The sequence below is a fragment of the Streptomyces sp. NBC_00012 genome (genome assembly GCF_045040875.1).
GTDB lineage: Bacteria > Actinomycetota > Actinomycetes > Streptomycetales > Streptomycetaceae > Streptomyces.
In genome coordinates this window covers 2,458,148-2,515,818 of sequence record NZ_CP108309.1, presented here as the reverse complement: position 1 = coordinate 2,515,818, position 57,671 = coordinate 2,458,148, and the positions used below count along the sequence as shown (strand labels likewise).

Below are 57,671 nucleotides of genomic sequence, written 5' to 3'. Positions count from 1 at the left end.
CCACCGGCGGCCACGGCCTCGACTTCTACCGGGCCCTGGGGTCCGTGGACGCCGGTGGCGGTACGTTCCTGGTCGCGCCGCTCGAAGCGATCTGGAACTCCCTGCAGTACGCGCTGGTCGCGACGGTCATCGCGCTGGTCATCGGCGGGCTCGCCGCCGCGGCGCTGACCCGGCGCGCGGGCCGGCTGGTGCGCGGTTTCGACGCGCTGCTGATGCTGCCGCTCGGAGTGTCCGCGGTCACCGTCGGCTTCGGCTTCCTGATCACCTTGGACAAGCCGCCGCTGGATCTGCGGACCTCCTGGATCCTGGTGCCGCTCGCCCAGGCGCTGGTCGGTGTGCCCTTCGTCGTACGGACCATGCTGCCCGTCCTGCGCGCCGTGGACGGGCGGCTCAGGGAAGCGGCCGCGGTGCTCGGGGCGTCGCCGTTGCGGGCCTGGCGGGAGGTCGATCTGCCGCTGGTGCGGCGGGCGTTGCTGGTCGCGGCCGGTTTCGCGTTCGCCGTCTCGCTCGGTGAGTTCGGCGCGACGGTGTTCATCGCCCGGCCCGACCGCCCGACGCTGCCGGTCGCCGTGGCCCGGCTGCTGGGGCGGGCCGGGGAGCTCAACTACGGCCAGGCGATGGCGCTCAGCACCATTCTGATGGTGGTCTGCGCCGTCTCGCTGCTGCTGCTCGAACGTATCCGCACGGACCGGTCCGGGGAGTTCTAGGAATGCTGACACTGGAATCGGCCACGGTTCGCTTCGGCGAGCGGGCGGCGCTCGACGCGGTGGACCTGGAGGTGGCCGAGCACGAGACCGTGTGTGTGCTCGGGCCGAGCGGAAGCGGCAAGTCCACCCTGCTGCGGGTGGTCGCCGGACTGCATCCGCCGGACGGCGGCCGGGTGCTGCTGGACGGCGCGGACCAGGCAGGGGTGCCGGTGCACCGGCGCGGGCTCGGCCTGATGTTCCAGGACCACCAGCTCTTCCCGCACCGGGACGTCGGCGCCAACGTCGCCTTCGGGCTGCGGATGCGCGGGGTGTCGCGCCGCGACCAGGAGCGTAGAGTCGGCGAGCTCCTCGACCTGGTGGGCCTGCCCGGTGCCGAGCGGCGCGCCGTCGCCGCGCTGTCCGGCGGTGAGCAGCAGCGCGTGGCCCTGGCCCGTGCCCTCGCCCCGAGCCCCAAGCTGCTGATGCTGGACGAGCCGCTCGGCCAGCTCGACCGCGGTCTGCGGGAACGGCTCGTCGTCGAGCTGCGTACGCTCTTCGGCCGCTTGGGCACCACGGTGCTCGCCGTCACCCACGACCAGGGCGAGGCGTTCGCCCTGGCCGACCGGGTGGTGGTGATGCGGGACGGGCGGATCGCCCAGGCGGGCACCCCGCTGGAGGTCTGGCAGCGGCCCGCGTCCGCCTTCGTCGCCCGGTTCCTCGGCTTCGACAACGTGGTCGGGGCCACGGTGACCGGTGCCGTCGCCGACACGGTGTGGGGCAGGGTGCCGGTGCCGAAGGGCTCGCCGCAGGGGGCGTGCGATCTGCTGGTGCGTCCGGCCGGCGTCCGGATCGGCGCCCCGGACGAGGGGCTGCGCTGCGTGGTCGGGACGCGTACGTTCCGGGGCAATCACGTCGCCGTGCGGCTGACGCCGCAGAGCGGTCCGGAGCTGGAGGCGGAGTGCGCCCTGCGGGACGCCCCCGAGGAGGGGGCGACGGTCGGGGCGGGCTTCGACGCGGCGGAGACCGTGGTCCTGCCCGCCGGCCTCTGACCGTCCGCCTTCACCGCACCGGACGAGCCGCCCGTGGACGGCACGCACTGGACGGGCCGCCCAGGGACGGCACGCACCGGTCGCGGGAGCCGTCCATCGGTCGGAGGATTGCCGGATGCCCCGGAGTGCGGCGCCGGCCGCCCCGGGGACCCGGCGGGATGTCCTCCTGGACGGCCCCGGGGCGGTGCAGCAGATCCGGAAGGACTCCGGGAAGGACAGGGACATGACCGAGTCAGCACGCGAGGGCATCGACATCACCCGCATCCTCGACGCCCCGCCGGAAAAGGTCTTCGCGGCCTGGACGACGCCGGAGCACTTCGCGGCCTGGTACGGCGGCGACGCCGAGGTGCCGCTCGACCGGGTGTCGATGGACGTCAGACCGGGCGGCGCCTGGAGCCTGGTCATCCTGGTGCCGGGCACCGAGATGCCGTTCCACGGCGTCTACCGGGAGGTGGTGGCCCCGGAACGGCTGGTGTTCACCCTGAAGGACGCCTCGGCGCCCGCCGACATCGAGGGCGAGACCGTCACCGCCACCTTCACCGACCGCGGCCACAGGACCACCGAGATGGTCTTCCAGCAGCGCGGCGGCAACCTCACGGCCGAGCAGTACGCGGCGGCCGAGGACGGCTGGGAGGCGTTCTTCGACGCGCTCGTGACCCGGCTCGCGTCGTTCTGAGCCCGGCCCACGGTCACGCCGACAGCCGGGCGAGGGCCTCGGGGGCCTCGTCCACCGTGTCCACGAGCGCGATCCGGGGCCCCATCGCCCGGCCGGCGGCCAGCGCGCGCAGCAGCGGCCACGCGGGCAGGACGCGCGTCCAGTGGGCGCGGCCGACCAGCACCATCGGGGTCGGTCCGCCGAGTGAGCCGTAGTAGTTCGGCGTCGCGTTGTCGAAGATCTCCTGTACGGTGCCGGCCGCGCCGGGCATGAAGATCACGCCCGCCGTGGAACGGGTGAGCAGTCCGTCCTCGCGCAGCGCGTTGGCGAAGTACTTGGCGATCCGGTCCGCGAACGGGTTCGGCGGCTCGTGCCCGTAGAACCAGGTCGGGATCGACACGGAACCGCCGCCGCCCGGCCAGCGCCGCCGTACGCCGAAGGCGGCCAGCGCCCAGTCGGTGACCGACGGCGCGAACGAGGGGGCCGCGGCCAGCAGCGCACAGGCCTCGTCCAGCACGGGATCGGGGTGCGGCGCCGTGTAGGCCCCGAGGTTCGCGGCCTCCATCGCGCCGGGCCCGCCCCCGGTGGCCACCGTCAGGCCGCCCCGGGCCAGGGTCCGCCCCAACCGGGCCGCGGCCGCGTACGGGGCGCTGCCGCGGGCCGTCGCGTGGCCGCCCATCACCCCGACCACGCGGGCGCCGGCCAGGAGCTCGTCCAGCGCGTCGGAGACCGCGTCGTCGTGCAGCGCCCGCAGCATCGACGCGAGGGTGTCGCCGTTCGCTCGGGTCCGCTGGAACCAGCGGTACGCGCGGGCGTCGGGCGTGGCCGCGTAACCACCGTCCGACAGCCCCTCGTAGAGGGCGTCGGGGGTGTAGAGCAGGCCGCGGTACGGGTCGAAGGGGAGCCCGGGCACCGGCGGGAAGACGAACGCGCCGTCGGCCCGCACCTTCGCCGTCGTCCCGGGCTCCATCCGGCAGCCGAGGAAGACGGCGCCCGCCGTGTCGGCGGCCAGCAGGGCGGCGCCGCGGTCCGTCAGGTCGACGGACTGCACCCGGTGCCCGGCCAGCGACCCCGAGGCGACCGCCGCGTCGAATTCGGCGAGCGACTCGATCTCGAGGCCGGCCGGGGGAGTGACATCGTCCGGATTATCCACGTTGTCATGCTACGTAGCGGCCGGGTGCTGGGCGGGGTCCGTGCTGCGCGTCCTCAGGCCGTCAGCGGCAGCGCGGCCAGCTCGGCGATCAGCCAGGTCAGCGGGGCGAAGACGATCAGCAGGGCGGTGGCGCGCAGGGCCGTCGCGGCCCTCAGCGCCGATACCGGGGCGCCGAGCCGCAGCAGCGCCTGCGCCGTCTGTGCGCGGGCCTGCCGCGCCTCCAGTGCCGAGGTCAGCAGCGTCGCCGTCGTGCAGCCGAGCACGAGCACCGCGCCCAGGACCGTCAGCGGACCGAGGGGCTGCGTATTCGTCCCGTACAGCGCGTAGGCGGCGACCGCCGCGGCGAGTACCGCGCAGACCACACCGAGCGGCCGGCCGATCCGCCGCGACTCGTCCATGAGCACCCGGCCCGCCAGCAGGCGTACGGCGCCGGGGCGTGCCGCCTGGAGCAGCCGCCCGCAAAGATGGGCCAGCCCCGGGCCCGCCACGGCCAGCCCGGTCGCCGTCAGCGTCCACCCGACCAGCACGCCGGCCGGGGTCGCGTCGAGCCTGCCGGGCAGCGGGAGCAGGCTGTGGCCGTCGCCCCGGCTCATGTACGCCTCGATGGCGAGGCCCGCCGCGGTCAGTGCCACGCCCCACGGCAGACCCGTGGGAGGCGCCGCCGGATCGGGTGCCTCCGGCTCCGTCAGGACCTGCGACGAGGCGTTGTCCGGGGCCGCCGCGGCGACCGGCTCGGCGCGCAGCGCGAGCGCGCCGGCCGTCGCCGCGGACACCGGGACCAGCGCCAGCAGCATCAGCGCGGCGGCGAGCGGCAGCGGGGCTCCGGCGTAGAGCAGCCCGGCAGCGGCACCGTCGAACGGCAGTCCGGACAGATCGCCGCGCAGATGCAGGTAGAACAGCAGCGCCACTGTCGACCCGAGGGTGCAGGAGACAGCGGTGGAGACCGCGGCGAGCACCGCGAGCCGGACCGGCCCGAGCCCCACGGCGGACAGCCCTGAGCGCGGCCGGGTGCTCGGGTCGGTCCGCGCCACCGCGACCGCGAACTGCACGGTGGCGGCGAGCGGCACGAAGCACCACAGCAGGCGCAGCACGGCCCCGGCGGAGTGCGCCGGGTGCGCCGAGGCGTAGCCCAGGGCGCACAGCAGCAGGAAGCCGACACCGGCGGAGGCGGCGGCGACCAGCAGCCGCCGCAGCAGGACCAGCGGATGGGAACCCCGGGCTAGACGGAGAGCGAGCACGCCGCGCGGCCCTCCGTATCGGCCACGGCGGGCAGGGCGACGGTGGCGACGCGACGGCCGTCCAGCAGCGGGACCGTACGGTCGGCGAGGGCGGCGATCTCCGCGTCGTGGGTGGCGAGCACGATCGTGATGCCGTGCGAACGGGCCGCGCTGGTGAGGGTGCGCAGCACATGCGTCCGGTCGTTGCGGTGCAGGGTCGCGGTCGGCTCGTCGGCGAAGATCACCGTGGGGGCGCCGGCCAGGGCGCGGGCCACGGCGATCCGCTGGCGCTGCCCCTGGAGCAGGGTATGCGGCCGCTGCCTGGCACAGGCGCCGATGTCCAGCCGCTCCAGCCACTCCAGGGCGGCCTTCTTCGCCTCCTTGCGCGGGGCGCCGCGCAGCAGCAGCGGAAGGGCCGTGTTCTCCCAGGTGTTCAGCTCGGGCACGAGCTGGGGCTCGGGGGCGATCCAGCCGAACCGGTCGCGGCGCAGCCGCTCGCGCAGCCGGGGGCCCATGGTGTGGACGGCGACGCTGTTGAACCACACCTCGCCCTGCTCGGGCACCAGCTGACCGGCAAGACAGTGCAGCAGGGTCGTCTTGCCGCAGCCCCGGGGGCCGGTCACGGCGAGGATCTCACCGTCGCGGACGCCCAGGGAGACACCTCCGAGCGCGGGCGAGCCGTTGTGGGAGTGGTGCAGGGAACGCGCCCAGATCACGTCGTTGTCCGGCGGGGCCACCATGGCGTACACCTCGGTTCAGATCGAAATTCCCGTCCCCCGTACGGGGGAACGAAGGCGGGGCCGATCGGTCACTCGGCACCGTAGGGATTCGAACCGCGGTGAGCGCACAGCACACGGCCCGGATGCGCCCCTTCCCACTCGAATGGGCGCATCCGGGCCGTGTGGACCGTATGAGGATGACGGCTTGAAGCCGGTCAAGCAGTGGTCAAGCGACGGTCAAGCGATGAGGGCGGTCCGACCGGCGGCCGGTCCGTGGTCGGCCGGCCGGTCGTCCGTGCCGGTCAGAGCTTGGTCCACGCCTCCGTGAGGACGGTGCGCAGGATGCCCTCGATCTCGTCGAACGTCGACTGGTCGGAGACCAGCGGCGGCGCGAGCTGGACGACCGGGTCGCCGCGGTCGTCGGCCCGGCAGTACAGGCCGTTGTCGTACAGCGCCTTGGAGAGGAAGCCGTACAGGACGCGCTCGGTCTCCTCGTCGGTGAAGGTCTCCTTGGTGGCCTTGTCCTTCACCAGCTCGATGCCGTAGAAGAAGCCGTTGCCGCGGACGTCGCCGACGATCGGCAGGTCGAGCAGCTTCTGCAGCGTCGTGAAGAAGGCGTTCTCGTTGTCCAGGACGTGCTGGTTGAGGCCCTCGCGCTCGAAGATGTCGAGGTTGGCGAGGCCGACCGCCGCGGAGACCGGGTGGCCACCGAAGGTGTAGCCGTGCAGGAAGGTGTTGTCACCCTCGTAGAACGGCGCGGCGATGCGGTCCGAGACGATGCAGGCACCGATCGGGGAGTAACCCGAGGTCATGCCCTTGGCGCAGGTGATCATGTCCGGCACGTAGCCGAACTTGTCGCAGGCGAACATCGTGCCGAGACGGCCGAAGGCACAGATGACCTCGTCGGAGACGAGCAGCACGTCGTACTTGTCGCAGATCTCGCGGACGCGCTGGAAGTATCCGGGCGGCGGGGGGAAGCAGCCACCGGCGTTCTGCACCGGCTCCAGGAAGACCGCGGCGACGGTGTCCGGGCCCTCGAAGAGGATCTCCTGCTCGATCTGGTCGGCGGCCCAGCGGCCGAAGGCCTCGGGGTCGTCGCCGTGGATCGGGGCGCGGTAGATGTTGGTGTTCGGGACCTTGTGCGCGCCGGGGACCAGCGGCTCGAAGGGGGCCTTCAGGGCCGGCAGGCCGGTGATGGACAGGGCGCCCTGCGGGGTGCCGTGGTAGGCGACCGCACGCGAGATGACCTTGTACTTGGTCGGCTTGCCCTGGAGCTTGAAGTACTGCTTGGCCAGCTTCCAGGCGGTCTCCACGGCCTCGCCGCCACCGGTGGTGAAGAAGACCTTGTTGAGGTCGCCCGGCGCGTAGTCGGCCAGGCGCTCGGCCAGCTCGACGGCCTTCGGGTGGGCGTAGGACCACACCGGGAAGAAGCCCAGCTCCTGGCCCTGCTTGTACGCCGCCTCGGCGAGCTCGTGACGGCCGTGACCGGCGTTGACCACGAACAGGCCGGACAGGCCGTCCAGGTAACGCTTGCCCTGGTCGTCGAAGATGTAGGTGCCCTCGCCACGCACGATGGTGGGAACGGGCGCGTTCTCGTAGTCCGACATGCGGGTGAAGTGCATCCACAGGTGGTCGTACGCGGTTCGGCTGAGGTCCTTGCTCACGGCTATCGGGTTCCCCACATATAGGTCTGCTTCTTGAGCTTCAGGTAGACGAAGCTCTCGGTGGAGCGCACACCGGGGAGGGCCCGGATGCGTTTGTTGATCGTTTCCAGCAGGTGGTCGTCGTCCTCGCAGACGATCTCCACCATCAGGTCGAAGGAGCCCGCGGTCATCACCACGTACTCGCACTCGGCCATGGCCGACAGCGCTTCCGCGACGGGATCGAGGTCGCCCTCGACATTGATGCCCACCATCGCCTGCCGCCGGAACCCCACGGTGAGGGGATCGGTGACGGCGACGATCTGCATCACGCCCTGATCGAGCAGCTTCTGGACGCGCTGTCGCACGGCCGCCTCGGAGAGCCCGACGGCCTTGCCGATCGCGGCGTACGGACGACGTCCGTCCTCCTGGAGCTGCTCGATGATTGCGAGGGAGACGGCATCGACCGCTGGTGACGATCCGTTCCCGGTCCTGGAGTCTGCGCTGCGACTGGCCACGCATCCACTCTGCACCGGGACTCGTCGGTCTGGCAACCCCAGATCGATGAAATTCGTTGTTTGAAGGTCCAGATCTAACTGAATCCGAAGTTCACGGCGGTTGGGCATGTCGAAAGCGACACCCGAGCGACTACCCTGGGCATCTCACCCATTGGACGTGTCGACAGGAGGGGTGGTTGTGACCACCGAGGTGCGCCGTCTGCGCAACTACATCAACGGAGAATTCCGGGACGCCGCTGACGGGCGGACCATCGATGTGATCAACCCGGTGACGGAGGAGGTCTACGCGACCTCGCCGCTCTCCGGGCAGGCCGATGTCGATGCCGCGATGGATGCCGCCGCGGCCGCTTTCCCCGCCTGGCGCGACGCCACGCCCGCCGAGCGCCAGAAGGCCCTGCTGAAGATCGCGGACGCCTTCGAGGAGCGCGCCGAGGACCTCATCGCCGCCGAGTCGGAGAACACGGGCAAGCCGCTCGAACTGACCCGTACCGAAGAGGTCCCGCCGATGGTGGACCAGATCCGCTTCTTCGCGGGTGCGGCACGGCTGCTCGAGGGCCGTTCGGCCGGTGAGTACATGGAGGGTCTGACCTCCATCGTCCGGCGTGAGCCGGTCGGCGTCTGCGCGCAGGTCGCGCCGTGGAACTACCCGATGATGATGGCCGTCTGGAAGTTCGCCCCGGCACTCGCCGCGGGCAACACCGTCGTCATCAAGCCGTCCGACACCACCCCGGCGTCGACCGTGCTGATCGCCGAGATCATCGGCCAGATCCTGCCCAAGGGCGTCTTCAACGTCATCTGCGGCGACCGGGACACCGGCCGCGCGATGGTAGAGCACCCGACCCCGGCGATGGCCTCCATCACCGGCTCGGTCCGGGCCGGCATGCAGGTCGCCGAGTCCGCCTCCAAGGACGTCAAGCGGGTCCACCTGGAGCTCGGCGGCAAGGCCCCGGTCGTCGTGTTCGAGGACACCGACATCGCCAAGGCCGTCGAGGGCATCTCCGTCGCGGGTTACTTCAACGCCGGCCAGGACTGCACGGCCGCCACCCGCGTCCTGGTCCACGAGTCGATCCACGACGAGTTCGTCACCGCGCTCGCCAAGGCCGCCGCCGACACCAAGACGGGCCAGCCGGACGACGAGGACGTGCTCTACGGTCCGCTCAACAACGCCAACCAGCTGAAGCAGGTCAGCGGCTTCATCGAGCGGCTCCCCGCCCACGCCAAGGTCGAGGCGGGCGGCCACCGGGTCGGCGACAAGGGCTACTTCTACGCCCCGACCGTCGTCTCCGGCCTCAAGCAGGACGACGAGATCGTCCAGAACGAGGTCTTCGGCCCGGTCATCACCGTCCAGAAGTTCACCGACGAGGCCCAGGCCGTGGAGTACGCCAACGGCGTCGAGTACGCACTGGCCTCCTCGGTGTGGACCAAGGACCACGCCCGCGCCATGCGGATGTCCAAGAACCTCGACTTCGGCTGCGTGTGGATCAACACCCACATCCCGCTCGTCGCCGAGATGCCGCACGGTGGCTTCAAGAAGTCCGGCTACGGCAAGGACCTCTCCGCGTACGGCTTCGAGGACTACACCCGCATCAAGCACGTCATGACCTCGCTCGACGGCTGATAACCCGTCAGCAGGCAGGTCGCGGCCCCGGGCACCCGCCCGGGGCCGTTCCCGTCCCCCGTCCTCGTTCCCGCCTCTCGGCCCCGCCCCCCACCCCCCGTCTTCCCGGCATCGATCCGTTCTCCGGCATCGACAGGGTGTGCGGACGGAGCGGCCGGTGCTGGACGGTTGGTCCATTGCCCGCGCCGCCGGCCGACCGGCATCCTGCGCAGGTGCGAGCAACCCCGAAGAACCCCATGTCCCGCCGGTCCCTGCTGCGCGCCTTCGGAGCCACGGCCGCCGGTGTCACGCTGGCCGGCTGCGGAGTGCCCGCCGCCTACGTGCAACCCGGCGACCGCGCCGGACGCGACACCTCGGCGAGCGACCACACCCTGCACTTCGCGAACTGGCCTCTCTACATCGACACCGACGACGAGAACGAGTCGAAGCGGCCCACCCTCGACGCGTTCGCCAGGCGGACCGGGATCTCCGTCACGTACACGGAGGAGATCAACGACAACGACGAGTTCTTCGGGAAGATCAGCCCGGCGCTGATGAACCACCAGGAGACCGGCCGGGACCTGATCGTCATCAGCGACTGGATGTCCGCCCGGTTCGTCCGGCTGGGCTGGGTGCAGGAGATGGACCGGGCGAAGCAGCCGAACGTAGCCAGGTACCTCGATCCGCAGCTGCGTTCGCCCGCCTTCGACAAGGGCCGGATGCACAGCGTCCCCTGGCAGTCCGGGATCACCGGCATCGCGTACAACCGCAAGAAGCTCGGCCGTGAGATCAAGCACCTGAGCGATCTGTGGGCGGACGACCTGCGCGGCAAGGTGACGCTGATGTCAGGGCTCGACGAGTCCATGGCCCTGCTGATGCAGGGCAACGGTGTCGACATCACCCGCTGGCAGCAGGACGACTTCTACCGGGTGTGCGACCAGGTCGAGAAGCTGGTGAAGAGGCGGCACATCCGCCGCTTCACCGGCAACGACTACATCAAGGACCTGTCGACCGGCGATGTGCTCGCCTGCCAGGCCTACTCCGGCGATGTCATCCAGCTCCAGGCCGACAACCCGGAGATCGAGTTCGTGGTCCCCGAGGAGGGCGCCGAGCTCTGGGCGGAGTCGCTGATGATCCCCAACCTCGCACGCCACAAGCGCAACGCGGAGCGGCTCATCGACTACTACTACGAGCCGGAGGTCGCCGCCGAGCTGGCGACCTGGGTCAACTACGTCTGCCCCGTCCCGGCCGCCCGCGACGTGCTGGCCTCCGCCAAGGACAAGGAGACCGCCGAACTCGCGGAGGACCCGCTGATCTTCCCCGACGACGCGATGCGCAAGCGGCTCGCGATAGCCCGCGACATCACCTCCGAGGAACGCACCGGGTTCGCGAAGAAATGGAACTCCATCGTCGGCCTGTGAGCCGCACCAGGGGTGGCGTGAAAGGCCGGTAAAAGCGGGCGTACGCTGCGGACATGAGCGAGCGAAGAGCCCTGCTGAGGCGCATACGCGTGTGGTTGGCCGTCTTTATCGTCTGTCTGGTACTGAGCGGGCTGACCGCCTTTCCGCTCGTCCATGAACTCCACTGGGCCGAGGACCTGCTGAGGTCCTCGGCCTCTCCCGTTCCGGAGCACTTCCCGGCACTGATGGAGTGGATCACCAAGGTCCGCACCGGCCTCGACGAGGCCGACGCGGAGTACCCCTTCGTGCTGTACGGCACCGACTGGCTGGCCTTCGCGCATCTCGTCATCGCGGTCGCCTTCTACGGTCCCTACCGCGACCCGGTCCGCAACATCTGGGTCATCGAGTTCGGCATGATCGCCTGTGCCGGGATCATCCCGCTCGCGCTGATCTGCGGGCCCATCCGCGGCATCCCCTTCTGGTGGTCCGTCATCGACATGTCGTTCGGCGTCTTCGGGGTGATCCCGCTGCTCGTGGTGCGCCGCATGATCAAGCAGCTGGAGGTCCTGGAGCGGACGCCGCGACGACCGCCCAGGCTCTCTGAGTCACCTGGCCGACGGGGCGCCGAAGGCGGCCACGACTATGTTCATCGCCGTGGGGTTCATGTCGTCCCCCTTCGCGTCCGTCGAGTTGACGCTGTAGACGAGGGTCCGGGAGAGGTCACGGGTGGCCGCGACGGCCGTGTTGTAGCCCCAGCGGCCACCCGTCTTGCCCCAGACCTCGCGTCCGCCCAGCCTCATCACCGAGAGACCCGCGCTGTGTGCGGCGGGCTTGCCCGTGCCGAATTCGCGGACCGAGGAGTCGGGCAGCGTGAACATCTCCTCGAGCAGCGGACCGCGCACCACCTGCCCGCCGAACAGCGCCCGGGTGAAACGCTCAAGGTCGGCGGTGGTCGAGATCAGGTCCCCCGCCGCCCAGGCGTCCGTCGCCCCCCACACCGTCACATCGCGCAGTTCGCCGGACGTGCCGAACACCTGGTAGCCGCGGTTGTGCGGCCCGTGGATCGTCGGGTCGGTGCCGGGGAAGTACGTGTCCTTCAGGTGCAGGGGCTCCAGGATGCGGCGGGAGACCTGCGAGGCGTACGTGTCACCCGTGACCCGCTCGATCAGCAGGCCCGCCACGGTGTAGCCGATGTTGGCGTAGTGCTGCTGGGTGCCGGGCGTGAAGTCGGGCCGCTGTGAGGTGGCCTCGCGCACGGTGTCCGCCGCGTCGTGCAGATCGAAGCGGTGTGCGTACCACTCCTCCAGGGTGTCGCCGCCCGAGCTGACGGACGGGATGCCGCTGGTGTGGTTCAGCAGCTGGCGCACCGTGACGTCCTCGTACGCCGCCGGGATCAGATCCGGCAGGTAGCGCCGGGCCGGACGGTCCAGGCCGAGCTTGCCCTCCCCGGCCAGCTGAAGCACGACGGCCGCAGTGAAGACCTTGGTCACCGAACCGGCCCGGAAGCGGCCGTCCGGGTCCGCCGGCCGCCCGGAGGCCAGGTCGTGGACGCCGGCGCTGCCCCGCCAGTCGCCCCCGGAGCCCGAGACCCGTACCAGCGCGGCCGTGGCGTCGTCCTTCGGGAGTCCCCGGATCGCGGCCCGCAGCGCCTCGGCGTCCGGAGCCTCCCGGGCAGAGCCCTGCTGAGCCGAGTGGGCTGCGGCCGCCGGGGTACCGGCCGCCGCGAGGGCCGGTGGGACGGTGCCCGTGGCGATGCCGAGGACGAGCGCGGCTGCGACGACGGTGCGGGACGTGCGTGCGTTCATGACGGGGGCCTCCGGGGAGTGGAATCCGCAACTGCTCACGGACTCCATCCTGTTGACCGGCCCGTCCCGGCGGATCCCCCGCCCGGGGGTTTGCCGGAGGGAGACCGGCTCCCCTGCGCGGGGGAGCCGAGGGCCGGACCTCCCCCCGGAGGGGGAGTCACGACACCGCACTCGTACGCGCAGATCACGGCCTGGATCCGGTCGCGCAGCCCCAGCTTGGACAGCACATTGCCGACATGGGTCTTCACCGTGTGCTCGCTGACGACCAGCGCCGCCGCGATCTCCGCGTTCGACAGCCCGCGGGCCAGCTGCAGCAGCGTCTCGCGCTCCCGGGCGGTCAGCACGTCCAGGCGCGCTGACGGTGCCACGGCCGCGGCGGGCGGACGCGAGGTGTACTCGGCGATCAGCCGGCGCGCCACCGAAGGAGCGAGCAACGAGTCCCCGGCCGCCACCACCCGTACCGCGTGCACCAGGTCGTCGCGGCGCACATCCTTGAGCAGGAAGCCGCTCGCGCCCGCGTGCAGCGCCTCGTAGACGTACTCGTCCGAGTCGAAGGTGGTCAGCATGACCGTCCGGCAGCCGGTGTCGGCGCTGATGGTGCGGCAGGCCTCGATGCCGTCCGTACCGGGCATCCGGATGTCGAGCAGCGCCACATCGGGCGCCAGCCGTCGTACCGCTTCGACCGCCGCCCGGCCGTCGCCCGCCTCGGCCACCACCTCGATGTCCGGCTGCGCGTCCAGGATCATCGCGAAGCCGCTGCGTACCAGCTCCTGGTCGTCGGCCACCACCACACGGATCGTCAACTTCCCACCTCTGTCCTCTGTTCCGTCTCCGCCTCTGTCTCCGGCCGTGCCCGCGGAATCGTCACCCGGACCCGGAATCCCCGCCCGTCCGGACCGGGGCCGGCAGCGGCCGTGCCGCCGTGCGCGGCGGCACGCTCCCGGATGCCGACCAGCCCCAGCCCCGAACCGCCCCCGGGTCCGGGTCCCCGTCCGTCGTCGGTGACGGCCAGCGTCAACGCCTCGGGTCCGTGCTCCAGCCGGACGCCGACCGAGCTCGCGTCCGCGTGCCTGACCACGTTCGTCAGGGCCTCCTGCACGATCCGGTAGACGGTCGCCTCGACCGCCAGGCCCGGCGCTCCCGGGCTGCCCGTGACCTCGTACGAGACCGCCGGACCGCTGCTCCGCACCCGCTCCACGAGACCCGGCAGTTCGGCCAGCACGGGCTGGGGTTCCCGCGGCGCGTCCGGCGAACCCGCGTTCTCGCGCAGCACGCCGAGCATCCGGCGCAGCTGTGCCATCGCGTCCCGGCCCGTCTCCGAGATCGCGTCGAAGGCCGCCTCGGCGCGTTCCGGCGCCGTGCGGACCGCCACCGGCCCCGCCTCCGCCTGCACGATCATCAGGCTCACCGCATGGGACAGGATGTCGTGCATCTCCCGGGCGATCCGCGCCCGTTCGCGGGCCGCCGCCTGTTCGGCCTCGATCCGGTGCGTCAGCTCCAGCTGACGGGCCCGGTCCTCCACCGCACGCAGATAGGCCTTGCGCGTCACCGTGAGCCGGCCGAAGGCGTAGGCCGCCGCGAACACGAACAGGGAGAACAGCAGCTCCCGCATGTCGTCACTGTCGAGTCCGACGGAGACCAGCACCGCCACCAGCGTGAGCACCGCGATCCCGATCCGCTTCGGCGGCGAGGAGAGTTCGGCCACCGTGCAGAACGCCACGAGACCGGTGTACGGGAGCGGCTGGCCCGGCCCGTCGACGGTGAACGTGTACAGGGCGCCCGCCGCCAGCACCATGAGGAGGACCACGACCGGCGCCCGGCGGCGGGCCACCAGCGGCAGCACCATCAGGGTGGTCAGGCCGTACGACGTCCACGTCGCGTCCGGCAGCTCCGGGGCGCGCGGGACGACGAACGGCATGGTCATGGCGGCCTGGACCAGCAGGGCGACGAGCAGGTCCACGCCGAGGGGGCCGGCCCCCGGCGCGAGTCCCGGCACCTTCGCGGTGATGTCCCGTATGCGCATCGGACCGGCGCCCTCAGGGCTTCCGCGCGACCGCGCCGAACTGCGCGACTTGTGCCGCACCGGACTCGCCGCGCCAGTGCGCGCACGAGACGATGCCCGGGTCCACGAGATCGAGCCCGGTCAGGAACGCGGCGAACTCGGCGCGGGTGCGGGCGGTGATCGGCGGGGTGGCGTTCTCGTTCCAGAACCGCATCGCCGCCTCGTTGCCCTCGCCGCCCAGCTCCAGCGTGGGATGGGTGAGCACCAGATGGCTGCCGGAGGGCAGCGCGTCCATCAGCGTGCGGACGATGCGCCGTGCCTCGTCCGGGTCGAGCACGAAGTTCAGGATGCCCAGGAGCATGACCGCGACCGGCCGCCCCAGGTCGAGCGTCGGCTGCGCCGCCCGCAGGATCCGCTCCGGGTCGCGGGCGTCCGCGTCGACGTACTCGGTGGCGCCCCGCGGCGATCCGGCGAGCAGCGTCCGGGCGAGCGCCAGCACGGTCGGATCGTTGTCGACGTACACGACACGGCAGTCGGGCGCGGTGCGCCGGGCGACCTCGTGGGTGTTTCCGGCGCTCGGCAGACCGGTGCCGATGTCCAGGAACTGCCTGATCCCCGCCTCACCGGCCAGATACCGGACCGCCCGCTCCAGGAACGCCCGGTCGGCGCACGCCACTTCGCCGATGCTCGGGTACATGGCGGTGACCCGGTCGCCGACCTCGCGGTCCACGGGATGGTTGTCCGTGCCGCCGAGCCAGTGGTTCCAGACCCGCGCGTTGTGGGCGACGTCGGAACGGATGCGATCGGGGACGGGAGTGGTGCGGGGATCGGTCATGTCGCTGCTCCTCCTGCGCCGGGCCCGCATCACGGACGATGGGACGGGCCCATGATGCCGGACCGGTCAACGGGAGAGGCCCGCCGGGGAGTTGGTGAGGACGTCGTGCAGGACGTCGACCCGGTTGGTGGTGATCGAGTCGACGCCGTGCCGGACCAGCCGGCGCATGGTCCGCCTGGTGTCGGCCGTCCAGGCGGAGACCAGCAGGCCGTCCCGGTGCAGCCGGGCCGTCAGTTCCGGGTCCACCAGGCCGAACCGGTAGTTCAGCCAGCGCGGCCGCACCGCGTCGAGCAGCGCGGCGCGCGGCGGCGCGAGGGACGTCCAGGTCAGGGCGATCTCGGCGTTCGGGTCGGCGGCCCGGACCCGGAGCATCGCCTCGGGGCCGGCGCAGTAGTACGCCCGCTCACCGGCCCCGCACTCGCGCACCGCACCGACGATCCGCGGCACGGAGCCGTCGGTGGAGCCCGGCAGATCGACCATGACGCGGTGTGCCCCGGCGGCGAGCAGCGCCTCGCGCAGGGTGGGCACACCGCCCCGGGTCAGCTCGGTGAGCTCCGCGTGGGTCAGCCGGTCGAGCCGCACCTCGTGGCCCCACAGCCGCTTCAGCGTGGCGTCGTGCAGCAGGACCGGTACGCCGTCGCGGGTGAGCCGCACATCGATCTCGACCGCGTCCGCCCCTCGTCCGAGCGCGGAGCGGATCGAGGGGAGCGTGTTCTCGCGGACACGGTAGGGATCGCCGCGGTGGGCCACGGCGGTGACTGAGGTGACCATGGGGCCATTGTGGCCACCGGGGTCACCGGCCCGAGCGGCCCAGCCAGTTGGCCGTGTACGTGTCGATCTCGGCGGCCAGCGTCCGCTTGCCGGCCGCGTCGAGGTAAGACGCCTCGACGGCGTTCTTCGCGAGCGACGCGAGACCCCGCTCGTCCAGGCCGAGGAGGCGGGCGGCCACCCCGTACTCGTTGTTGAGGTCGGTGCCGAACATCGGCGGGTCGTCGCTGTTGATGGTGACCAGGACGCCTGCGTCCACCATCTCCCTGACCGGGTGCTGCTCGATGTCCGCCACCGCGCGGGTCGCGATGTTCGAGGTCGGGCAGACCTCCAGCGGGATGCGGTGCTCGGCGAGGTGGGCCAGCAGCTTCGGGTCCTGGACGGAGTTGTTGCCGTGGCCGATGCGCTCGGCGCGCAGGTGGGTCAGGGCGTCCCAGACGGTCTGCGGCCCGGTGGTCTCCCCGGCGTGCGGCACCGAGTGCAGGCCCGCGGCGATCGCCCGGTCGAAATAGGGCTTGAACTGCGGGCGCTCCACACCGACCTCCGGGCCGCCGAGACCGAACGAGACCAGCCCCTCGGGCCGCAGGTCCAGGGCGAGCCGGGCGGTCTCCTCGGCGGACACCAGCCCGGCCTCGCCCGGAATGTCGAAGCACCAGCGCAGCACGACACCGAGCTCGGCCTCGGCGGCCTTGCGGGCGTCCTCTATCGCCTCCATGAACGCCTGCTCCGGGATACCGCGCCGGGTCGAGGAATACGGCGTCACCGTCAGCTCCGCGTAGCGGATGTTCTGCCGCGCCATGTCGCGGGCGACCTCGAAGGTCAGCAGGCGGACGTCCTCCGGCGTGCGGATCAGGTCCACGACGGAGAGGTACACCTCGATGAAGTGGGCGAAGTCCGTGAACGTGAAGTAGTCGGCGAGCGCCTCCGGGTCGGTGGGGACCCTGGAGTCGGGGTGGTGCGCGGCCAGCTCGGCGACGATACGGGGAGAGGCGGACCCGACATGGTGGACATGCAGTTCCGCCTTGGGCAGCCCCGCGATGAAGGGATGCAGATCGGTCATCGGACTCTCCGGGGCGTGGAACGGATCGGGTGCCGGGCGCGGTCGGCCGGGCAGGGGACGGGGATCATCGTAGGCCGGGCCCCTGGGTGCGCGGCGGGGCCGTAGCATGACGGGACCACGATGGGGGAGGCCCATGTCAGACAACACAGAGCAGCCCGCGGGCGGGGCCGCGCCGCGCGATCCGTGGGCTCCGCCGGACAGCAAGGTGCCGTTGGAGAAGCCGGTCGGCGATCCCCGCCCGCCCGCTGTGCACAACCAGCCCACGGTCACCTCGATGCCGGGCGTCGGGGAGGGCCCCGCACCGGCCGATTCGCCGCCGCCGGGATTCGGCGCTCCGGCACAGACCGGGCCGCTGCCGGGAGCCGGATTCGGTCCCGGGGAGGTTCCGCCGCCGCCGGTCGGACCGAACGGACCGGGCCAGCCCGTCCCGCCGGTCGCGGGGCAGTACGGCTACCCGGCCGCGCCGCCCGTCCCGCAGTACGGCGGATACCCGGGGTACCCCGGCTACCCGCAGGCACCCTGGGGCGGCCCGCCGCCCTCCAACGGCATGGGTACCGCGGCCATGGTGCTCGGCATCCTGGCCATCTGCATGTTCTGCGTCTACGGGATACCCAGCCTGATCCTGGGCGCACTGGCCCTGATCTTCGGCATCCTCGGCCGCAAGCGGGCGCAGCGCGGTGAGGCGACCAACAGCGGTCAGGCGCTCGCCGGGATCATCATGGGGTCCATCGGCATCGTCTTCGGTGTGGCGATCATCAGCTTCTTCATCTGGCTGTTCGTCGCGCACGGCGACGACCTGGACGACAACACTTACAACGACGACCCGTACTCCACCTCGCTGGTCGTCGACGTCACCCGTTAGCCGACGTCACTCGTCAGTCGGTCCAGCGGTCAGCCCCGCTCCCGATGGCCCGGCCCCCGCAGCCGGGCCATCGGGCTTTCGGGCCATCGGGCGTCCGGGGCCCTTCATGACGCGCGCAGCTCCGCCCGCGCGTCCATCAGCGCGAACCCCAGCAGATTCAGCCCCCGCCAGCTCGCCGGATTCGCCGCCCGCGGGTCGTCCGCCGCCAGGCCGATGCCCCAGATCCGGTCCATCGGGCTCGCCTCGACCAGCACCCGGTCCCCGGTGTTCAGCAGGAACTCCCGCAGCTCCGGATCGCCGCCGAACTTGTGCACACTGCCGGCCACCACCAGCCGGAACCGCTCGCGCTCCCACACCGCGCCGTCGAAGCCGCGGACCAGCCGGCCCACCTTCTTCGCCGCCGCCGGGCTCTTCGCCGCCACCGCCGCGGCCTCCGACTCCGCATCGCCGAACAGCCGGGCCTTGCCGGCCATCATCCAGTGCTCGGCCGACGCGTACGTCACACCGTCGACCGTGAAGCGCGACGGCCACCATTGGCTGAGACAGCTCGCGCCGATCCGGCCGTCGGGCCGGGGGCGGTGCCCCCAGAAGTGCAGATACTTCACCTTCTCGCCCCGCGCGCTCCGGGCCAGGAGACCGTCCATGTGTTCCATGACATGCGATTCTGGCATTCGCCACTGACACTCCGTACGGGGAATTCCGCACTGACGCGACACATGGTCGACAGATTCCGTCGCGTAACCAAAAGGCAACAACGGAATCACTTGTTGGGGTTGATCCCCTCTGCCAGGATCGGCACTCAAATCGAGCAAAGGCTACGCCGTCCCCGCACTCCGGGGCACACGGCGGAGGAGATCGTCATGGGCAACGGCATCCAGGTGCGGGACCGCTTCGCGGACGGCGCACAGTACATCGGCGGAAAGCTGCGGTCCGGAACATCGGGACGTCACCACGACGTGGTCGACCCGGCGACGGGCGAGACCGTGTACAGCTACGAGTTGGCGGGCACCGCCGACGTGGACGCCGCCGTGGCAGCCGCACGCGAGGCGTTCCCCGGCTGGTCGGGTCTGACGCCCGCCGAGCGGTCCGAGGCGATGCACCGCTTCGCCGCCGTCCTCGCCGAGCAGGCCGACGACTTCGCGTACGTGGAGTCGCTCCAGTGCGGCAAGCCGATCAAGCTCTCCACCGAGTTCGACGTGCCCGGCACCGTCGACAACACCTCCTTCTTCGCGGGGGCCGCCCGCCACCTGGAGGGCAAGTCGGCCGCCGAGTACGACGGCGACCACACCTCGTACGTACGCCGTGAGGCGATCGGCGTCGTCGGCTCCATCGCGCCCTGGAACTACCCGCTCCAGATGGCTGCCTGGAAGATCCTCCCGGCCGTCGCCGCAGGCAACACCATCGTGCTGAAGCCCGCCGAGATCACCCCGCTGACCTCGCTGATGTTCGCCCAGGCGGCCACCGGGGCGGGCATCCCCGACGGCGTGATCAACATCGTCACCGGCGCGGGCAAGGACGCCGGGGAGCACCTCGTCGGCCACCCGGACGTCGTGATGACCTCGTTCACCGGCTCCACCGCCGTCGGCAAGCGGGTCGCGGAGATCGCCACCTCCACCGTCAAGCGCCTCCACCTCGAACTCGGCGGCAAGGCCCCCTTCGTGGTCTTCGACGACGCCGACCTCGAAGCCGCGGTCAACGGCGCGGTCGCCGGAGCGCTCATCAACACCGGCCAGGACTGCACCGCCGCCACCCGCGCCTACGTGCAGCGCCCGCTGTACGACGCCTTCGTGCAGGGGGTCGCCGCGCTCATGGAGACCGTCCGGCTCGGCGACCCCTTCGACCGGTCGACCGACCTCGGCCCGCTGATCAGTCACGCCCAGCGGGACCGGGTCGCCGGATTCGTCGAGCGGGCCCGCGCCTACGCCACCGTCGTCACCGGTGGCGAGGCCCCCGGCGGCGAACTGGCGGCCGGCGCCTACTACCGGCCGACGCTGGTCGCCGGGGCCGCCCAGGACAGCGAGATCGTCCAGTCGGAGATCTTCGGCCCGGTCCTGGTCGTGCTGCCCTTCGACAGCGACGACGAGGGCATCCGCCTCGCCAACGACACCCCGTACGGACTGGCCGCCTCCGCCTGGACCCGGGACCTGTACCGCGCCAACCGTGCCACCCGCGAGATCAAGGCGGGCTGCGTCTGGGTCAACGACCACATCCCGATCATCAGCGAGATGCCGCACGGCGGATACAAGGCCAGCGGCTTCGGCAAAGACATGTCCTCGTACTCCTTCGAGGAGTACACGCAGGTCAAGCACGTCATGTACGACAACACCGCGGTCGCCCGCAAGGACTGGCACCGCACGATCTTCGGGGACCGATAACCCGGCCGACCCCGGCCACACACACCCGAAAGGGCAACGCGCATGGAGCAGTACGAGCCCGAGCGCCTCTCCGCGGCCCAACTCGCCGCGATGCGACGCAGCCTGACCAGCGGCCGGGGCGCTCTGACCCGCCGATCGCTGATCCGCGCCTCCGGCATGGGGGCGCTGGCGATCGGCGGGCTGGGCACGCTGAGTGCGTGCGGCATCCCGCCCGCCAAGCGGGAGGGAGACGCCGCCGCGGCGTCCGACGACCACTCGGCCGAGGAGAAGCAGATCAACTTCTCCAACTGGACCGAGTACATGGACGTCACCGACGACGGCAAGCACCGGCCCACCCTGGAGGCGTTCACCGAGCGCACCGGGATCAAGGTCAAGTACACCGAGGACATCAACGACAACGTCGAGTTCTTCGGCAAGATCAAGCCGCAGCTCGCGGCCGGCCAGGACACCGGCCGCGACATCATCTGCGTCACCGACTGGCTGGCCGCCCGCATCGTCCGCCTCGGCTGGGCGCAGAAGCTCGACGCCTCGCACCTGCCGCACGCCTACGCCAACCTCTCGGCCCAGTTCCGCTCCCCGGACTGGGACCCGGGCCGTGCCTACTCCTACCCCTGGGCGGGCATCCCCACCATCATCGCCTACAACTCCAAGGCGACCGGCGGCCGCAAGGTCGACTCCGTCAGCCAGCTGCTCGACGACCCGAAGCTCAAGGGCCGGGTCAGCTTCCTCTCGGAGATGCGCGACACCGTCGGCATGACCCTGCTCGACATGGGCAAGGACCCCGGCAACTTCACCGACGCCGACTACGACGCCGCGATCGGACGGCTCCAGAAGGGCGTCGACAAGAACCAGATCCGCCGCTTCACCGGCAACGACTACACCGCGGACCTCGACAAGGGCGACATCGCCGCCTGCGTCGGCTGGGCCGGCGACGTCATCCAGCTCCAGGCCGGGAACCCGGACATCAAGTTCGCGATACCGACCGCGGGCTACGTCATATCCAGCGACAACCTGATGGTCCCGGTGAAGGCCCGGCACAAGACCAACGCCGAGAAGCTCATCGACTACTACTACGAGCCGCCGGTCGCCGCGAAGCTCGCCGCGTACATCAACTTCGTCTGCCCGGTCGACGGGGTCCGCGACGAGCTGGCGAGGATCGACCGGGAGATGGCCGACAACGTCCTGATCCTCCCGGACCGGGAGATGGCGTCCCGGTCGCACGCCTTCCGCTCCCTGACCAGCAAGGAAGAGACGGCGTACGAAGAGAAGTTCGCCAAGCTCATCGGGGCCTGACCGCCGCTCCGCACCCCCTCCTGATCTCCCTCTGACACCACCGGGACCGCGATCCATGACACAGCAGCAGACAGGCGGCGACGTCCGCCTCACCGGGATCAGCAAGACGTACGGCTCCTTCGAAGCCGTCAAGCCGCTCGATCTGACCGTCCCGCAGGGCTCCTTCTTCGCGCTGCTCGGCGCGTCCGGCTGCGGCAAGACCACCACCCTGCGGATGATCGCGGGCCTGGAAGAGGCGACCACCGGCACGGTCTCGCTCGGCGGCCGCGACATCACCGGGCTTCCCCCGTACAAACGGCCCGTCAACACGGTCTTCCAGAGCTACGCGCTCTTCCCGCACCTCGACATCACGGAGAACGTCGCCTTCGGCCTGCGCCGGCGCGGCATCAAGTCGGTGAAGAAGCAGGTCGACGAGATGCTGGAGCTCGTCCAGCTCGGCGACTTCGCCAAGCGCAAGCCGCACCAGCTCTCCGGCGGCCAGCAGCAGCGCGTCGCCGTCGCCCGCGCCCTGATCAACCACCCGCAGGTGCTGCTGCTCGACGAACCGCTCGGCGCCCTCGACCTCAAGCTGCGCCGCCAGATGCAGCTGGAGCTCAAGCGCATCCAGACCGAGGTCGGCATCACGTTCATCCATGTCACCCACGACCAGGAGGAGGCCATGACCATGGCCGACACCGTCGCGGTGATGAACGGGGGTCGCGTCGAGCAGCTCGGCGCGCCCGCCGACCTGTACGAGAACCCGAGGACGACCTTCGTCGCCAACTTCCTCGGCACCTCCAACCTCATCGAGGGCGAGGTCGTCTCCACCGGCACCGACATCGTGGTGGCGGCGGGCGGCGGGAAGCTGCGACTGCCCACCGACCGATGTACGGCCCCGACCAGCAGCGGCGGCAAGCTGCTCCTCGGCATCCGCCCGGAGAAGATCTCGCTCGCGCACGCCGACGACGCGGACGCGATCACCGACGGCCGCAACCGGGTCACCGGCCGGATCGTCGACTCCAGCTTCATCGGGGTCTCCACGCAGTACGTGGTGGAGAGCCCGGCGGGCAAGGCGCTCCAGGTCTACGAGCAGAACATCGAGCGCGACGCGCGGCTCGCCCCCGGCGCCGAGGTCGTCCTGCACTGGAACCCGGCGCACACCTTCGGTCTGGACGCCGCACAGGACATCGACGCCGGTGTGGAGACGGTGGAGGACGCGGCGTGACCGTCACCAAGGAGGCGCCACCGGCGCCCGTCACGGCGGAGCCGGCGATACGCAAGCCCTCCACCCGCAAGCGCCTCGTCCCGTACTGGCTGCTGCTGCCCGGCATCCTGTGGCTGATCGTCTTCTTCGCGCTGCCGCTGGTCTACCAGGCGTCGACCTCCGTGCAGACCGGATCCCTGGAGAAGGGATTCGAGGTCACCTGGCACTTCCAGACCTACTGGGACGCGCTGACCGACTACTACCCGCAGTTCATCAGGTCCCTGCTGTACGCCGGCACCGCCACCGTCCTGTGTCTGCTGCTCGGCTACCCGCTCGCCTACCTCATCGCGTTCAAGGCGGGCCGCTGGCGCAACGTCGTCCTGGTGCTGGTCATCGCGCCGTTCTTCACCAGCTTCCTGATCCGCACGCTCGCCTGGAAGACGATCCTCGCGGACGGCGGCGCGGTCGTCGACGTACTGAACACCCTGCACGTCCTGGACGTCACCAGCTGGCTCGGCTGGACCGAGTCCAACCGGGTGCTGGCCACCCCGATGGCAGTGGTCTGCGGCCTCACGTACAACTTCCTGCCGTTCATGATCCTGCCGCTCTACACCTCGCTGGAGCGGATCGACGGCAGGCTGCACGAGGCGGCCGGCGACCTGTACGCCACCCCCGCCACCACCTTCCGCAAGGTGACCTTCCCGCTCTCCATGCCGGGTGTCGTCTCCGGAACGCTTCTCACCTTCATCCCGGCCAGCGGTGACTACGTCAACGCGGAACTGCTGGGCTCCACCGACACGAAGATGGTCGGCAGCGTCATCCAGACCCAGTTCCTGCGGGTCCTGGACTATCCGACGGCGGCCGCGCTCTCCTTCATCCTCATGGCGGTCGTCCTGATCATGGTCACCGTCTACATCCGCCGCTCCGGGACGGAGGACCTGGTCTGATGCCCGTACTGCGCTGGATACGAAGGAATCTGATCGTCATCGCGGGTCTGCTGACCCTCGCGTACATGATCCTCCCGAACATCGTCGTCATGGTGTTCTCGTTCAACAAGCCGAACGGGCGCTTCAACTACTCCTGGCAGCGTTTCTCGCTCGACGCCTGGAAGGACCCCTGCGGCGTCGCCGACATGTGCGGCTCGCTCTCGCTGTCCCTGCAGATCGCCCTCTGGGCCACAGTCGGCGCGACCGTGCTGGGCACGATGATCTCCTTCGCGCTGGTCCGCTACCGCTTCCGGGCGCGCGGCGCGATCAACTCGCTGATCTTCCTGCCGATGGCGATGCCCGAGGTCGTCATGGCCGCCTCGCTGCTCACCCTCTTCCTCAACATGGGCGCACAGCTGGGCTTCTGGACGATCCTCATCGCGCACATCATGTTCTGCCTGAGCTTCGTCGTGACGGCGGTCAAGGCGCGCGTGATGTCGATGGACCCGAGGCTGGAGGAGGCGGCCCGCGACCTGTACGCCGGACCCGTGCAGACCTTCCTGCGGGTGACGCTGCCGATCGCCGCCCCCGGAATCGCGGCGGGAGCGCTGCTGGCCTTCGCGCTCTCGTTCGACGATTTCATCATCACCAATTTCAACGCGGGCTCCACCGTGACCTTCCCCATGTTCGTCTGGGGATCGGCACAGCGCGGCACGCCCGTGCAGATCAACGTCATCGGAACGGCGATGTTCATCATCGCCGTGATGGTGGTGGTCGTCGGCCAGCTCATCGCGAACCGGCGCAAGAACAGCGCACGATAGAAAGCCCTGAAGGAGTTGGAAACCATGGCCCCAGCTGCCATGCGTACTGCTGCACAATCACTCTCCGACGCGAAGCCCGTCTCGTTCTGGCTGGACGACCCCGGCAAGCCCGACGCGCTGCCCGCGCTCACCGGTGACGAGCACTGCGACCTGCTCGTCGTCGGCGGCGGCTACAGCGGACTGTGGACCGCGCTGATCGCCAAGGAACGCGAACCGGAACGGGACGTCGTACTGATCGAGGGGCACGAGGTGGGCTGGGCCGCCTCGGGCCGCAACGGCGGATTCTGCGCCGCCTCCCTCACCCACGGCCTGCCCAACGGGCTGGAGCGCTGGCCCGAGGAGATCCACAAGCTGGAGGAGCTCGGCGAGCGCAACCTCGACGCCATCGAGGCCGCCGTCACCCGCTATTCGCTCGACTGCGAATTCGAGCGCACCGGCGAGATCGACGTCGCCACCGAACCCCACCAGCTCGAAGAACTCCACGAATGGCACCAGGAGGCGGAGAAGCTCGGCTTCACCGGGACGGATTTCCTGGACCAGGACGCGCTGCGTGCCGAGGTCGACTCGCCGACCTTCCTCGGCGGTCTCTGGGACCGGCGGGGGGTCGCCATGCTGCACCCCGCCAAGCTGGCCTGGGGCCTGAAGCGGGCCTGCATCGATCTGGGCGTGCGGGTGTACGAGCACACCCGGGGCCTCGAACTGGCCAGGACCACCGCAGGCATGGCGGTTCGCACCCCGTACGGAAGGGTCTTCGCGCGCCGGGTGGCACTCGGTACGAACATCTTCCCGTCGCTGGTCAAGCGGGTACGCCCGTACACCGTGCCGGTCTACGACTACGCGCTGATGACCGAGCCGCTCACCGCGGACCAGCTCGCCTCCATCGGCTGGAAGAACCGGCAGGGGCTGGGTGACAGCGCGAATCAGTTCCACTATTTCCGGCTGTCGTCCGACAACCGGATCCTGTGGGGCGGCTATGACGCGATCTATCCGTACGGTGGCCGGCTGAGCGCCGATCTCGATCAGCGTCCGGAGACCTTCCTCAAGCTCGCGGGCCAGTTCTTCGACTGTTTCCCGCAATTGGCGGGGGTGCGTTTCAGCCATGCCTGGGGCGGGGCGATCGATACCTGTTCGCGCTTTTCCGCGTTCTTCGGCACGGCCCATCAGGGCCGGGTCGCCTATGCCGCCGGATTCACCGGACTCGGCGTCGGCGCCACCCGTTTCGGGGCCGATGTGATGCTCGATCTGCTGGCGGGCGAACAGAACGAACGGACCACGCTGGAAATGGTCCGCAGCAAGCCGATGCCGTTCCCGCCGGAGCCCTTCGCCTGGGCCGGGATCGAGCTCACCAAGCGGTCCCTGGCCAGGGCGGACAGCAACGGCGGGCACCGCAATCTCTGGCTGCGGACGATGGACCGGCTGGGGCTCGGTTTCGACAGCTGAGTACGACGGGCAGGTCACCCCGGGGGGTGGCCTGCCCGCTCATGATGAATTCATTGCCCGAACCCGCGTAATCGATCGGCGCCACCCCTCTCTCCCGTGTGAACGCACCGGCACCGTATGGCCGGTGCACACGGAATGGAGACAGGTCATGGCTGGCGCGGGGGTCAGGGCAGCGGTCGAATGGCTGGTATCGGTGGCGCCGGATCCGGACGCCTGCCGGTGGGAATGGGAGCGCAATCCCCGGGGAATCGCGCTCCTTCCCGCCGGCCGGCGCTGGGACGTGCTGATTCTTCCGGGGGAGCTGGGCCGTCCCACCCTCGACGTACTGACCCGCCTCATCGACAGACCCGGTCCTGTTCTCTCCGACTTCGGCGACGCCCGCATGGGCTTCTTCGTGGAGCCCGGCACCGTCGCCCGCTGGGTCGGCACCGGCGTACGGGGCGTGGGGCAGGGAACCTGGATCGTCGTGCCCCATCCGGGCCGGGTGTCCAACGGCGGGGTGCGCTGGCTGATCCCGCCCGACGGCTCGGGAACCCTCACCGACGCGACACTTCTGGAGCTCGCGATGCACGAGGCGGCGGCCGGGCGGGCCGAGCGCGGCAGGGACTGACGGCGAACGGGCGAACGGGCGGGCGGGGAGGTGGCGTGCGGTCGACCGAAACATGAAGCGGTCTGTGCGGTCGACCGGGCGAACGGGAAGCGGTACGTGCGGCCGACCGGGCGGACGGGAAAACGGTGCGCGTGGTCGACCGGGCGGACGGCCCGGAACTGTCAGAGGTCTTGACAACCTGATTGGTCTGGACCATGTTGTGGCGGCCGCACTCAATTCCCCCATGCACGGAGGCCGTTGTGGAACGCACGGGACCCCCCGCCCGATTTACCGGAGTCGTGGCCGCCTTCGCGGCGGCCCTGCTCGCCGCCGGCGGCCTGACCGCCATCGCTCCGGCCGCCGCCGCTGCCGACACCGACCAGGCGCGCAACGGCGGTTTCGAGTCCGGACTCGACGGCTGGAGCTGCACCGGCGGCAGCGGAGCCACCGTCAGCACCCCGGCCCACAGCGGTACTTCGGCGCTGAAGGCGACCCCGACCGGCGCCGACAACGCCAAGTGCTCCCAGCAGGTGACGGTCCAGCCGGACTCCACCTACACGCTGAGCGCCTGGGTGCAGGGTTCCTACGTCTACCTCGGTGCGGACGGCACCGGCACCACCGACGTGTCCACCTGGGTCCAGTCGTCCGCCGACTGGAAGCAGCTCACCACCACGTTCAGGACCGGCCCCTCCACCACCCGGGTCACCGTCTACACCCACGGCTGGTTCGGCACCCTCGCCTACTACGCCGACGACCTCACCCTCATCGGTCCGGGCGGCGCCCCGGCCGAGCTCCCGGCCGCCCCCACCGGAGTCAAGGCCGGCACGGCCACCGCCTCCTCCGTCGACCTCTCGTGGGCCGGCTCCTCCGGGGCCACCGGCTACAACGTCTACCGGGGCGGCACGAAGGTCCTCTCGGTCTCCGGCACCTCCGCCACCGTGACCGGCCTCGCCGCGTCGACCGCGTACAGCTTCCAGGTCGCCGCGACCAACTCCGCCGGGGAGTCCGCCAAGTCCGCAGTCGTCTCGGCCACCACCACGGCGGGCGGCGGCGGGACCGGGGGAGGCGGCCTGCCCGCCCACGCGCTCGTCGGCTATCTGCACTCCAGCTTCGCCAACGGCTCCGGCTACACGCGGATGGCGGACGTGCCCGACTCCTGGGACGTCATCGACCTGGCCTTCGGTGAACCGACCTCGGTCACCTCGGGCGACATCCGCTTCTCGCTCTGCCCGGTCGCCGAGTGCCCGAACGTCGAGTCCGTGGCCGATTTCAAGGCGGCCATCAAGGCCAAGCAGGCCAAGGGCAAGAAGGTGCTGATCTCCATCGGCGGCCAGAACGGTCAGGTGCAGCTCGCCACCGCCGCCGCCCGTGACACCTTCGTCTCCTCGGTCAGCAAGATCATCGACGAGTACGGTCTGGACGGCCTCGACATCGACTTCGAGGGCCACTCGCTCTCGCTGAGCACCGGGGACACCGACTTCCGCAACCCCACCACCCCGGTCGTGGTCAACCTGATCTCCGCGGTGAAGTCCCTCAAGGCCAAGTACGGCGACAAGTTCGTCCTGACGATGGCCCCCGAGACCTTCTTCGTCCAGCTCGGCTACCAGTACTACGGCTCGGGCCCCTGGGGCGGCCAGGACCCCCGGGCCGGCGCCTACCTCCCGGTCATCCACGCGCTGCGCGACGACCTGACCCTGCTGCACGTCCAGGACTACAACTCGGGCTCCATCATGGGCCTGGACAACCAGTACCACTCGATGGGCGGCGCGGACTTCCACATCGCCATGACCGACATGCTGCTCACCGGCTTCCCGGTGGCGGGCGACCAGACCAAGGTCTTCCCGCCGCTCCGCCCCGACCAGGTCGCCATCGGCCTGCCCGCCTCCACCCAGGCGGGCAACGGGCACACCTCGCCCGCCGAGGTCACCAAGGCGCTGAACTGCCTGACGCAGAAGACCGACTGCGGCTCCTACCCCACCCACGGAACATGGCCCGCGCTGCGCGGACTGATGACGTGGTCGATCAACTGGGACCGGTTCAACAACGGGGAGTTCTCGAAGAATTTCGACGCCTACTTCGGCAGCTGAGGGCGGGCGGCAGCAGCACCGCCCCGAACAGGAACCAGCTGCCCAGCACGTCCAGCGGCCAGTGGTAGCCGCGCAGCACCAGACCGATGCCCGTCGCCGTGGTCAGCAGGACAGCGGCGACGGGCATCATCCATGACCACGGCCGCCGCACGTACGGCACGACCAGCAGCGCCGCCGCCCCGTACGCCATCGCGGCCGTCGCCGCATGACCGGAAGGGAAATAGCCGGTCGCGTCCGTCAGCGGCCCCGGACGGGCGATCCACGCCTTCAGCGGTACGACCAGCAGGGGCACCGCGCCCATGGCGAGCGCCGCGTACAGCGGGGCTCGGCGCGCACCGCGCACCAGGGCCCACACGATCGCGCAGCCCAGCACCGGGAGCGCGATCTGCATGTTGCCCAGATCGGCGAGGAATTCGGTCAGCCGGGCGGGCCCGTGTCCGACGACGGCCCGGCCGGTCCGCTCGTCCAGTCCGCGCAGCGGGCCGTCGGCCACGATCTGCCAGGCGGTGAGCGCGAAGAGCACCAGGAGGAGCGGTGCCGGGGAGAGGGAAAGAGCCGGCCGCCCGGGAACAGGGGGGGTGGTTCCGGGGCGGCCGGTCGGACCGGTTTGCCGCACGCCCCGGGGGGTCTGGGGCGAGCGGCCATCCGATCGGTGAGGAGTTCCGGAGCCGGAGGCTCCAGCGGTGTGCGCGAAGGCACGGCCAGGACGGCGCTGGGGAAGCTCCGACCCGGCATCGCCCGCAGTCCCCTGCGGGCGGGGTGTTTCTCTCATCTGCAGAAACCGTACGGCAGCCGATGGGGGACCGACAGCGGGAAACGGATCCCGCCATCGCCCCCCCACACGTTCTTCACAGGCCCACACGCGGGCCCCTCGTAACCCCTGCCGGAACGCCTCCCGGAGCCGGTGGGGTGCACGGATCAGATCCGGCCGAAAGCCTGCTCGATGACGTCGAGCGCCTCGTTCAGCAGGTCCTCGCCGATCACCAGCGGCGGGAGGAAGCGCAGGACGTTGCCGTACGTGCCGCAGGTGAGGACCAGGACGCCCTCCGCGTGGCAGGCCTTGGCGAGCTTCGCGGCGGCCTCCGGGTTCGGGTCCTTCGTGCCGGACTTCACCAGCTCGATCGCGATCATCGCGCCGCGACCGCGGATGTCACCGATGATGTCGCCGTTGCCGAGCTTCGACTGCATCTCGGCGAGGCGGCCCTTCATGACCTCCTCGATGCGCTTCGCCTTCCCGTTCAGGTCCAGCTCGCGCATCGTCTCGATGGCGCCGAGCGCACCCGCGCAGGCGACCGGGTTGCCGCCGTAGGTGCCGCCGAGGCCGCCGGAGTGGGCGGAGTCCATGATCTCGGCGCGGCCGGTCACGGCGGACAGCGGCAGACCGCCCGCGATGCCCTTGGCGGTGGTGATCAGGTCCGGGACGATGCCCTCGTCCTCGCAGGCGAACCACTGGCCGGTGCGGCAGAAGCCGGACTGGATCTCGTCGGCGACGAAGACGATGCCGTTGTCCTTGGCGAACTGGGCGATCGCCGGGAGGAAGCCCTTGGCCGGCTCGATGAAGCCGCCCTCGCCGAGCACCGGCTCGATGATGATCGCGGCGACGTTCTCCGCGCCGATCTGCTTGTTGATCTGGTCGATGGCCTGGGCGGACGCCTCGGCACCGGCGTTCTCGGCACCGGTCGGCCAGCGGTAGCCGTACGCCACCGGCACCCGGTAGACCTCGGGCGCGAACGGGCCGAAGCCCTGCTTGTACGGCATGTTCTTGGCGGTCAGCGCCATCGTGAGGTTGGTGCGGCCGTGGTAGCCGTGGTCGAAGACGACGACCGCGGTGCGCTTGGTGTGGATGCGGGCGATCTTCACCGCGTTCTCGACAGCCTCGGCGCCCGAGTTGAACAGCGCGGACTTCTTGGCGTGGTCGCCCGGCGTCAGCTCGGCGAGCTGCTCACAGACCTCGACGTACCCCTCGTACGGCGTGACCATGAAGCAGGTGTGGGTGAAGTCGGCGAGCTGCGCGGAGGCGCGGCGCACGACGGCCTCGGCGGAGGCGCCGACCGACGTCACGGCGATACCGGAGCCGAGGTCGATCAGACGGTTGCCGTCCACGTCCTCGATGATCCCGCCGCCGGCGCGGGCGGTGAACACCGGCAGGGTGGAGCCCACACCTGCGGCAACCGTCTCCAGACGGCGGGCCTGCAGCTCCACCGACTTCGGGCCGGGAATGGCAGTGACGACGCGGCGCTCCTGCGGGATTGCGGTCATGAGGGGCTCCTGGGGGGATGTTTCGGACGCTTCCGGGCCAGGCTAGGGGCGAGGCCGGGGGTACGGCATGTTCCGTTCGGGAGTGGTGGTCGGGTGTCGTTGTCCGTCACGGACATAGCGAGGGGGCGCGGTGGGCCCGGAACCCGTGCGGTCCGGTGCGGGAGCCTTGCTGAACTCGCCCTCCGTGCGCACTAGATTGACCGGGGCAGACGGACGGACCCGGCCGGTCAGGGGGCAACGGTTCATGAAGAGCGACGACGCGCGCGGTGCGCGGGGCACGAGCGGTACCGAGCGGGAGGGCGGCCGGCCCGATGTGCCCCGCAGTCCGGTGCCCCGCCCGGCCGGACCGCCGCCCGCCGCCCCGCCGATGCCCATCGGCGCGCCCCGGAGCGGGCCGTCCGCTGCTCCGCCGATGCCCGCCGGCCTTCCCGGGGCCGGGCCGTCGACCGCCGAGTGGCTGAACACCGTCCGCCCGGCCGCCGAGCCCGGCGTCTGGCGCTACGGACATGTGCCGCGCCCCGCCGAACGGCCGCCGCGCCCCTCCCTGCTCGGGCCGCTGCTCGCCCTGGTGCTCTGGCTGGTGATCTGGGCGCTGCTGGCGGACTTCCGGATCCCGTACATCAAGGTGCCCCTGGAAGCGGTCACGCCGGGGAGCTGGTGGGTCTTCGACACTCTGCGGGCAGGGTCCGTTCCCGCCGCCGCGTACAGCATCGAGACGCTCTACAACCAGCTGCTGGTGCTGATCGCGGGGCTGTGGGCAGCCCGCGTCGGAAACTGGGCCGGGCTCGTACGGTACTGGGCGGGCCCCCAGCTGGAACGTGCCCGGCTGATGCTCTCGGGCTTCGGTGCGCTGCTGGCCCTGTGGCTGATCTGGACCCAGAAGGTGCCGCTGCTGGACGTCCTCTTCTACTGGGTGAGGGGCTGGCTGTACAGCGGGGACCAACTGCTGGCCACGCTGGCCGCCTACGGCTCCTACGCACTGGCCATCGCCCTGGTCGTCTGGCCGATCGGCCGGGCCGGACAATGGGGTGCTTCGCTCCGTGATCTTCGGGCGCGGCGCGCAGCCGCCGGCCCGCAGAGCGCGGACAGTCCGTCGCCCGCGACCGCGACCGGAACAGAGGTGGCGACCTGGCCGGAGCTGCGCGCCGCAGGCCTCGCCGATGCGGCGGAGGTGCTCACGTCGGCCGTGCGCGCCGGGCGCATGAACGACGTGGACTGCGTACGGGTGAACCGCGCCTGGGAGCGGGCGCGGACCCGTCACGACGGCCCGGCGTCCTTCGATGAAACGGTCGTGCGCCAGGGGGCGGACGCCTTCCTGCACCCCTCGGGGCGCCGGGACCTCCCGCTCCGGACCGCACGCCACGACCTGCTGCTCGGCCAGGTCCGCATCGGCTGCTGCCCGGACGACGAACGCAATCCGTATGCGCGCAGGGGCTCGGGGGCGGCCCTGGACACCGCCGTCCTGGGCGCGTCCCTGCTGGCGGTCGGCCCGCCCGGCGCGGGCAAGACGGCGAGGCTGGTGCGCCCGGTCGTGGAGAGTCTGGCGCTTCAGGCCCTGACGGGTCGGGCGGCGGTGCTCGCGGTCGGCGCCGCGGGGGCTCAGCTCGGACCCGACGACGCGTACGACGTCATCGTGAAGATCGGTGATTCCTCGTCCGTCCACGACTTCGATCTGTACGGTGGGGCGACCGACCCCGACGAGGCCGCCGCCACGCTCGCGGAAGGGCTGGCCGGAGACGTTCCCGGCCTGGACGGCCGGCGCGCGGCCCTGGTCCTGGCCCAGTTGCTCGGCCCCTACCGGGCCGTCCACGGATGCTTCCCGGCGGTTCCGGTGCTGCGGGAACTGCTGGCCGGGGACGAGTCCACCCTCGGTGAGCTGCGTCGTTGCCTGGAAACGGGCGGTCACTCGGCCATGCTCCGCGAGCTGGACACCCGGACCCGGCAGGAGAGCGGCTCGGGAGGGCCCGCATCGCTGCTGGCCGACCGCATCGCGCTCCTCGACCGGCCGGCGTTCGCGGGGTTCTTCGCCACTGGTGCGGAGGCCCGCCCCTTCTCTCTCCGCTCCCTGGGGCAGCACCCGCTGAGGGTTCGGATCGACCTCCCGGAACGTGCGCACGCGGGGGCATCCAGGGTGCTGGCCCGCCTCGTCCTCGCACAGTTCAACACGATCGTGGCCGCCCGTGCCGACCGATCGATCTTCGCCTCTCTGGTGCTGGACGACGCGACCCACACCGTCACCGCCGAGACCGTCCAGGGGCTCAGGCGGCTCCGGTCGGTGAACGCCGGTGCCGTACTCGCGCTGCGCACCCTCGACGACGTTCCCGAGGGGCTGCACGCGGCCCTGCTGGGCGCGGTGGGATGCGGCATGATCTTCCCGGGCGTCACCACCTGGGACGGGAAGCGGTTCTCGGAGGCCTGGGGCAAGGAATGGGTCTCCGTCCGCGAGGTGGCCCAGCACGGGGTCTTCGCCGACCAGCCGTTCACCCGCGCCATGCACGCGCTGCGCAAACTCGCCACCGGCAAGGCGGTCACTGTCGACGCGGTCACCGTGCGGCAGGTGGAGCGCGAGCGCTGGTCCGCCTCCGCGCTGGCCTACGAGCTGCCCGCGGGCCACGCGGTCCTCTCCATGACGACGGTCGACGGTGAGCACGTGCCCCCGCTGCTGGTGGATCTGAACGGCTGAACGGTGCGGGGTGCGGCCCGTGCCCCGCACCGCTGGTCGTGGTCATGCCGAACCCTGCCGCTCTGGCAGAATTGGCAGGAGCCGTTCATACGGGACGGCGAAAACCGACTTCCCGAGGTCCAGCGGTTCCCATGCCCCTCACTCTCGCCTCGCTCGTCCAGCATTCGGCGCTCAGACTCACCGTGCGCGCGGGGGCGGACCGGCTCGACGCGCCCGTGCGCTGGGCGCACGCCAGCGAGCTGACCGACCCCGTGCCGTACATGGAGGGCGGCGAGTTCCTGCTCGTCACCGCCACCAACCTCGACGCCGAGAACCCCGAGGCGATGCGGCGGTACGTGCGCCGACTGGCCGGGGCCGGGGTCGTCGGCCTGGGCTTCGCCGTCGGCGTGCACTACGACGAGGTGCCGCAGGCGCTGATCGACGCGGCCGGGGAAGCGGGGCTGCCGCTCCTCGAAGTGCCCCGCCGCACCCCGTTCATCGCCATCGCCAAGGCCGTCTCCTCGGCGATCGCCGAGGAACAGTACCGGGCCGTGACGGCCGGGTTCGAGGTCCAGCGGGAGCTGACCCGGGCCGCCCTCGGGGGCGACGGACCCGGCGAACTCCTCACCCGGCTCGCCGCCCACCTCGACGGCTGGGCCGCGCTGTACGACGCGGCCGGCCAGGTCGTCGCCGCGGCACCCGAGTGGGCCGCCCGCCGCGCCGCCCGGCTCACCCCCGACGTGGAACGGCTGCGGGACCGCCCGGCACCGGCCAGCATCGTCGTCGGCGACACCGACGACCGGGTCGAGCTCCAGACCCTGGGCACCGGCCGCCGGGGCAGGGGAGCGCTGGCCGTCGGCACCGGCGCCGCACTCGGCACCGCCGAGCGGTACGCCGTGCACTCGGCCGTCGCCCTGCTGACCTTGACCACCGCACGCTCCCGGTCCCTCCAGGGCGCCGAGCAGCGCCTCGGCGCGGCGGTGCTGCGGATGCTGCTCGCCGGCCAGCCGGACCATGCCCGGGCCGTCGCCGGGGACCTGTACGGGGAGCTGCTCGACGCCCCGTTCCGGCTGCTCATCGCGGAGGCGTCCGACCCGGCCGCCCCGGCAGCGCTCGGTGAGGCGATGGAGGCGGCGGCGCTGCGGACCGGCGAGGCGCTGCTGACCGTTCCCGAGGGCGACCGGCTCGTCGTGCTGGCCGCGGACGGCGGAGCGGCGGTCGCCGCCTGTACGGCTCACGCGGAGGCCCAGGAGGCGCGGGCGCCCGCCGAAGGGGGCAAGCCGGAGGAGGACCGGGTGGTCGTGGGCCTCTCCGCACCCGCGGGCCCGATCGCCGTCTCCGCCGCGTACAAGCAGGCCGAGCAGGCCCTGTCGGTGGCCCGCCGCCGCGGCAGGGCACTGGTCGAGCACGAGGAGCTGGCAGCCGGCTCGGTGCTCCCGCTGCTCGCGGACGACGCGGTACGGGCCTTCGCCGACGGAATGCTCCGGGCCCTGCACGAGCACGACGCCAAGGGCCGCGGCGACCTCGTCGCCTCGTTGCGGGCCTGGCTCGCCCACCACGGCCAGTGGGACGCGGCCGCGGCGGACCTGGGGGTGCACCGCCACACCCTGCGCTACCGGATGCGCCGCGTCGAGGAGATCCTGGGCCGCTCGCTGGACGACCCGGATGTCCGCATGGAGCTGTGGCTGGCGCTCAAGGCGACGAGCGCCCCGTCGGCGCCGGAGGCCTAGAGACCCTAGGTGTATTGCCCTGTGAGGTTGGGGACGCGGGGTCCGGCCCGATCCAAACGAAAGGCCCTGGCCACCGAACCGGAGCTCTGCGTTCCGGCCGCATCCGACAAACCGGCGCGTCCCCGTCGCGCACTGCTCCACCCCGGACAAACGCCATGGCGGCCGTGCGGCCCTACGGTGGGGGCAAGACACCCCCACCGCTCCGAAGGGCCGGAACCTCCATGACTTCCACCCACGCCTTCTGGCTCGCCGGCCGCCAGGCCACCGGCGAGGACAGCTTCGACGTCACCAACCCCTGGGACGGTCGTCTCGTCGGCACCGTCAGCGTGCCGACCGACGCCCAGATCGAGGAGGCCGTCGCGGCCGCGCACGCCGTGCGCGAGGAGTTCGCCGCGACCCCGGCCCACGTCCGGGCCGCCGCACTCGACCACGTCGTACGCCGTCTGGTGGAGCGCACCGAGGAGATCGCCCAGCTGATCTCCGCCGAGAACGGCAAGCCCATCAAGTGGGCCCGCGGCGAGGTCGGCCGCGCCGTCTCCGTGTTCCGGTTCGCCTCGGAGGAGGCCCGCCGCTTCAACGGCGGCGACGCCCAGCGCCTGGACACCGACGCCGGCGGCACCGGCCGGCTCGGCCTGACCCGCCGCTTCCCGCGCGGCACGGTCCTGGGCATCGCACCCTTCAACTTCCCGCTCAACCTGAGCGCCCACAAGGTGGCACCGGCCATCGCCGTCGGCGCGCCGATCATCCTGAAGCCCGCCCCGGCCACGCCGATCTCCTCGCTGATCCTGGGCGAGCTGCTGGCCGAGACCGACCTGCCGGCTGGTTCGTGGTCCGTGCTGACGGTCCCCAACGACCGCATGCCCGCCCTGGTCCAGGACGAGCGCCTGCCGGTCATCTCCTTCACCGGTTCCGGCCCGGTCGGCTACTCGATCCTGGAGTCGGTGCCCCGCAAGCACTGCACCCTGGAGCTCGGCGGCAACGGCGCGGCGGTCGTCCTCGGCGACTACGCCTCGGACCAGGACCTGGACTGGGCCGCGACCCGGATCGCGACCTTCTCCAACTACCAGGGCGGCCAGTCCTGCATCTCGGTGCAGCGCGTCATCGCGGACGCCTCGGTCTACGACCGGCTGCTCCCGAAGATCGTCGCGGCCGTCGAGGCGCAGGTCACCGGCGACCCGTCGGACGCCGCCACCGACGTCGGCCCGCTGGTCAGCGAGGACGCCGCCAAGCGCGTCGAGTCCTGGGTCGACGAGGCCGTCCAGGCCGGTGCCCAGCTGCTCACCGGCGGCAAGCGGGACGGCGCCAGCTACGCGCCGACCGTGCTCGCCGAGCTCCCGGACAACGTCACCCTCGCCGGCGAGGAGGTCTTCGGACCGGTGCTGTCCGTGCAGAAGGTGGACGGCGAGGCCGAGGCGTTCGAGGCCGTCAACTCCTCCAAGTACGGCCTGCAGGCAGGCGTGTTCACGCACGACCTGCAGACCGCCTTCCGCGCCCACCGCGCCCTTGAGGTCGGCGGCGTGATCATCGGCGACGTCCCCTCCTACCGTGCGGACCAGATGCCGTACGGCGGCGCCAAGCAGTCCGGCGTCGGCCGCGAGGGCGTCCGCTACGCCATGGACGACTACACCTACGAGCGCGTGCTGGTCCTCACCGGCCTCGCCCTGTAGTCCGCGAACAGGATCGAGCCCGATCCACCGACGTCGCCTGTGTTCCGCCTGGACAGCACGACAGCAGGCGACAGCGAGATGGCCTGAACCCACTGTGCGGGGGTTCAGGCCATCTCCGTCTCCCCGTCGCATCCGCCACCGCAGGCGGGTCAGTGGAGTGGCCCCCGACCCGATCGGCGTCCGGGGGATGGTGGGCGCGCCGGGATTCGGGTACATACGGACGAGTAGAGCCGGTTGGTACCGCTGGGCGGCCGTGCAGGCGCGCCCCGAGCGGACCGGCCGCGTCCGCCCACCCACAACGCGGCGAGGTGAGCTCCTCAATGTCCGCACCATCCGCACCGAAGAACACGCCCCGGGTCACCGAGCGTGACGCGCGCCAAGTGGCCGAGGCCGCGCGCGAACAGGACTGGCAAAGGCCGAGCTTCGCCAAGGAACTCTTCCTCGGGCGCTTCCGGCTCGATCTGATCCATCCGCATCCGCTGCCGCCCGCGGACGACGTCCGGCGCGGCGAGACGTTCCTCGCCCGGCTGCGCGAGTTCTGTGAGACGAGGATCGACGGCGCCCTGATCGAGCGCGAGGCGCGAATCCCCGACGAGGTGATCAACGGCCTCAAGGAACTCGGCGCGCTCGGGATGAAGATCGACCCCAAGTACGGCGGCCTCGGCCTGACCCAGGTCTACTACAACAAGGCTCTGGCCCTGGTCGGTTCCGTGAGCCCGGCCATCGGCGCGCTGCTCTCCGCCCACCAGTCCATCGGTGTGCCGCAGCCGTTGAAACTCTTCGGCAGCCAGGAGCAGAAGGACACCTTCCTGCCCCGGCTGGCCCGTACCGACATCTCGGCGTTCCTGCTCACCGAACCGGACGTCGGCTCCGACCCGGCCCGGCTCGCCACCTCGGCGGTCCCGGACGGGCCGGACTACGTCCTGGACGGGGTGAAGCTCTGGACGACCAACGGCGTCGTCGCCGACCTGCTCGTGGTGATGGCCCGGGTGCCGGAGTCGGAAGGCCACAAGGGCGGCATCACGGCCTTCGTCGTCGAGGCGGACTCCCCGGGCATCACCGTCGAGAACCGCAACGCCTTCATGGGCCTGCGCGGCCTGGAGAACGGCGTCACCCGCTTCCACCGGGTCCGGGTTCCGGCCGCGAACCGCATCGGCCCCGAGGGCGCCGGGCTCAAGATCGCCCTCACCACGCTCAACACGGGACGGCTCTCGCTGCCCGCCATGTGCGTCGGCGCCGGGAAGTGGTGCCTGAAGATCGCCCGCGAATGGTCCGCGGTACGTGAGCAGTGGGGCAGGCCGGTCGCCCGGCACGAGGCCGTCGGCGCCAAGATCTCCTTCATCGCGGCGACCACCTTCGCCCTCGAAGCAGTGGTCGAGCTCTCCTCCCAGATGGCCGACGAGAGCCGTAACGACATCCGCATCGAAGCGGCCCTGGCCAAGCTGTACGGCTCCGAGATGGGCTGCCTGATGGCCGACGAACTCGTCCAGATCCGGGGCGGACGGGGCTTCGAGACCGCCGAGTCCCTCGCCGCCCGCGGCGAGCGGGCCGTCCCCGCCGAACAGTTGCTGCGCGATCTGCGGATCAACCGGATCTTCGAGGGATCCACCGAGATCATGCATCTGCTGATCGCCCGCGAGGCCGTCGACGCCCATCTGAAGGTCGCCGGGGACATCATCGACCCCGACAAACCCCTCTCCGCCAAGGCGAAGGCGGGCGCGAACGCGGCCGGTTTCTACGCCCGCTGGCTGCCCGGACTCGTCGCAGGACCGGGACAGCTCCCGCGTACGTACGGGGAGTTCAGCCATCCCGGCCACCCCGACCTGTCAGCCCATCTGCGCTACGTCGAACGCGCCTCGCGCAAACTGGCGCGCTCCACCTTCTACGCCATGTCGCGCTGGCAGGGCCGGATGGAGACCAAGCAGGGCTTCCTCGGCCGGATCGTCGACATCGGCGCGGAACTCTTCGCGATGAGCGCCGCCTGCGTCCGCGCCGAACTGCTGCGCTCCTCCGGCGACCACGGACGCGAGGCCTACCGGCTCGCCGACGTGTTCTGCCACCAGTCCCGCGTCCGCGTCGAGGAACTCTTCACCCGTCTGTGGTCCAACACCGACGACCTGGACCGGCGTCTGGTCGACGGCGTCCTGTCCGGTGCGTACACCTGGCTGGAAGAAGGCGTCATCGACCCGAGCGGCGAAGGGCCCTGGATCGCCGACGCCACTCCGGGACCGTCCACCAGGGAGAACGTCCACCGGACCGTCCGCTGAACCACCGGCCGGGCGGGGCGCGTCCACTCACCGGACGGGCCCCGCCCGGCCCGTGCGCGGGACGCACTGTCCACGCCCACAGGCGATGCGGCAACAATGGGGGCATGAGCGACAGCCCTGCCCCCCTCGCCGACCCGCACCTCGTCTTCGACACAGCGGAAGGCCGCCGGGATCTCGTCATCCTCGGCTCCACCGGTTCCGTCGGCACCCAGGCCATCGACCTGGTGCTGCGCAACCCCGACCGCTTCCGCGTCACCGGGCTCTCCGCCGCCGGCGGACGGGTCGCCCTCCTCGCCGAGCAGGCACGGCAGCTGCGGGTGCGTACCGTCGCGGTCGCCGCACCGGACGCCGTACCGGCGCTGCGCGAGGCGCTGCGCGAGCAGTACGGGACGGGCGAGCCGCTCCCCGAGGTCCTCGCAGGGCCCGACGCCGCCGCACAGCTGGCGGCGAGCGACTGCCACACCGTGCTCAACGGAATCACCGGCTCGATCGGACTTGCCCCCACGCTCGCCGCGCTCGGAGCGGGCCGCACGCTCGCCCTGGCCAACAAGGAGTCGCTGATCGTCGGCGGCCCACTGGTCAAGGAACTGGCGAAGCCCGGCCAGATCATCCCGGTCGACTCCGAGCACGCCGCACTCTTCCAGGCACTGGGCGCCGGTACCCGCGCCGACGTACGCAAGCTCGTCGTCACCGCCTCCGGCGGCCCCTTCCGGGGACGGACGAGGAGCGAGCTGGCGGACGTCACCCGCGAGCAGGCCCTCGCCCACCCGACCTGGGCCATGGGACCGGTCATCACGATCAACTCCGCCACCCTGGTCAACAAGGGTCTTGAGGTCATAGAGGCCCATCTCCTCTACGACATCCCGTTCGACCGGATCGAGGTCGTGGTCCACCCCCAGTCGTACGTTCACTCCATGGTGGAGTTCACCGACGGTTCCACCCTCGCCCAGGCCACGCCCCCGGACATGAAGGGCCCGATCGCCATCGGCCTCGGCTGGCCCGCCCGCATCCCGGACGCCGCCCCCGCCTTCGACTGGTCGAAGGCGTCCAGCTGGGAGTTCTTCCCCCTCGACAACGAGGCCTTCCCGTCCGTGGGTCTGGCCAGGCACGTCGGCACGCTCGGCGCCACCGCACCGGCCGTCTTCAACGCCGCCAACGAGGAATGTGTCGACTCATTCCTCGCAGGACGGCTGCCGTTCAACGGAATCATGGATACGGTCACGGCGGTGGTGGCCGAACACGGCACCCCCGCCACGGGAACTTCGCTCACGGTCGCAGACGTCCTGGAAGCGGAGACCTGGGCACGCGCCCGGGCCCGTGGACTCTCGGCGAAAGCGACAGCGGAGGCGCGCGCATGAGTATTACGACGGTCCTGCTGACGATCCTGGGCATCGCCGTCTTCGTCATCGGCCTGCTGTTCTCGATCGCCTGGCACGAGCTGGGGCACCTGTCGACCGCGAAGCTCTTCGGCATCCGCGTCCCCCAGTACATGGTCGGCTTCGGACCGACGGTCTGGTCACGGAAGAGGGGCGACACCGAGTACGGGATCAAGGCCATCCCGGCCGGCGGCTACATCCGCATGATCGGCATGTTCCCGCCGGGAGAGGACGGGCGCCTGGAGGCACGGTCCACCTCGCCCTGGCGCGGCATGATCGAGGACGCCAGGTCCGCCGCCTTCGAGGAGCTCGAACCGGGCGACGAGAAGCGCCTCTTCTACACGCGCAAGCCGTGGAAGCGCGTCATCGTGATGTTCGCCGGACCGTTCATGAACCTGGTCCTCGCGGTCGCGATCTTCCTCGGCGTGGCGATGACCTTCGGCTTCCAGACCCAGACCACCGAGGTGGCCGGTGTCCAGAAGTGCGTGATCGCCCAGAACGAGAACCGCGACACCTGCAAGAAGTCCGACCCGGTCTCGCCCGCCCAGGCGGCGGGACTCAAGAAGGGCGACAAGATCGTCGCCTTCGACGGCCGGAAGGTCGACGACTGGGCCACGCTTTCCGACAGGATCCGCAACACCATCGGCCCCGCCACCATCACCGTCCTGCGCGACGGCCGGGAGACGACCCTCCACGCCGTGCTCAAGGAGAACGCGGTGGCGAAGAAGGACTCCAAGGGCGAGGTGATCGCCGATGAGTACGTGAAGGCCGGCTACCTCGGCTTCGCCGCTCAGACCGAGATCGTCCCGCTCTCCTTCGGCGACTCGGTCGTCCGCATGGGAGACATGATCGAGAACGGCGTCGACTCGATCATCGCCCTCCCGTCCAAGATCCCGGACCTGTGGGACGCCGCCTTCGGCGACGGCGAGCGGGCGGCCGACTCCCCGGTGGGCGTCGTCGGCGCGGCCCGGATCGGCGGCGAGGTGATGACGCTCGACGTCCCGGCGACGAACCAGATCGCGATGATGCTGTTCCTGCTGGCGGGCTTCAACCTCTCGCTGTTCCTCTTCAACATGCTGCCGCTGCTGCCGCTGGACGGCGGGCACATCGCCGGAGCGCTCTGGGAGGCCCTGCGCCGCAATGTGGCCCGGGTCTTCCGGCGCCCCGACCCCGGCCCCTTCGACGTGGCCAAGCTGATGCCGGTCGCCTATGTTGTCGCCGGAGTCTTCATCTGCTTCACGTTGCTGGTGCTGGTCGCCGACATCGTGAATCCGGTCAAGATCTCCTGACCCACCAGGGTCTTGCGTTTGGATCAGGCCGGATCAGGCACCGGGGCACGCGAGCCCGGCATGATCCAAACGAGAGGCCCTGGCACCTCATGCACCACGAGTGACGGCCCGGCACACAGTGTGTGTCCGGGGCGTCGCTTTTGTGTGGCGCTCCCGTACGCGGTGTGCTCCGGGCCGTCTCCGGTGCCGTAACCTCGAAGGCCGGAGCCCGCCGATCTCGGGACCTTGATCCACACCTTGGGGATGCTCAGCGCATGACTGCGATTTCTCTCGGAATTCCGTCCGTTCCGACCAAGCTCGCCGACCGGAGGGTCAGCCGCAAGATCCAGGTCGGGTCGGTTGCGGTGGGCGGGGATGCGCCGGTGTCGGTGCAGTCGATGACGACGACGCGTACGTCGGACATCGGTGCGACGTTGCAGCAGATCGCGGAGCTGACGGCGTCGGGCTGTCAGATCGTGCGGGTGGCGTGTCCGACGCAGGACGACGCGGACGCGTTGGCGGTGATCGCGAAGAAGTCGCAGATCCCGGTGATCGCGGATATTCATTTCCAGCCGAAGTATGTGTTCGCCGCGATCGATGCGGGCTGTGCGGCGGTGCGGGTGAATCCGGGGAACATCAAGCAGTTCGACGACAAGGTGAAGGAGATCGCGCGGGCGGCGGGTGATGCGGGGACGCCGATCCGGATCGGTGTGAACGCGGGTTCGCTGGATGCGCGGTTGCTGGCGAAGTACGGGAAGGCGACTCCTGAGGCGTTGGTGGAGTCGGCGTTGTGGGAGGCGTCGCTCTTCGAGGAGCACGGTTTCCGGGACATCAAGATCTCGGTGAAGCACAACGATCCGGTGGTGATGGTGAATGCGTACCGTCAGCTGGCGGCTCGTTGTGACTATCCGTTGCATCTGGGTGTGACGGAGGCGGGTCCGGCGTTCCAGGGGACGATCAAGTCGGCGGTGGCGTTCGGTGCGTTGCTGTCGGAGGGGATCGGGGACACGATCCGGGTGTCGTTGTCGGCGCCGCCGGCCGAGGAGGTCAAGGTCGGTCTGCAGATCCTGGAGTCGCTGAATCTGAAGCAGCGGCGGCTGGAGATCGTGTCGTGTCCGTCGTGCGGGCGGGCGCAGGTGGATGTGTACAAGCTCGCGGACGAGGTCAGTGCCGGTCTGGAGGGCATGGAGGTGCCGTTGCGGGTGGCCGTGATGGGCTGTGTCGTCAACGGTCCGGGTGAGGCCCGTGAGGCGGACCTGGGTGTGGCGTCGGGCAACGGCAAGGGGCAGATCTTCGTGAAGGGCGAGGTCATCAAGACGGTGCCCGAGTCGAAGATCGTCGAGACGCTCATCGAAGAGGCCCTGAAGATCGCCGAGCAGATGGAGAAGGACGGCATCGCCTCCGGCGAGCCCGAGGTCTCCGTCAGCTGAACCGATGACCCGCACCACCGCGCCCCGCCGGACGAACCCCGTCCGGCGGGGCGCTTGCCGTGAGCGACCTCACGGGGTCCCGCAGCCCCTGTCCGCAGGCACGGGCGGCACGGATCGGCCGCGTCGGTTACAGTGCGGAAATCAGCAGACCGCATGGTGAGGCCCCCTCGTGTTGACGCAGACCACCACCCGGGTCCTCGAACCCAGCGACCTCGGAGCCGCTCTCGCCGTCCTGGAGAGCGAGCCGGTCGCCAACGCCTTCGTGACATCCCGGGTCCAGATCGCAGGTCTCGATCCCTGGCGCCTCGGCGGCGAGATGTGGGGCTGGTACGCCGACGGACGGCTCCGCTCGCTCTGCTACTCGGGCGCCAACCTCGTCCCCATCTGCGCCACCCCGGAGGCCGTCAGGGCCTTCGCCGACCGGGCCCGCCGGGCGGGCCGTCGCTGTTCCTCGATCGTCGGCCCCGCCGGGCCCACCGCCCAGCTGTGGCGGCTGCTCGAACCCGGCTGGGGACCGGCCCGTGAGGTCCGGGCCCATCAGCCGCTGATGGTCACCGAGAGCCCGTCCGCCGAGGTGACCCCCGACCCCCTGGTCCGCCGGATCCGCAAGGACGAGGTGGACGTCCTGATGCCGGCCTGCGTGGCGATGTTCACCGAGGAGGTCGGCATCTCCCCGCTCGCCGGCGACGGCGGACTCCTCTACCAGGCACGCGTCGCCGAACTCATCGGAGCCGGCCGCTCGTTCGCCCGGATCGACGACGGCAAGGTCGTCTTCAAGGCGGAGATCGGCGCCGCGACCCCGCAGGCCTGCCAGATCCAGGGCGTCTGGGTCGCCCCCGAACACCGCGGCCGAGGACTCTCCGAAACCGGCATGGCGGCGGTCCTGCGCTACGCACTGGCCGATGTCGCCCCCGTCGTCAGCCTCTACGTGAACGACTACAACACCCCCGCGCGCCGGGCCTACGCCCGGGTCGGCTTCCAGGAGACCGGCTCGTTCATGAGCGTGCTGTTCTGACCGGTCCGCGGCCGACGGTCACCCGTTCTCGCCCCGTTGCCCACCGGGGCCAGTAGGGTCGGCGCATGGCAGCAGTTTCCGGGGGTGGCCCCCCTACTCCCAGCGTCAGGATCGGGCCCATCGATCTCGCCGCGCGCGTGGACGAGGCGCTCGCCGTACAGGCCGTCGCCTTCGGCCTGGGGCCCGAAGAGGTCGAGGTACGGCGCCACATCGTCCTCAGACACCTCGACCACCCGCACGCCCGCGCCCTCGGCGCCGTCACCCCCGGCGAACGGCTCGTCGGCTTCGTCTACGGGATGCCCAACGAGCGCGGCCAGTGGTGGTCCACCGTCGTCGAGCCGTACCTCCGTGCCACCGGCTGCGTGCACTGGCTCGACGACGCGTTCGTCATCACCGAGCTCCACGTCCTGCCCGAGTTCCAGAACCGGGGCATCGGACGCGCGCTGATCACCACCATCACCGACGCCGTCGACCAGCCCCGCTCGATCCTCTCCGCCATCGACGCCGAGAGCCCGGCACGTGGCCTGTATCGCAGTCTCGGCTACCAGGACCTGGCCCGGCAGGTGCTCTTCCCCAGCGCTCCCAAGCCCTACGCGGTGATGGGAGCCCCGCTCCCCTTGCGTCGCAAGGACTAGCGGAGCGGACATTGGATTTCCGCCCACCCGTGCCGCCCGGCTAACCTCCTGACATCACCCTTGCGAGCAGGAGTTCACCATGGCCCAGGTCCAGCGCATGTCCCGATTGATGATCAAGACACTGCGCGACGACCCGGCCGACGCCGAGACGCTCAACCACAAGCTGCTCGTCCGGGCCGGATACGTACGCCGCACCGCGGCCGGAATCTGGACCTGGCTGCCGCTCGGCAAGAAGGTCCTGGAGAACATCACCCGCGTCGTCCGCGAGGAGATGGACGCCATCGGCGGCCAGGAGGTGCTGCTGCCCGCGCTGCTGCCCAAGGAGGCGTACGAGGCGAGCGGGCGGTACGACGAGTACGGCGACCTGCTGTTCCGGCTCAAGGACCGCAAGGGCGCCGACTACCTCCTCGGCCCCACCCACGAGGAGATCTTCACCCAGGTAGTCAAGGACATGTGCTCGTCCTACAAGGACCTGCCCGTGATCCTGTACCAGATCCAGACCAAGTACCGCGACGAGGCCCGTCCCCGCGCCGGTGTGCTGCGCGGCCGTGAGTTCCAGATGAAGGACTCGTACTCCTTCGACACCACCGACGAGGGCCTCGCCGAGGCGTACCAGCTGCACCGCGCCGCCTACATCCGCATCTTCGAGCGCCTCGGCCTCGACCACCGGATCGTCTCCGCCGTCTCCGGCGCCATGGGCGGCTCCGCCTCCGAGGAGTTCCTCGCACCCGCCCCGGCCGGTGAGGACACCTTCGTCGACTGCCCGAACTGCGACTACGCCGCCAACACCGAGGCCGTGACCTTCAAGGCGGTCGCCGCGAACGGCTCGGCGCACGGCCCCGTCGAGGAGCTGGACACCCCCGACACCCCGACCATCGAGACGCTCGCCGCGCACCTGGGCGTCGAGGCCTCCGCGACCCTGAAGAACCTGCTGGTCAAGGTCGACGGCGAGATCGTGGCCGTGGGCGTGCCCGGCGACCGCGAGGTCGACCTCGGCAAGCTCGGCGAGCACCTCGCGCCCGCCGTCGTCGAACTGGTCACCGCCGAGGACTTCGAGGACCGCCCCGACCTGGTACGCGGCTACGTCGGCCCGCAGGGACTGGAGAAGGTCCGCTTCATCGCCGACCCGCGCATCGCCGCCGGCACCGCCTGGATCACCGGTGCGAACAAGCCCGGCACCCACGCGAAGAACGTCGTCGCCGGCCGCGACTTCGAGGTCGACGACTACCTCGACGTCGTCGTCGTCGAGGCGGGCGACCCCTGCCCCAACTGCGGAGCCGGCCTCCGGGTGGACCGCGCCATCGAGATCGGCCACATCTTCCAGCTGGGCCGCAAGTACGCCGACATCTTCTCCCTCGACGTCCTCGGCCAGCAGGGCAAGCCCGTCCGCGTCACCATGGGCTCGTACGGCATCGGCGTCTCCCGCGCGGTGGCCGCCCTCGCCGAGCAGACCGCCGACGACAAGGGCCTGTGCTGGCCCCGCGAGATCGCCCCGGCCGATGTGCACGTCGTCGCGGCGGGCAAGGCGCTCCAGACCGAGCTGGCGCTCGACGTTTCCGAGAAGCTGAACGCCGCGGGCCTGCGCGTCCTGGTCGACGATCGTCCGGGCATCTCGCCCGGCGTCAAGTTCACCGACTCCGAGCTCATCGGCGTCCCGAAGATCCTGGTCGCCGGCCGCCGCTCGGCCGAGGGCGTCCTGGAGCTGAAGGACCGCCGCACCGGCGAGCGCGAGGAGCTCACCGTGGACGAGGCGATCGCCCGCCTCACCGCCGGCAGCTGACCCCGCGAGAAGCCGCAGGCCCCCGCGCACCGCGCGGGGGCCTGCGGCTTTCACCGCCTCACAGCCAGCTCGCGAACTCCAGCGTCAGCTCGCCCTCCTGGCGGCGGCCGGCCGCCAGCGCCCGGGTCCCGGACTCCACCGCGCGGAACAGCGTCCAGCCATGCAGCCGCTCGCGGTCCACATCCAGCGAATCGGCGAGCTTCTTGACCCGGCGGCGGGCCGTCACCGCGCCGCCGGGGGAGGCGATCAGGTCCTCGACGCGGTCGCGGACCAGGCGCGCCAGATCGTAGGCACGCTCACCGACGAGCGGCTCGGGACCGACGGTCAGCCACGGCACCCGCTCGCCGGCCAGCACCTTGCTCTGCCGGAAGTTGCCGTGCAGCAGCAGGAGTTCGGGGGAGTGGGCGACCAGCTCCTCGCGCGCCGCGAGCGCCGCGGAGACCAGCGGCTCCAGGCCCGGGTCGGCCGCCGCGCTCTCCCGCATCGGCCCGACACGGCTCCCGGTCCGTTCGGCGACCGTCTCGAAACCGTGCCCGGCCGGTGGCTCGACCCACAGCCTGCGCACCGTCCCGGCCGCCTCCAGCAGCGCCTTCGCCTCCGGCAGCGAGCGCAGTGACACCTCGGGGTGCAGCCGCTCCAGCAGCAGTGCGCCGGGTCCTGCGGCGATGAGCTGCACCGCGCCCCAGCCGTTCCAGTGGGCCAGCGCGGCCCGCTCCAGCTCGGGCGCGGCCCCGGGCGGCGCGATCTTCAGTGCGGCCGGGGTGCCGTCGGCACAGGTCACCAGCAGGACCAGACTGCTGCGGCCCCCGGGGGCGGCGACCCGCTCCACGGTCGTGTTCTGCCCGGTGACGGAAAGCGCTTCCTCGGTCAGTGGGGGAAGCCGCGCGAGCCAGTCGGCGGCGCCGTCGTCCCCGTACGACTCGCCCAGCGCCCGCACCAGACGCTGCGGCGGTTCGAAACCCATACGTGCCTTGTTCCCTTTCAGAGCTGCTTCAGTGCGCCGCGCCGGACCCGTTCGTCCCACCGGCCCCGCTCTTCGCGGCCGTCCCGGTCTTCGCGCCGGTGCCTTCAACGGCCCGCTCGGCGAGCCCGGGAAAGGCTACGCCGCTGCCCCGCCAGCGGACCGCACGCACCGCGGCCTCCCGCATGGCGTCGGCGGCCTCCCGCCTGAGCGGTCCCTCGGCGGCCCGGACAAGGTCGGAGTACACGCCCGCGACCCGGTCCTCCAGCACGGCCGCCAGCCGCACCGCCGCGGCCGGGTCCGGCACGGTGAACGGCAGAGCGTACGCGGCCTGTGCTGCCACCGGCTCACCGCCCAGTCCGCGCACGGTCCGCACCAGCGCGTCGCGCCGGGCCCGGTGCGCGTGGTGGGCCGCCGCGGCCTCGGCCCGGCGGCCCTCGGCGATCCGGCCGCCCACCACCCCGTACCCGTACACCGCCGCGTGCTCGGCGGCCAGGGCCGCCTGCGCGGCCTTCTGTGTCCTGGCGCTCATGACGAGGTCTCCTTGGCCAGTTCGGTCAGCAGATAGGCGTGGGCCGCGCCCGCCGCCGCGATCGACGCCAGCAGCCGGGCCAGCTCCGGCGGGGCCTCCATGAGGGCCGCCAGGTGCGCGTCCGCGGCGCGGCGCTCCGCCGCGGCCAGTTCCCCGACGGCGGCCTTCGCGCCGGTCGCGCGCGAGCGCGTGAAGGCGAGCGCCTGCGCGCCGTCGGGGGCCAGCGCCTTCGCGTGGGCGCGCACGGCGTCCCGCAGCGGCACGAGCCCGGCGGCGGTCGCCGGATGGGCCCTGATCACGTGCTCGTACCCGCCGAGCAGCTCCAGACTGGTCCGTGCGGCCGTTGTCCGGATCCGCTTCTCCGCCCGTGCCGCGGAGGCCTGCTCGGCAGTGCTCGCCGTCCCGGACCGGGCGGAGTCCTTCCCGCGTCCGGCCCCGTCACCGCAGCCGGCCAGCATCGCCCCCAGGGCGATGGCTCCCGTCGCGGTGAACACACCTCTGCGCGTCGTCCCCGTGCGCCGCACCTGTTCTCCTTCGGGCCTGGCCCTGACTTGACTGGATCTGTCCTGAAGTGATCACCGCAGGCGAGCGTACCCGCGGCCGGGGAGCCGGCGGACGGCAACACCCCTCGGGACCGGATACCCTTTGACCTGACACGCGACGATCCCCACAACAGCACACGCGGCCGAGGAGTCACCCGGATGAGCACCACCCAGAGCGAGAGGCTGCGCGGGCTGCTCGAACCGCTCGTCAGCGCCGAACAGCTGGATCTCGAAGAGATCGAGGTGTCCCGGGCCGGCCGCCGCCGCGTGCTGCGGATCATCGTGGACTCCGAGGAGGGCGTCGAGCTGGACGCCTGCGCCGAGCTGAGCCGCGCGATCTCCGAGAAGCTCGACGAGACCGATGCGATGGGCGACGACGAATACGTCCTCGAAGTCAGTTCCCCCGGTGCCGACCGTCCGCTGACGGAGCACCGCCACTACGTACGTGCCACGGGCCGCCTGGCCAAGCTCCATCTGCGCGAGGGCGGCGAGCTGGTGGCCCGCATCCTCGCCGTGGACGAGGACGGCCTCGACCTCGAAGTGCCGGGCGTCAAGGGCCGCAAGCCCACGTCCCGCCGGGTCGCCTTCGACGAGATCGCCAAGGCGCGCGTGGAGATCGAATTCAGCCGCAAGGACAAGAAGGAAGAGGAGGCGTAGCCGTGGACATCGATGTGAAGCTCTTGAAGGGCTTGGCACAGGACAAGGAGATCCCCTTCGACGTGCTCGTCGAGGCGATCGAGTCGGCCCTCCTCATCGCCTACCACCGTACGGACGGAAGCCACCGCCGCGCGCGCGTGAAGCTCGACGAGCGCGGCCATGTGACGGTGTGGGCGAAGGAGGACCCGGCCGACCTGGAAGAGGGCCAGGAGCCCAAGGAGTTCGACGACACCCCTTCCGGCTTCGGCCGGATCGCCGCGACCACCGCCAAGCAGGTCATCCTGCAGCGGCTGCGCGACGCCGAGGACGACAGGACGTTCGGCGAGTACGCGGGCCACGAGGGCGATGTCGTCACCGGCGTCGTCCAGCAGGGCAAGGACCCGAAGAACGTCCTGGTCGACATCGGCAAGCTCGAAGCGATCCTGCCGGTGCAGGAGCAGGTGCCGGGCGAGGAGTACACCCACGGCCTGCGGCTGCGCACCTACGTCGTACGGGTCGCCAAGGGCGTGCGCGGTCCGTCCGTGACGCTGTCGCGGACCCACCCCAACCTCGTGAAGAAGCTCTTCGCGCTGGAGGTCCCGGAGATCGCCGACGGTTCCGTCGAGATCTGCGCGATCGCCCGCGAGGCCGGTCACCGCACCAAGATCGCGGTCCGTTCGACCCGTTCCGGGCTGAACGCCAAGGGTGCCTGCATCGGCCCGATGGGCGGCCGGGTGCGCAATGTCATGGCCGAGCTGCACGGCGAGAAGATCGACATCGTGGACTGGTCCGACGACCCGGCCGAGATGGTGGCCAACGCCCTGTCGCCCGCACGGGTGAGCGAGGTCGAGGTCGTCGACCTCGGTGCCCGGTCCGCCCGGGTCACCGTGCCGGACTACCAGCTGTCGCTGGCGATCGGCAAGGAGGGGCAGAACGCCCGCCTGGCCGCCCGTCTCACTGGCTGGCGCATCGACATTCGCCCGGACACCGAGACCGACGCCGAGCGCGACGTCGCCGACCGGGAGCGGGCCGAGCGGGCCCGCGAGCGGTCCGAGCGGCGCTGACCCGGCGCCGTCGGGAATATTTCTCAGTGGCATGCCGCTGAGATCACGACAACATCCGTTCGATTTTTGCCCCAAAGGGGTGAGGTCGGTGCGGGGAGGTAGACTTAGCCGTGTCTGGCCGGACGCACGCCCGTGCTTGCCCTGAGCGAACCTGTGTGGGATGCCGGGAGCGGGCGGCCAAGAGCGAGCTGCTGCGCATCGTCGCGGACGGGGACGCCTGCGTCCCTGATCCTCGCGGTACGCTGCCCGGCCGGGGTGCATATGTACACCCCGCCTCCGTCTGTCTGGACCTGGCGGTTCGCCGCCGGGCCTTCCCCCGGGCCTTCAAGGCCAAGGGGCCGTTCGACCCCGCCGCAGTGCAGCGGTTCGTCGAGCGGGTGACACCGTAAGAAATGAACGGCACGGGACCCCGTGCGGTCAGGTACCTCGCGAGTTGGAAGTAGGTCGAGATTGCGATGAGCACTCGATGAGTACGCGATGAGTACGCCCATGAAGTAGCGACGGTCCGGCGGTAACCCGGACCTAAAAGGAGCGAAGTGGCTAAGGTCCGGGTATACGAACTCGCCAAGGAGTTCGGCGTCGAGAGCAAGGTCGTCATGGCCAAGCTCCAAGAACTCGGTGAATTCGTCCGTTCGGCGTCCTCGACGATCGAGGCGCCGGTTGTACGCAAGTTGACTGACGCACTGCAGGGGCCCGGCGGCAACGCCGGCAAGTCCGCTGCAAAGCCTGGCGCGCCCCGCAAGGCGACGCCCGCAAAGCCCGCAGCGCCCTCCCCGGCCGCTGCGGCACGTCCCGCTGCCCCGAAGCCCGGCGCCCCGGCCCCCAAGCCGGCCCCCGCCGCCGCCCCGGCGAGCAGCACCCCCGCAGCGCCTTCCGCGCCGGCTGCCGGCCCGCGTCCGGGCCCGAAGCCCGCGCCCAAGCCTGCTCCGGTGACCCCGGTGCCCGCCGCCGAGTTCTCGGCTCCGGCTCCGGCCCAGCCCGCTGCCCCGCAGCAGGCCCCGCGTCCCGCGGGTGCCACCCCCGGTCCGCGTCCCGCCCGCCCGGCCCCGGCCGGCGGTCAGCGCGACGGCGGTCAGCGTGACGGTGGCCAGCGCGACGGCGGCCGTGGCGGCGAGCGCGGCGGCGACCGCCCCGCACGTCCCGCGGGCCAGGGCGCACCGCGCCCCGGCGCCCGTCCGGCCGGTCCCCGTCCGGGCAACAACCCCTTCACCTCCGGTGGCTCGACGGGCATGGCCCGTCCGCAGGCGCCCCGTCCCGGCGGCGCCCCGCGTCCCGGTGGCGGCCAGGACCGTCCGGGCGCCCCGCGTCCGCAGGGCGGCCCCGGTGGCGCTCCGCGGCCCCAGGGGCAGGGCGGCGCCCGTCCGACCCCGGGCGGCATGCCCCGTCCGCAGGCTCCCCGTCCGGGCGGTGCCCCCGGTGGTAACCGTCCGAACCCGGGCATGATGCCGCAGCGTCCCGCTGCCGGCCCGCGTCCCGGTGGTGGCCCCGGCGGTGGCCGTGGTCCCGGTGGCGGCGGTCGTCCCGGCGGTGGCGGCGCGGGCCGTCCCGGCGGCGGTGGCTTCGCGGGCCGTCCGGCCGGTCCCGGTGGCGGTGGCGGCGGTTTCGCCGGTCGTCCCGGTGGCGGCGGCGGTGGCGGTGCGGGCCGTCCCGGCGGTGGCGGCGGCTTCGGCGGTCGTCCCGGCTTCGGTGGACGTCCCGGCGGCCCCGGTGGCCGTGGTGGCACACAGGGTGCGTTCGGCCGTCCCGGCGGTCCCGCGCGTCGTGGTCGCAAGTCGAAGCGGCAGAGGCGCCAGGAGTACGAGGCCATGCAGGCCCCGTCGGTGGGCGGCGTCATGCTGCCTCGCGGCAACGGACAGTCCGTCCGTCTGTCGCGCGGTGCCTCCCTCACCGACTTCGCGGAGAAGATCAACGCCAACCCGGCGTCGCTCGTCGCCGTGATGATGAACCTCGGCGAGATGGTCACGGCGACGCAGTCCGTCTCCGACGACACCCTCAGGCTGCTCGCGGACGAGATGAACTACGTCCTCGAGATCGTCAGCCCCGAGGAGGAGGACCGCGAGCTGCTCGAGTCCTTCGACATCGAGTTCGGCGAGGACGAGGGCGGCGAAGAGGCCCTGGTCTCCCGTCCGCCGGTCGTGACCGTCATGGGTCACGTCGACCACGGTAAGACCCGACTGCTGGACGCGATCCGCAAGACGAACGTCGTCGCGGGCGAGGCCGGCGGCATCACGCAGCACATCGGTGCGTACCAGGTCTCCTCCGAGGTCAACGGCGAGGACCGCCGGATCACCTTCATCGACACCCCGGGTCACGAGGCGTTCACCGCCATGCGTGCCCGTGGTGCGAAGTCCACCGACATCGCGATCCTCGTGGTGGCGGCGAACGACGGTGTGATGCCCCAGACGATCGAGGCGCTGAACCACGCCAAGGCGGCCGAGGTGCCGATCGTGGTCGCGGTCAACAAGATCGACGTCGAGGGTGCCGACCCGACCAAGGTGCGCGGTCAGCTCACCGAGTTCGGTCTGGTGGCCGAGGAGTACGGCGGCGACACGATGTTCGTCGACATCTCCGCCAAGCAGGGCCTCAACATCGAGGCACTGCTGGAGGCCGTCGTCCTCACCGCCGACGCCTCGCTCGACCTGCGGGCCAACCCCGAGCAGGACGCGCAGGGTATTGCGATCGAGTCCCACCTCGACCGCGGCCGCGGTGCCGTCTCCACCGTCCTCGTCCAGCGCGGAACGCTGCGCATCGGCGACACGATGGTGGTCGGCGACGCGTACGGCCGTGTCCGGGCGATGCTCGACGACAACGGCAACAACGTCGAGGAAGCGGGTCCGTCGACCCCCGTCCTCGTGCTCGGTCTCACCAACGTCCCGGGTGCCGGCGACAACTTCCTGGTGGTCGACGAGGACCGTACGGCCCGTCAGATCGCCGAGAAGCGTGCCGCCCGTGAGCGCAACGCCAACTTCGCCCGCAAGGGTGTCCGGTTCTCCCTGGAGAACCTGGACGAGGCGCTCAAGGCCGGTCTGGTCCAGGAGCTCAACCTCATCATCAAGGGCGACGCGTCCGGTTCGGTGGAGGCTCTCGAGTCCTCGCTGCTCCAGCTCGACGTCGGCGACGAGGTCGACATCCGGGTCCTGCACCGCGGTGTGGGTGCGGTCACCGAGTCGGACATCGACCTGGCGACCGGCTCCGACGCCATCGTCATCGGCTTCAACGTCCGCGCTGCCGGCCGTGCCCAGCAGATGGCGGAGCGCGAGGGTGTCGACGTCCGCTACTACTCGGTGATCTACCAGGCCATCGAGGAGATCGAGGCGGCCCTCAAGGGCATGCTCAAGCCGGAGTACGAAGAGGTCGAGCTCGGTACGGCGGAGATCCGCGAGATCTTCCGCTCGTCCAAGCTGGGCAACATCGCCGGTGTGCTGGTCCGCTCCGGCGAGGTCAAGCGCAACACCAAGGCGCGCCTGCTGCGCGATGGCAAGGTCATCGCGGAGAACCTCAACATCTCCGGTCTGCGCCGCTTCAAGGACGACGTCACCGAGATCCGCGAAGGCTTCGAGGGCGGTATCAACCTCGGAAACTTCAACGACATCAAGATCGACGACGTCATCGCGACGTACGAGATGCGCGAGAAGCCGCGAGGCTGATCCACGGGGAAATCCGGGGGCGAGCCCCCGGAACTCTCCTCAACAGTCGGGGCCGGTCGACGGGTCGTATTTCCGTCGATCGGCCCCGGCCGTTCCGTGTACGGTTCTGGTGTCCCTGCCAAGCACTGGCAGGGCGCGAACCCGAACCGGCGGGACATCCGGACATACATGTATGTGGGGACACTGTCCTTCGATCTGCTTCTCGGCGACGTACGGTCGTTGAAGGAGAAGCGCTCCGTCGTCCGTCCGATCGTCGCCGAGCTCCAGCGGAAATACGCGGTGAGCGCGGCGGAGGTGGGCGGTCAGGATCTCCATCGCAGGGCCGAGATCGGCCTTGCCGTGGTCTCCGGGGACACCGGACACCTCACAGATGTTCTGGACCGGTGCGAGCGACTGGTGGCCGCACGGCCGGAAGTGGAGCTGCTGTCCGTACGACGGCGGCTGCACAGCGACGAAGACGATTGAGCAAGGCGAAGAAGGAGACGGACCAGTGGCCGACAACGCGCGGGCGAAAAAGCTGGCGGACCTCATCCAGGAGGTGGTCGCCGAGAAACTGCAGCGCGGTATCAAGGACCCGCGTCTGGGTACGCACGTGACGATCACGGACACCCGGGTCACCGGTGATCTGCGGGAGGCCACGGTCTTCTACACGGTCTACGGCGACGACGAGGAGCGGGCGAGCGCCGCGGCCGGTCTGGAGAGCGCCAAGGGCATCCTGCGCTCGGCGGTCGGAGCGGCGGCGGGGACGAAGTTCACCCCCACCCTGGCCTTCGTGGCGGACGCCCTGCCGGGCAACGCCAAGGCGATCGAGGACCTCCTCGACCAGGCGCGTGCCTCGGACGCGCGGGTGCGCGAGGCGTCCTCGGGCGCCACGTACGCCGGTGGTGCCGACCCGTACCGCAAGGCGGACGACGACAACGACGAGGACGCCGCCTCCGAATGACACCGCAGAAAACGCCGGACGGCCTTGTCATCGTCGACAAGCCGTCCGGCTTCACTTCGCACGACGTCGTCGCCAAGATGCGCGGCATCGCACGGACCCGCCGGGTCGGCCACGCCGGAACCCTGGACCCGATGGCGACGGGTGTTCTCGTGCTCGGTGTCGAGAAGGCCACCAAGCTGCTGGGCCATCTCGCACTGACCGAGAAGGAGTACCTCGGCACGATCCGGCTCGGCCAGAACACCGTCACGGACGACGCGGAGGGCGAGATCACCTCGTCCACCGATGCCTCCGGGGTGACCCGTGAGGGCATCGACGCCGGTGTCGCGGCCCTGACCGGACCGATCATGCAGGTGCCGTCCAAGGTCAGCGCCATCAAGATCGACGGCAAGCGGTCCTACGCGCGGGTGCGTGGCGGCGAGGAGTTCGAGATCCCGGCCCGGCCGGTGACGATCTCGTCCTTCAACGTCTACGACGTACGCCGGGAGACCGCCGAGGACGGCACGCCGGTCGTCGACCTGGTCGTCTCGGTGGTCTGCTCCTCGGGTACGTACATCCGCGCGATCGCCCGGGACCTGGGCGCCGGGCTCGGCGTCGGCGGGCATCTGACCGCGCTGCGGCGCACCCGGGTCGGGCCCTACGGCCTGGACGCGGCGCGAACGCTCGACCAGCACCAGGAGGAGCTGACCGTGATGCCGGTGGCCGAGGCCGCCGCTTCGGCGTTCCCCCGCTGGGACGTGGACGAGAAGCGCGCCAAGCTGCTGCTGAACGGCGTACGGCTGGACATGCCGGCCTTCCCGCCGGGACCGGTCGGGGTCTTCGGACCCGACGGGCGGTTCCTGGTCCTCGTGGAGGAACAGAAGGGCAAGGCCAAGAGCCTCGCCGTCTTCGCCTGACGGGTATCCCCATCGTGGAGCGGGCGGGGCATTCCCAGCACCCGCTCCACGATCCCCCACCATGTTCTGTCCAGCGGACGCCATTAATTCACCCCAATGGGCAGGCGCTCGGAGTGAATCAGGGGTGTATTCGGGGGCGCTTTCACGTCCGGCGGTACAGGCGCTGATCATCGGACCTAACGTCGGATCATGGCAAGCGGGGACCGGGCAGCGCTGGTACGTATCTGCGATTCGGCCGGTCGGCCGCGGGGGACCGGGTTCGTCGCGGACGACCGGGGCACGGTGGTGACCAGCCACGAAGCGGTCGACGGCGTCACCCGGTTCGTGCTGCACGGCGCGGGCGGCCGCAGCCGCATCGTCGAGGCCGACGACATCACCGCACTGCCCGGGCTGGACCTCGCCCTGCTGCACACCGGGGGCCCCGCGGAACTGGGCGTGGAGCCCGCCCCGATCGCCCTGCGGGACCGGATCGACGCCGGTACGTACGTGACGATCGCCGCGCACGGCTGGCGCGAGGCCCGGGTGCTCGGCACCGACCCCGTGACCTACACCGCGAACGGCCGCTGCCACCGGATCGGCGCGGCGCTGGAGCTGGCGCTCGGCACGGACGGCCGGGACGCGCTGCGGCTCGGCGGAGCGGCCGTGGGCGGGCCCGTCGTCGACCCGGAGAGCGGCGCGGTCATCGCCGTACTGGGCAGCGCGCTGCGCGCCGGGCACGCGGGCGCGGGGTTCGCTGTGCCGCTGCGGCCGACGGGCACCGAAGGCCCGCTCGACGCGCTGCTGCGGCGCAACGCGACGAGCGTTCCCGGATACGGACGCGACCTGAATCTCGCGGGCGCCCTGCACCTCACCGCGACCTCGCTCGGATCGGCGGGCGGTCCGGATGCCTCCGTCGATCCGGTCGAACGCCCGGACGTCATCGCGGAGTTCACCGCCTTCGCGGCCCCGGACCGGCCCTCGTCCGGGCCGGAAGGCCCAGCCGTCGTCCTCGCCCTGGTCGGAGCGCCGGGCACCGGCCGCACCACCGAGCTCGCCGCGCTCACCGCACGCCGGGCGCGCGGCCCGGTGCCCGCACCCACCCTCTGGCTGCGCGGCGCCGATCTGCTGGCCGACGACGCCTCGATCGCCGATGCCGTCGCCCGTACGCTGCGCAGGGCCGGACGGATCGTCACCGCCGCTGGAGCCGGGGGCGACATGTCGGCTGCCACCCCCGAGCGGGTGGCCCGGCTGGCCGAGGAGTCCGGGAGCCCGCTGCTCGTCCTGCTGGACGGCCCCGAGGAGATGCCCCCCGCGCTGGCCCACCAGTCGGCCCGGTGGACCGCCGCCACCGTCGAATGGCTGCGGGGGAACGGGGCGCGGCTGGTGGTCGCCTGCGGGCCCGAGTACTGGGAGAGCGCCGGTGCGCTCTGCCCGCCGGGCTCGCTCCACCGCCCCGCCAGACCGGCCGGACGGCTGCCCCTGGCGGTCCTCCTCGGCGACCTCACCCCGGTCCAGGCCGCACGGGCCGCCGAGCGGTACGCCATCCCGCCCGGAGCGCTCGCCCCCGGCCACGACCGGCACCCGCTCACCCTGCGCCTGCTCGCGGAGGTGCGCGCCGCACTGCCCGGGGACGTTGCCGCGCAGCCCGACACCGAGGAGGTCTTCGCCGCCCATCTGGACCTGATGTGCCTGCGCGTCGCGGTCC

49 protein-coding genes and 1 pseudogene (2 of these 50 running past the window's edge) are annotated in these 57,671 nt (G+C 71.1%); 33 read left to right on the top strand and 17 right to left on the bottom strand.

Translation table 11 applies throughout. The features are described 5' to 3' along the window. The 3 genes from OHA19_RS11495 to OHA19_RS11485 form a co-directional block, all read left to right on the top strand. Nucleotides 1-707, top strand: the end of a protein-coding gene (locus OHA19_RS11495) for an ABC transporter permease (RefSeq protein WP_405716869.1). The gene continues 907 nt to the left of window position 1, outside the view; 707 of the gene's 1,614 nt are visible here — the last part of the coding sequence; its start codon lies off the left edge, out of view; it ends in the stop codon at nt 705-707. A gap of 2 nt (nt 708-709) precedes the next feature. Next, complete coding sequence (locus OHA19_RS11490; protein ID WP_405750150.1) at nt 710-1,735, top strand: ABC transporter ATP-binding protein; 1,026 nt, start codon at nt 710-712, stop codon at nt 1,733-1,735. A gap of 223 nt (nt 1,736-1,958) precedes the next feature. Further along, on the top strand, nt 1,959-2,411 hold the full coding sequence (locus OHA19_RS11485; protein WP_405716871.1) for an SRPBCC domain-containing protein: 453 nt from the start codon (nt 1,959-1,961) through the stop codon (nt 2,409-2,411). A gap of 13 nt (nt 2,412-2,424) precedes the next feature. On the opposite strand, the gene OHA19_RS11480 is transcribed toward OHA19_RS11485, so the two are convergent. From OHA19_RS11480 to OHA19_RS11460, 5 genes are all read right to left on the bottom strand, one after another. Continuing rightward, nucleotides 2,425-3,543 carry an LOG family protein gene (locus tag OHA19_RS11480; protein WP_405716872.1) on the bottom strand — a complete coding sequence of 373 codons (1,119 nt, stop codon included), beginning with the start codon at nt 3,541-3,543 and terminating at the stop codon, nt 2,425-2,427. A gap of 53 nt (nt 3,544-3,596) precedes the next feature. After that, nucleotides 3,597-4,781 carry a hypothetical protein gene (locus OHA19_RS11475; RefSeq protein ID WP_405750147.1) on the bottom strand — a complete coding sequence of 395 codons (1,185 nt, stop codon included), beginning with the start codon at nt 4,779-4,781 and terminating at the stop codon, nt 3,597-3,599. Further along, nucleotides 4,763-5,500 (bottom strand): ABC transporter ATP-binding protein, encoded by a 738-nt coding sequence (locus OHA19_RS11470; RefSeq protein ID WP_405716874.1) that lies wholly within the window; start codon nt 5,498-5,500, stop codon nt 4,763-4,765. The genes OHA19_RS11475 and OHA19_RS11470 overlap by 19 nt, the downstream gene beginning before the upstream one ends. A 281-nt stretch (nt 5,501-5,781) precedes the next feature. Then, nucleotides 5,782-7,161, bottom strand: a complete 1,380-nt coding sequence (locus OHA19_RS11465; protein WP_326768144.1) for an aspartate aminotransferase family protein — start codon at nt 7,159-7,161, stop codon at nt 5,782-5,784. Continuing rightward, entirely contained in the window at nt 7,146-7,637 is a 492-nt protein-coding gene (locus OHA19_RS11460) for an Lrp/AsnC family transcriptional regulator (protein WP_176729251.1), read from the bottom strand. Before OHA19_RS11460 ends, OHA19_RS11465 begins: the two co-directional genes overlap by 16 nt. 178 nt (nt 7,638-7,815) lie before the next feature. Here OHA19_RS11460 and OHA19_RS11455 point away from each other — a divergent pair, with 178 nt between their 5' ends. The 3 genes and pseudogenes from OHA19_RS11455 to OHA19_RS11445 form a co-directional block, all read left to right on the top strand. After that, entirely contained in the window at nt 7,816-9,255 is a 1,440-nt protein-coding gene (locus OHA19_RS11455) for a gamma-aminobutyraldehyde dehydrogenase (RefSeq protein ID WP_405716875.1), read from the top strand. Nucleotides 9,256-9,491: 236 nt separating this feature from the next. Further along, a complete protein-coding gene (locus tag OHA19_RS11450; protein WP_405721918.1) occupies nt 9,492-10,655 on the top strand; it encodes a PotD/PotF family extracellular solute-binding protein in 1,164 nt (387 codons plus the stop codon). A 53-nt stretch (nt 10,656-10,708) separates the two neighbouring features. Further along, nucleotides 10,709-11,227 (top strand): annotated as a pseudogene (locus OHA19_RS11445) (hypothetical protein); the annotation flags it as partial. A gap of 12 nt (nt 11,228-11,239) precedes the next feature. Here the strand turns inward: OHA19_RS11445 and OHA19_RS11440 are convergent. The 6 genes from OHA19_RS11440 to OHA19_RS11415 all read right to left on the bottom strand — a co-directional run bounded on the left by OHA19_RS11440 (nt 11,240) and on the right by OHA19_RS11415 (nt 17,104). Then, a complete protein-coding gene (locus OHA19_RS11440; RefSeq protein ID WP_405716877.1) occupies nt 11,240-12,439 on the bottom strand; it encodes a serine hydrolase domain-containing protein in 1,200 nt (399 codons plus the stop codon). Between the two features lie 35 nt (nt 12,440-12,474). Then, a complete protein-coding gene (locus OHA19_RS11435; RefSeq protein WP_405750145.1) occupies nt 12,475-13,242 on the bottom strand; it encodes a response regulator in 768 nt (255 codons plus the stop codon). Beyond that, the gene (locus OHA19_RS11430) at nt 13,239-14,462 is read right to left on the bottom strand and encodes a sensor histidine kinase (RefSeq protein WP_405716879.1); all 1,224 of its coding nucleotides are present in this window, start codon (nt 14,460-14,462) and stop codon (nt 13,239-13,241) included. The genes OHA19_RS11435 and OHA19_RS11430 overlap by 4 nt, the downstream gene beginning before the upstream one ends. Before the next feature lie 13 nt (nt 14,463-14,475). Beyond that, the gene (locus tag OHA19_RS11425) at nt 14,476-15,276 is read right to left on the bottom strand and encodes an SAM-dependent methyltransferase (RefSeq protein ID WP_405750143.1); all 801 of its coding nucleotides are present in this window, start codon (nt 15,274-15,276) and stop codon (nt 14,476-14,478) included. Between the two features lie 66 nt (nt 15,277-15,342). Continuing rightward, nucleotides 15,343-16,047 (bottom strand): glycerophosphodiester phosphodiesterase, encoded by a 705-nt coding sequence (locus OHA19_RS11420; protein ID WP_405716881.1) that lies wholly within the window; start codon nt 16,045-16,047, stop codon nt 15,343-15,345. Nucleotides 16,048-16,069: 22 nt separating this feature from the next. Beyond that, on the bottom strand, nt 16,070-17,104 hold the full coding sequence (locus tag OHA19_RS11415) for an adenosine deaminase (protein WP_405716882.1): 1,035 nt from the start codon (nt 17,102-17,104) through the stop codon (nt 16,070-16,072). 133 nt (nt 17,105-17,237) lie between these two features. On the opposite strand from OHA19_RS11415, the gene OHA19_RS11410 reads away from it, so the two are divergent. Beyond that, entirely contained in the window at nt 17,238-17,966 is a 729-nt protein-coding gene (locus tag OHA19_RS11410) for a DUF4190 domain-containing protein (RefSeq protein WP_405716883.1), read from the top strand. A gap of 104 nt (nt 17,967-18,070) precedes the next feature. Here the strand turns inward: OHA19_RS11410 and OHA19_RS11405 are convergent, their stop codons facing one another. Continuing rightward, a complete protein-coding gene (locus tag OHA19_RS11405) occupies nt 18,071-18,610 on the bottom strand; it encodes an NADAR family protein (protein WP_405721920.1) in 540 nt (179 codons plus the stop codon). A 216-nt stretch (nt 18,611-18,826) separates the two neighbouring features. Between OHA19_RS11405 and OHA19_RS11400 the strand changes: the two genes are divergently transcribed. The 8 genes from OHA19_RS11400 (at nt 18,827) to OHA19_RS11365 (ending at nt 28,680) form a co-directional block, all read left to right on the top strand. After that, entirely contained in the window at nt 18,827-20,341 is a 1,515-nt protein-coding gene (locus OHA19_RS11400; RefSeq protein ID WP_405716884.1) for a gamma-aminobutyraldehyde dehydrogenase, read from the top strand. 42 nt (nt 20,342-20,383) lie between these two features. Further along, nucleotides 20,384-21,634, top strand: coding sequence for a PotD/PotF family extracellular solute-binding protein (locus tag OHA19_RS11395; protein ID WP_405716885.1), 1,251 nt, complete (start codon nt 20,384-20,386; stop codon nt 21,632-21,634). A 55-nt stretch (nt 21,635-21,689) separates the two neighbouring features. Then, the gene (locus tag OHA19_RS11390) at nt 21,690-22,838 is read left to right on the top strand and encodes an ABC transporter ATP-binding protein (protein WP_405716886.1); all 1,149 of its coding nucleotides are present in this window, start codon (nt 21,690-21,692) and stop codon (nt 22,836-22,838) included. Further along, on the top strand, nt 22,835-23,764 hold the full coding sequence (locus OHA19_RS11385) for an ABC transporter permease (protein WP_405716887.1): 930 nt from the start codon (nt 22,835-22,837) through the stop codon (nt 23,762-23,764). Before OHA19_RS11390 ends, OHA19_RS11385 begins: the two co-directional genes overlap by 4 nt. Next, on the top strand, nt 23,764-24,564 hold the full coding sequence (locus OHA19_RS11380) for an ABC transporter permease (protein ID WP_405716888.1): 801 nt from the start codon (nt 23,764-23,766) through the stop codon (nt 24,562-24,564). Before OHA19_RS11385 ends, OHA19_RS11380 begins: the two co-directional genes overlap by 1 nt. Nucleotides 24,565-24,588: 24 nt before the next feature. Then, on the top strand, nt 24,589-26,004 hold the full coding sequence (locus OHA19_RS11375; protein ID WP_405750141.1) for an NAD(P)/FAD-dependent oxidoreductase: 1,416 nt from the start codon (nt 24,589-24,591) through the stop codon (nt 26,002-26,004). Between the two features lie 148 nt (nt 26,005-26,152). Then, nucleotides 26,153-26,614 (top strand): hypothetical protein, encoded by a 462-nt coding sequence (locus OHA19_RS11370; protein WP_405750138.1) that lies wholly within the window; start codon nt 26,153-26,155, stop codon nt 26,612-26,614. Between the two features lie 239 nt (nt 26,615-26,853). Further along, nucleotides 26,854-28,680 (top strand): chitinase, encoded by a 1,827-nt coding sequence (locus tag OHA19_RS11365; RefSeq protein ID WP_405750135.1) that lies wholly within the window; start codon nt 26,854-26,856, stop codon nt 28,678-28,680. Here the strand turns inward: OHA19_RS11365 and OHA19_RS11360 are convergent. Further along, entirely contained in the window at nt 28,631-29,452 is an 822-nt protein-coding gene (locus tag OHA19_RS11360) for a phosphatase PAP2 family protein (protein WP_405750132.1), read from the bottom strand. The two genes, OHA19_RS11365 and OHA19_RS11360, sit on opposite strands and share 50 nt — an antisense overlap. Nucleotides 29,453-29,598: 146 nt before the next feature. Then, nucleotides 29,599-30,939, bottom strand: a complete 1,341-nt coding sequence (gene gabT, locus OHA19_RS11355; RefSeq protein ID WP_405716893.1) for a 4-aminobutyrate--2-oxoglutarate transaminase — start codon at nt 30,937-30,939, stop codon at nt 29,599-29,601. Nucleotides 30,940-31,183: 244 nt separating this feature from the next. Between gabT and OHA19_RS11350 the strand changes: the two genes are divergently transcribed. From OHA19_RS11350 to OHA19_RS11305, 10 genes are all read left to right on the top strand, one after another. Beyond that, nucleotides 31,184-33,622 (top strand): ATP/GTP-binding protein, encoded by a 2,439-nt coding sequence (locus tag OHA19_RS11350; protein WP_405716894.1) that lies wholly within the window; start codon nt 31,184-31,186, stop codon nt 33,620-33,622. Nucleotides 33,623-33,753: 131 nt separating this feature from the next. Beyond that, on the top strand, nt 33,754-35,331 hold the full coding sequence (locus OHA19_RS11345) for a PucR family transcriptional regulator (protein WP_405716895.1): 1,578 nt from the start codon (nt 33,754-33,756) through the stop codon (nt 35,329-35,331). A 221-nt stretch (nt 35,332-35,552) separates the two neighbouring features. Continuing rightward, nucleotides 35,553-36,998 (top strand): aldehyde dehydrogenase family protein, encoded by a 1,446-nt coding sequence (locus OHA19_RS11340; protein ID WP_405716896.1) that lies wholly within the window; start codon nt 35,553-35,555, stop codon nt 36,996-36,998. Between the two features lie 320 nt (nt 36,999-37,318). Then, the gene (locus OHA19_RS11335) at nt 37,319-39,265 is read left to right on the top strand and encodes an acyl-CoA dehydrogenase family protein (RefSeq protein WP_405716897.1); all 1,947 of its coding nucleotides are present in this window, start codon (nt 37,319-37,321) and stop codon (nt 39,263-39,265) included. Nucleotides 39,266-39,369: 104 nt separating this feature from the next. Continuing rightward, nucleotides 39,370-40,623: a 1-deoxy-D-xylulose-5-phosphate reductoisomerase gene (gene dxr / locus OHA19_RS11330; RefSeq protein ID WP_405716898.1), complete on the top strand. Its 1,254-nt coding sequence runs from the start codon at nt 39,370-39,372 to the stop codon at nt 40,621-40,623. Further along, entirely contained in the window at nt 40,620-41,930 is a 1,311-nt protein-coding gene (locus tag OHA19_RS11325) for a M50 family metallopeptidase (protein ID WP_405716899.1), read from the top strand. The genes dxr and OHA19_RS11325 overlap by 4 nt, the downstream gene beginning before the upstream one ends. 254 nt (nt 41,931-42,184) lie before the next feature. After that, on the top strand, nt 42,185-43,339 hold the full coding sequence (gene ispG / locus OHA19_RS11320; protein ID WP_405716900.1) for a flavodoxin-dependent (E)-4-hydroxy-3-methylbut-2-enyl-diphosphate synthase: 1,155 nt from the start codon (nt 42,185-42,187) through the stop codon (nt 43,337-43,339). Nucleotides 43,340-43,508: 169 nt separating this feature from the next. Then, nucleotides 43,509-44,354 carry a GNAT family N-acetyltransferase gene (locus OHA19_RS11315; RefSeq protein WP_405716901.1) on the top strand — a complete coding sequence of 282 codons (846 nt, stop codon included), beginning with the start codon at nt 43,509-43,511 and terminating at the stop codon, nt 44,352-44,354. 65 nt (nt 44,355-44,419) lie between these two features. Continuing rightward, nucleotides 44,420-44,989, top strand: a complete 570-nt coding sequence (locus tag OHA19_RS11310; protein WP_405716902.1) for a GNAT family N-acetyltransferase — start codon at nt 44,420-44,422, stop codon at nt 44,987-44,989. Nucleotides 44,990-45,068: 79 nt separating this feature from the next. Beyond that, nucleotides 45,069-46,769, top strand: coding sequence for a proline--tRNA ligase (locus OHA19_RS11305; protein ID WP_405716903.1), 1,701 nt, complete (start codon nt 45,069-45,071; stop codon nt 46,767-46,769). 58 nt (nt 46,770-46,827) lie between these two features. Here the strand turns inward: OHA19_RS11305 and OHA19_RS11300 are convergent, their stop codons facing one another. From OHA19_RS11300 to OHA19_RS11290, 3 genes are read right to left on the bottom strand one after another with little or no spacing between them, the layout of a single operon-like run. Then, nucleotides 46,828-47,733, bottom strand: coding sequence for an aminoglycoside phosphotransferase family protein (locus OHA19_RS11300; RefSeq protein ID WP_405750129.1), 906 nt, complete (start codon nt 47,731-47,733; stop codon nt 46,828-46,830). A gap of 28 nt (nt 47,734-47,761) precedes the next feature. Beyond that, a complete protein-coding gene (locus tag OHA19_RS11295) occupies nt 47,762-48,262 on the bottom strand; it encodes a ferritin-like domain-containing protein (RefSeq protein ID WP_405750126.1) in 501 nt (166 codons plus the stop codon). Continuing rightward, the gene (locus OHA19_RS11290; RefSeq protein ID WP_405750123.1) at nt 48,259-48,786 is read right to left on the bottom strand and encodes a hypothetical protein; all 528 of its coding nucleotides are present in this window, start codon (nt 48,784-48,786) and stop codon (nt 48,259-48,261) included. Before OHA19_RS11290 ends, OHA19_RS11295 begins: the two co-directional genes overlap by 4 nt. A gap of 177 nt (nt 48,787-48,963) precedes the next feature. On the opposite strand from OHA19_RS11290, the gene rimP reads away from it, so the two are divergent. From rimP to OHA19_RS11250, 8 genes are all read left to right on the top strand, one after another. Next, complete coding sequence (gene rimP / locus OHA19_RS11285; RefSeq protein ID WP_405716907.1) at nt 48,964-49,461, top strand: ribosome maturation factor RimP; 498 nt, start codon at nt 48,964-48,966, stop codon at nt 49,459-49,461. Nucleotides 49,462-49,463: 2 nt separating this feature from the next. Continuing rightward, nucleotides 49,464-50,504 (top strand): transcription termination factor NusA, encoded by a 1,041-nt coding sequence (gene nusA, locus OHA19_RS11280; protein WP_072489327.1) that lies wholly within the window; start codon nt 49,464-49,466, stop codon nt 50,502-50,504. Between the two features lie 110 nt (nt 50,505-50,614). Then, nucleotides 50,615-50,893 (top strand): YlxR family protein, encoded by a 279-nt coding sequence (locus OHA19_RS11275; protein ID WP_072489326.1) that lies wholly within the window; start codon nt 50,615-50,617, stop codon nt 50,891-50,893. A gap of 147 nt (nt 50,894-51,040) precedes the next feature. After that, entirely contained in the window at nt 51,041-54,151 is a 3,111-nt protein-coding gene (gene infB / locus OHA19_RS11270) for a translation initiation factor IF-2 (protein WP_405750121.1), read from the top strand. Between the two features lie 168 nt (nt 54,152-54,319). After that, nucleotides 54,320-54,616, top strand: coding sequence for a DUF503 domain-containing protein (locus OHA19_RS11265; RefSeq protein WP_072489324.1), 297 nt, complete (start codon nt 54,320-54,322; stop codon nt 54,614-54,616). 25 nt (nt 54,617-54,641) lie between these two features. Then, nucleotides 54,642-55,094 carry a 30S ribosome-binding factor RbfA gene (gene rbfA, locus OHA19_RS11260; RefSeq protein WP_405716909.1) on the top strand — a complete coding sequence of 151 codons (453 nt, stop codon included), beginning with the start codon at nt 54,642-54,644 and terminating at the stop codon, nt 55,092-55,094. Next, nucleotides 55,091-55,987 carry a tRNA pseudouridine(55) synthase TruB gene (gene truB / locus OHA19_RS11255; protein ID WP_405716910.1) on the top strand — a complete coding sequence of 299 codons (897 nt, stop codon included), beginning with the start codon at nt 55,091-55,093 and terminating at the stop codon, nt 55,985-55,987. Before rbfA ends, truB begins: the two co-directional genes overlap by 4 nt. 189 nt (nt 55,988-56,176) lie before the next feature. Then, nucleotides 56,177-57,671, top strand: partial view of a trypsin-like peptidase domain-containing protein gene (locus tag OHA19_RS11250; protein ID WP_405750118.1) — the 5' end (the start) only. The gene runs 2,294 nt beyond the window's last position; 1,495 of the gene's 3,789 nt are visible here — the first part of the coding sequence; it begins with the start codon at nt 56,177-56,179; its stop codon lies off the right edge, out of view.

Bases quoted from the DNA above. Each gene is read 5' to 3' on its own strand.
- OHA19_RS11470 (WP_405716874.1), bottom strand. From the start codon at position 5,500: ATGGTGGCCCCGCCGGACAACGACGTGATCTGGGCGCGTTCCCTGCAC.
- OHA19_RS11390 (WP_405716886.1), top strand. From the start codon at position 21,690: ATGACACAGCAGCAGACAGGCGGCGACGTCCGCCTCACCGGGATCAGC.
- OHA19_RS11265 (WP_072489324.1), top strand. From the start codon at position 54,320: ATGTATGTGGGGACACTGTCCTTCGATCTGCTTCTCGGCGACGTACGG.
- OHA19_RS11305 (WP_405716903.1), top strand. From the start codon at position 45,069: ATGGCCCAGGTCCAGCGCATGTCCCGATTGATGATCAAGACACTGCGC.
- OHA19_RS11360 (WP_405750132.1), bottom strand. From the start codon at position 29,452: ATGAGAGAAACACCCCGCCCGCAGGGGACTGCGGGCGATGCCGGGTCG.
- OHA19_RS11450 (WP_405721918.1), top strand. From the start codon at position 9,492: ATGTCCCGCCGGTCCCTGCTGCGCGCCTTCGGAGCCACGGCCGCCGGT.
- OHA19_RS11300 (WP_405750129.1), bottom strand. From the start codon at position 47,733: ATGGGTTTCGAACCGCCGCAGCGTCTGGTGCGGGCGCTGGGCGAGTCG.
- OHA19_RS11425 (WP_405750143.1), bottom strand. From the start codon at position 15,276: ATGACCGATCCCCGCACCACTCCCGTCCCCGATCGCATCCGTTCCGAC.
- OHA19_RS11340 (WP_405716896.1), top strand. From the start codon at position 35,553: ATGACTTCCACCCACGCCTTCTGGCTCGCCGGCCGCCAGGCCACCGGC.
- truB (WP_405716910.1), top strand. From the start codon at position 55,091: ATGACACCGCAGAAAACGCCGGACGGCCTTGTCATCGTCGACAAGCCG.
- OHA19_RS11405 (WP_405721920.1), bottom strand. From the start codon at position 18,610: ATGGACGGTCTCCTGGCCCGGAGCGCGCGGGGCGAGAAGGTGAAGTAT.
- OHA19_RS11335 (WP_405716897.1), top strand. From the start codon at position 37,319: ATGTCCGCACCATCCGCACCGAAGAACACGCCCCGGGTCACCGAGCGT.
- OHA19_RS11410 (WP_405716883.1), top strand. From the start codon at position 17,238: ATGTCAGACAACACAGAGCAGCCCGCGGGCGGGGCCGCGCCGCGCGAT.
- rimP (WP_405716907.1), top strand. From the start codon at position 48,964: ATGAGCACCACCCAGAGCGAGAGGCTGCGCGGGCTGCTCGAACCGCTC.
- OHA19_RS11370 (WP_405750138.1), top strand. From the start codon at position 26,153: ATGGCTGGCGCGGGGGTCAGGGCAGCGGTCGAATGGCTGGTATCGGTG.
- gabT (WP_405716893.1), bottom strand. From the start codon at position 30,939: ATGACCGCAATCCCGCAGGAGCGCCGCGTCGTCACTGCCATTCCCGGC.
- OHA19_RS11380 (WP_405716888.1), top strand. From the start codon at position 23,764: ATGCCCGTACTGCGCTGGATACGAAGGAATCTGATCGTCATCGCGGGT.
- ispG (WP_405716900.1), top strand. From the start codon at position 42,185: ATGACTGCGATTTCTCTCGGAATTCCGTCCGTTCCGACCAAGCTCGCC.
- OHA19_RS11310 (WP_405716902.1), top strand. From the start codon at position 44,420: ATGGCAGCAGTTTCCGGGGGTGGCCCCCCTACTCCCAGCGTCAGGATC.
- OHA19_RS11490 (WP_405750150.1), top strand. From the start codon at position 710: ATGCTGACACTGGAATCGGCCACGGTTCGCTTCGGCGAGCGGGCGGCG.
- OHA19_RS11400 (WP_405716884.1), top strand. From the start codon at position 18,827: ATGGGCAACGGCATCCAGGTGCGGGACCGCTTCGCGGACGGCGCACAG.
- OHA19_RS11440 (WP_405716877.1), bottom strand. From the start codon at position 12,439: ATGAACGCACGCACGTCCCGCACCGTCGTCGCAGCCGCGCTCGTCCTC.
- OHA19_RS11350 (WP_405716894.1), top strand. From the start codon at position 31,184: ATGAAGAGCGACGACGCGCGCGGTGCGCGGGGCACGAGCGGTACCGAG.
- OHA19_RS11420 (WP_405716881.1), bottom strand. From the start codon at position 16,047: ATGGTCACCTCAGTCACCGCCGTGGCCCACCGCGGCGATCCCTACCGT.
- OHA19_RS11345 (WP_405716895.1), top strand. From the start codon at position 33,754: ATGCCCCTCACTCTCGCCTCGCTCGTCCAGCATTCGGCGCTCAGACTC.
- OHA19_RS11325 (WP_405716899.1), top strand. From the start codon at position 40,620: ATGAGTATTACGACGGTCCTGCTGACGATCCTGGGCATCGCCGTCTTC.
- dxr (WP_405716898.1), top strand. From the start codon at position 39,370: ATGAGCGACAGCCCTGCCCCCCTCGCCGACCCGCACCTCGTCTTCGAC.
- OHA19_RS11485 (WP_405716871.1), top strand. From the start codon at position 1,959: ATGACCGAGTCAGCACGCGAGGGCATCGACATCACCCGCATCCTCGAC.
- OHA19_RS11375 (WP_405750141.1), top strand. From the start codon at position 24,589: ATGGCCCCAGCTGCCATGCGTACTGCTGCACAATCACTCTCCGACGCG.
- OHA19_RS11295 (WP_405750126.1), bottom strand. From the start codon at position 48,262: ATGAGCGCCAGGACACAGAAGGCCGCGCAGGCGGCCCTGGCCGCCGAG.
- OHA19_RS11430 (WP_405716879.1), bottom strand. From the start codon at position 14,462: ATGCGCATACGGGACATCACCGCGAAGGTGCCGGGACTCGCGCCGGGG.
- OHA19_RS11395 (WP_405716885.1), top strand. From the start codon at position 20,384: ATGGAGCAGTACGAGCCCGAGCGCCTCTCCGCGGCCCAACTCGCCGCG.
- OHA19_RS11415 (WP_405716882.1), bottom strand. From the start codon at position 17,104: ATGACCGATCTGCATCCCTTCATCGCGGGGCTGCCCAAGGCGGAACTG.